A 57671-nucleotide genomic window follows, 5' to 3' on the forward strand; every position below is an offset into this window, starting at 1 on the left:
AACAAAAGCACACAAAACCCTACTTCAAAACCTTGCTCTGTATACTTTCCTGATTATCCTTGTAGAGCCTATTAATTTAAATAAGTGCTTTGGAAAAATTTGATAATCAAAAGTGGAGAGTGCAAAATTAAAATGAGTTTTCATTATCTAAAACTTCTTAATTGGTTAATCAGCGTATGGTTCTGAAAACCGGTCATATGAATAGGTGTTCAAATAAGTGTAAACGTTTATTTGAACTTTCAAGCAAAAGAAAAAAACCGATATCCTGATTAGGATATCAGCATTTATTAATATTGACTTATTTATGCTACTGTCGTCGAACTGTGCAATCTCCATCTAAAACTGGATTCACGTTGACCTGAGCTGTGAGTATATAATGAGCACCTTCCCTTATAAAGGTTAGCGGAAAGTCTCGTGTTCCTCCCGAATTTCTGATGTCCCGAATTTCCCTCATTGAAAGCGTAAAAACCTGAACTCCAATCCAATCGTCTTGATTGCCCCACCTATATGTGATCGACCTAAGTGCCGATGCACGTTGAAGATCAATAGCATCGCCATTCGATATCTGACGCATGAGACCCCTAGTAACGCTTCCTGCCCAAGGCTCATAACCGCTGGTCCGTTTATTGTCCTCCTCCCAGCCAGTAACACTAACACCAATAAGTGGGGTGTCTTCCGTTCCACCCTCAACTGGCAATACATCAAGCTCTTCACTTGCCTCCAATTGGGGTGGGTCAGCGATAATATCCCCCGGCTGCATATTCTTACCTAATCTACTAGAACGACTTCCAGAACTCATCACTTCAACCTGAATAGGGGGTTCAAGTCTTACGGTACTACCATCAAATTTCGTAAAGACAATATCGAAAAATGGCTCATCGCCTCTTCCGAGACGTCTAGCAGTCTCATTTCGCGAGACAAGCTCAAAGCTAGTCCAAGTAATTTGAACTGTAGCACTATCGGTGTCAGTAGACACTGGTTGGAAAACCAATTCTGTCCCGCCAAATCCGCCTGTTTGTTCGATGGAAATCCTTCTTATGGATGATGGTCCTCCAGTTCCCGTTACTAAGAGATTTAGGTGACCTTGATTTCGTAGTGCGGCTTTAGGGACATCGACCCAAGGACCATGGAATCTACCGGCATTATTCGAATCTTCTGATATAAATATATTCGACCATCGTTCTGGTACAGCGCCAGGTTCTGTTACGGCCTCGGCCTGAGGATGCTCACCAAACCAGACCACCCGATTTGTGACAGGATCCTGATTGATGTAATATGTCCCATTATCGTCACCTCGCCATACACCCGTAATGTTTGTGTCTCCATTTCCCTGATAAAAAGGGGTGATCGGTATAGGTGGTAATGGTATAAAGCTTGTGGTCTGGGTAAGTCTAGAAGTTCCGAACGAACTTCCTGAAAGTAAGAGAACTACGCCAGTAGGTGTTGACATTGTCTCAACGGTTAGTTCTCCTCTCGAACAAGCTCGACCTTTAGGGAGATCTTGAAACTCACCATTCCAAATGTCATTAACAGCACCAGCTCGCCTATGTTCCAGAGTGCCTTTGAAAACATTGGCAAATTCCCCACCAGGGGATTCCCCATACCACCAGAGTTCTGAACTACCATCACTTCGATCGATTTGTCGAACGTAGTAGGTTCCTCCTAAGTCACCTTGAAATACTTGCCAGACTGGAATAAGTGATGATGCCATTTCATTTAGGTTTTAGAATAATTATGTATAGAGTATTTCTTCCTATGTATAGGGCACTAGCCCTATCATTATATTTGAAACTTATACAATTTTGACCTCGTTTACAGTTCTTATAAAACTTAAAATCATAAACCGAAAGCATTAGACTGTTCTAATTTTGTTCTAAATTTATGCTATTAAACACTACTTAGCAATAGGAATTTCCCCTTTTTTTCAGGGGGCTTTTCCCTTTTTTACTGGAAGTAGACTTTCATTTTTTAAGCTTGTGGATAACAATTGTATATTTATCATATTACACTACACATATGACTATTACCAGATGTAAGAAATATAGTAGTTCCATAAAACGGTCGTTTTATGAGACTTTCCTGCCACTGTGACAGAAATACAATAGTTAGTAAGATTCTCCATCTTTTTTAGAGTATCGTTAATTCACCTTTTATGAAACCAAAATAATGAAGGAAAAATTATCGTTTTATTGAACTTTATTTATTTTTAAAAAGCCCTAATGATGATTTTCATATTTCGTCTTTAATCTGTTTTCTTTGTAATATTTATAGGAGTATCTATAACCAGCTTGCTTAGGGCAACTGTCAAAAAATGCTATCAATAGAAAGAGTAACATAACCACAATAATTGTATTCAAGAACTTTTGTTTTTTGCATATGATTAAGACAAAATCTGTCAAATTTTCCTTAGCCCTCAATCGATATGATAAAATTAGCTATGTCGGTTGATTCATCTTAAGATAACTGCCATATCTTGAGAAAAAACCCATAGATAAAGTTTAGCGTTCTCATTATTTGCCCAAGCAGAGGAGTTTTTTGCTAATGATTGCAGGGAAACATTTTGAGTATAGACGTAGTCACCATTAACATCTTTGTAACAATTTATATATTTATCATTCCAATCTCTTCTCTTTTTAGTAGATATCTTAGGGTCATAAGCAACATAAAAATCAGCCTTTACTGTTCCTTCAATAAACATCTGTAATCTATAAATATCGCCAGAACTGCCTTCGTTAATTGTTGTAATTCGAATTATTGGATTTGACCTTCCCTCTGACTTGTAGCTTGTCCAATAACTTGGCCATTCACCCCATTTACCATCTATCCAAAAAACTTGTTTATATGCAGTTGCAACAATCTGACTTGATTGAGCATACAACGAATAGGATGCAATAGAAATAAAGACCAAAAATAAAAAAATACTTTTTCTCATGATTTAAAAGTTTTAATTTGTGATAACAATGAAATAAAGGGTATATTTTTATATTATATAAATTCTTTCGCAAATTTTTCCAGAGTAAGTTCTCAGAGAATTTTGTAGGAAAACGTTTCAGACTTTAAACATTTACTGACAATCCAAGCCTCTAAATATTTATCGACCATAGAGTAAATAAATTACCCCATATCCAAAGAGATTTTTGGATATGGGGTAATTTATTTTTTTGCTTTTCTAAGTTAACAAAATAAATTTTAAAGACTACTTTTTTTCTTCAATTTTTTAAGTACTTTTTGTAAAATGCTTTTTTACATGAAGTTTTAAGAAGAAATACAAAAAGGGGATATTTAGAGTTCATTTAAGTGTCATTATGCAAACTTATAAAATGAACCGCTTTTTTGAACACAAAAGACTCTATGCACCAGTATCGAAATTAAAGTTCATTAAAACCACCATAAAATTGGAGTTACCAAACACTCTAAAAAGAAAGAAAACCGTACATGCTTTTAGGAAGCTATCATCTTATTTGCAAAAGGAGCAATTCTAGAATCACAATTATACAAATGAAAGTGCTATCCCAATGTTTACGGGTTCTTGTAAATAGATAGGACTGTAATTTTTTTTTAGATTTTTTTCTGAAATTTAGGGTTTTATAAAAATCCCCACTCAGGCATAGTATGTCGCTAGTACCGGTAAGAGTGATAAAATAAATACTCCATATGCTTTATCGTAACTATCCTGCGAAAGATTGTAACTTTTCAAAAAGGGTTATAGATAATGAAACCTTTGCAAACTTTCTAATACTAATCTAACATGATTTAGTATACTTCTACTTCTTTCTCAAATACACCGAAACTGGCACACCATGAAAATCAAACTCTTTACGAAGTTGGTTTTCGAGAAATCGTTTGTATGGATCCCTTATGTATTGTGGTAAATTACAGAAAAATGCAAATTGCGGTTGCGGTGTCGGTAACTGTGTGATGTATTTTATTTTTACATATTTACCTTTATAGGCAGGCGGTGGATTATGTTCAATTATCGGTAATAAAACATCGTTAAGCTCGCTGGTTTTGATCTTTTTAGACCTGTTTTTATATACCTCTACTGCCGTTTCTATAGCTTTAAATATACGTTGCTTTGTTAAAGCCGAAATAAATATGACAGGAACATCTGTAAATGGTTCTATTTCTCTACGTATATATTTTTCAAAATCTTTTAAGGTATTACTTTCCTTATTTTCTACAAGATCCCATTTGTTAACCAGGATTACAATCCCTTTGCGATTACGCTCGGCTAACCAAAAAATATTTTGTACTTGCCCATCAAAACCTCTGGTCGCATCCAAAACTATTAAACAAACATCACTATGCTCTATTGCTCGAACAGATCGCATAACAGAATAAAACTCCAGGTCTTCTTTTACCTTAGATTTACGTCGTATCCCTGCAGTATCTACCAGATTAAACTCGAACCCAAAACGATTGTACTTGGTATCGATTGCGTCTCGTGTAGTCCCAGCAATATCTGTTACAATATATCGATCTTCTCCTATTAACGCATTAATAAAAGAAGACTTACCAGCATTAGGCCTTCCTACAACTGCAAATCGAGGTAACTCACTAGATTCGTCTTCATCTTTTTCGGGCAGTACTTTTACCAATTCGTCCAAAAGTTCTCCTGTACCACTTCCATTAATACTGGCAATAGTATAATATTCGCCAAGGCCCAAATTATAAAACTCTACTGCATTTGTTGCTCTCTGTCCATTATCCACCTTATTTACAACCAAAAAAACAGGTTTATCCACTCTGCGAAGTAGATTAGCGACATCCTGATCCATTCCTGTTATTCCTGACTCTACATCAACCATAAAAATAATAGCATCAGCTTCATCGATAGCCAGTTCTACTTGCTTATCGATTTCGGTTTCAAAAACATCATCACTCCCCACAACATAACCTCCGGTATCAATCAACGAGAACTCTACTCCATTCCAATCACTCTTTCCATAATGTCTATCACGGGTTACCCCGCTAACAGCATCTACAATAGCCTCTCTTCTTTGAATTAACCGGTTAAAGAACGTTGACTTTCCAACATTAGGTCTTCCTACAATTGCCACTATACCACTCATTGATATCTTTTCTAAATTTTGTGCAAAATTAGACTTTTTATTTTAGCAATACTATAAATGTTTTGATTTGATTAACAATACATAAGAAAGTAAAAATAAAAAGCCCAAAGGCCAATGTTTCAGGCCGATGGAACTTTTCATAATTGATAGTCAGTCAGTGAAATAATTACTTAGTCAAATATACCACGTATTATAGTCAAGTTGGTTACTGTAAAACAACAAAGTTTTTATTGTTATTAGTGAAAAAACAGGGTTGTTTAGCCGCTTGCCAGCATTATGACAAGGATTCTCTTTTTATATTGATTTAATTCTTTTTTTGTATCTCATAAATAGCAACTGTATTAGATACTTCATTAGTTACTATAATCAGGTCGTTTTCTGTTGGACTATCTTTTGCTTCGACTGCAATCAATCCTTCTGGAGAAATATCTGTCTCATCTCTTAACCATTCTAAAAACTTTGGGCTAGACGGATTGGATACATCATACACCAATACTCCTCCTGTTCTCTCTAATCCTACAAAAAGTAGTGTCTTGTTACCCACCTTAATAGTTGCTACAGCTTCTGGCTCTGCTCCTTTATCATCAGATCTTTTATCGGCTGCACTTCCTTCATTACTATTAAAAGCACTTGGATCCAAATCAAAAATTGTTTTTCCTATTTGGTCTCCGCTGTCATAAATAACTGCTCCAGATGTAGACCATATTGTAAATGATCTCGCGCCATAAGCATAAATCCTGTCATAATCTCCATCACCATCAATATCTCCATTTGCGGTAGTAATTTTAAGTCTTCCCAAATTCTCATCTAATTGTAAGGTAGCTGCATCAGAAAAAACGACAGGGTCAAGAGTTAGATCTTTTACTCTTTCTTCTTCAGAAAATCCATCATAATCTCTAGCATCTCCTTCGTTTGCCGTTATTAAATATCGCCCTCCTCTAATCTTAGTGTATACAATAGCATCTGGGTGATAAAACCCTAAGACCGGCCAATTTTGAAAATTCCCTACAATATCATCTTTATCACTAGCATCTATTTGATTATTAGGTAACCCATAATTTTTTACTCCCAGTCCGATGATATCCGTAATTGTCTTGGTTTCTAGATTAACAATTGCCAATCCATTATTTTCCTGTAGCGTAACATATGCTGTCTTCGAATCATGTGAAATAGCTACATACTCTGGCTCTACGTCTTGTGCCAGAGATGCTCCTGGTCCAAAAACCCGAAAGTCATTACCAATAGCCTGGCCATTAAAAGCTGTAAAATTTACATTCGAGACTTGTCCTGTTTCAACTTCTATAATCGTTATTGATCCTTCTGGATCATCTGTATACAAATCATTAGGTTCTCCTTCATTTGCTGCTACAATATATTTCCCGTTAGGGCTAAAAGTTACCATATCTGGTAGCGCACCTGCCGGATAAGTATGTAACAGTTCTTGCGAATCCGAATTATAAATCGCAATAGTTCCATTAGCTTGTTTATTTGCTGCATTTTCTAAAGCCACAGCCACCATCCCGTTGTTTACGGCTACGCTATTAGGTATACCGACCAAAGCTATATCTACTCCTTGTACTGGTACGCCTGGATCAGATATATCCCAAACCGAAAGTTCTGATTCTTTTGGATTTACAACAAAAAGCTTACCTGTTTGAGGGTCAAAAGCAGAAATCTCTGCAAACCCTTCATCACCTGTTCCATTGACAAAGCCTCCAATTTTTTTAAATGTTAATTTACCTGTGTTTCCACCTCCATGGTAATCATCAGGGTCACATGCGCTAAAAAGCCCTAATACAACTGCGGAAATAAGAATAGTTTTGTTAAAAATTTTCATTATTGATCTCGTTTTGTGTGATTAAAAATTCAAATGTTAACAACACATATATCCTTAACGTTATGCTAAGGATAAATTATCGACATTAATAAATGAGCTACACAAATATCATTAATAATAAATTTTTAAAATATCGGTAAACATTAAAGCCTGTTGAAAAGCATATCAACAGGCTTTAAACAAATATGTATTAAAAAAACTAATCTATAACTATTCTTTTCACCGCCATAACTCCATAGTTTCCTACTATTTTAAGCATATAGATCCCTGAAGATAATTTTACAAACCGATCAAGGTCTATATCAATTGCATTATCTCCTTTAAATATTTTTCTAACAATTTCTGATTCCACCATATATCCTGAAACATTATATAATGAAATCTTGATCTCTTGTGTGTCTTCAGATTTTATATTCAAAAATAAATTATCCGTTGACTTTAAAAATGTTGGGTACACATTTATCATTTTACTTTTTGGAATAAAACTTCCTTCGCACGAATAAGCAATAAGTTCTACATCATCCTTACCAACACATCCATCTATAGTAACCTCTAGTGCATAACTAGTAGGCTGTATCGGATGTACCGTAATAGATCTGGATGTTTCTCCTGTTGACCACAGATAAGTATCTGCCTCAATTGGAGAGGTAAGAGTAACCGATTCTCCTAAACATACCATTTGATCTTCTCCTAGATCAATTGTAATACCAGAAGAAACAGAAACAAGTACTTTGTCTGTTATTTCTTTACATGTATCGCAACCATTTACTATTACTTTATAGTTCGTATTTTTTTCTGGAGAAACAATAATGTTTTTTGTAGTTTCTCCTGTTGACCATAAATACGTCAAACCTGAAGTAGCACAATCTCCTTTTACTTCTGCAACAAGATTAATTTCCTGCCCTGCGCAAATTTCTTGATCTTCTCCGACAGTAACAAATAATGATTTTCTTGCTCTTACTTCAACTGCATTTGAATCTTCACAATTTTCACAATCTTTTACAATTACAGTATATACCCCTTCTTTATTAACGACAATTGAAGAAGTAGTTTCTCCAGTAGACCATAAATAGGCAATATCACATGTAGATTCACCAGAAACTAAAGCGTTAAGTGTTATATTTTCATTATCACAAATTTCGACATCATCACCTACATCAACCCTTAATTTACAATCTGTATCAGGGTTATCTATACACGGCTCAAAAACATGATGATGTAATTCACCTTCGTTATGATAATAGTTTGCTGCTATAACTTGTCCATTAATATTACCTGAAGAGTTTTTAACTACATTTGATTCTGGAGCGAATAAGGTCCCTACAAGTGTACCTCCTCCAATAAGAGTTATTTTTGAAGAGTTAAAGAAATTCCAAAGAATAAACTTCCCATGATGATCTCCTATATTATTTATATTAAACACATTCCACTCAAAATCTCCTGATACATCTACATTAATAATAACTGGTGTATCAACATTTGGTTCATTCTCAAATGTTAAATAAGGTAAATTAATAAGCTCACTCCCTTTAAGATTTAAAACATTTATTTTGTTTTGAACTAGTACAATTTTGTTATACTGGTCTATGGTTAAATTAGCATCAAGAGTACTTAGGTGAAGAGATGTGGATTTGAATCCAGCAAAAGCTGTTTCAAAATCAATTAAATCCTTATGTCCTACGCTATTCTCTGGTTGTTTCCTTTGTACTTGAACTCTAGGCAACCCATTATACCCCCCCGAAGTTAATCTAGTATTCACAGAAGCATTATTAAAATCTTTATCAAAAACATTAGAATTGCTAAGGTTACCTACTTTCACAAATCCCTGATTAAGATGAATTCCCTGGCCAGAATCATATATAATTTTTCCATTAATAACCAATGAAGAAGCCTGACTATCTCCATTAAAATAATTCTCTCCAGCTACATGAGACGCAAGAGTAATGATTCCGTTCATTGTCAAATCTCCTCCGACAGCAACAGGACCCTCTGTATCCCCACCTCCAAGATGAGCTTCTCCTCTTACAAATACATTATAACCTAAAGCTTCTTTTAATGGGTTTTTACATTCTTGGAGTGCAACTATTTTTTCATTATTTAATCGGGTAAAACTGGTCAAAACTAAGAAAACAGAAAGTGACGCAAGGTTTAATAGATTAAATGGTTTTGTAGCTTTAGCCACATTTTTTTTGTTAATACTAAACATTGTAATAATTTTTGAGTTTGGTTATTGCTCTTATAAAACCCTAGTAATGACCTCTATAAGAACAGGTTAGGTTTACAACTAAAATAAAAGTGAAAAAAACATTTGTAAAAACTGTTAATCAGCTAAATACCTTATGTCTTTATTTTGCTTGACGAAATACGTGGAAAGTGTAGTTTTATTCATTATTTAAGGGCGTTTTTGGTTAAGTTTTTGATTTCAAGAATGTTGAATATATTAATTTCAATCACTATCGAAACTTACCAAGAACGACAAATAATAAATATTATTATTTAGAATATGGAATTACTCAAAACTTAACCAAAAAAACACAAATCAATTGTATAAATATCTATTAAGAAATTTGTAAGATTATGCTTAAAAACGAAATCAATTATTATATCCAAATCGTTTTAATTGACGTTCATTACTACGCCAATTTTTATTAATTTTTACATACAGTTCTATATGTATCTTTTTTCCGAAAAACTTTTCCAGTTCTTTACGTGCTTCTGTACCTACTCTTTTTAGAGCAGATCCTTTATGACCTATAATGATTCCTTTTTGAGAATCACGTTCTACCATAATCACCGAACGAATTCTAATAATAGTATCGTCCTCTACAAACTCCTCTGTCTCTACCTCTACAGAATAAGGAATTTCTTTTTTATAATGCACTAATATTTTTTCGCGAATGGCTTCATTTACAAAAAAGCGCTCTGGTTTATCTGTTAACTGATCTTTTGGATAAAAAGGTGGTGAATCTGGTAACAATTCGACTATTCTACCAAAAACTTCTTTTACATTAAAATTTTCTAAAGCAGATACAGGGTATATTTCTGCATTAGGTACTTTTTGACTCCAAAACTGAACCTGTTCTTCTAATTTTTCCTGATTGGATTGGTCTATTTTATTTATAAGTAGAAGAATAGGGATTTTCGCATTTGTTATTTTATTAAAAAAAGCTTCATCTTTCAGGTCTTTTTCACCAATCTCTACCATATATATCAATACATCTGCATCTTCAAAAGCAGATTTAACAAAATCCATCATAGATTCCTGAAGCTCATAAGCAGGTTTTATAATCCCGGGAGTATCTGACAGAATCGCCTGAAAATCATCACCGTTTACAATTCCCAAAATACGATGTCTTGTGGTTTGTGCTTTAGAAGTAATAATAGATAACTTCTCACCTATAAAGGCATTCATTAATGTAGATTTACCTACATTAGGGTTACCTATAATATTTACAAAGCCAGCTTTATGAGCCATATAATTGATTTTAATGCAAAGGTAGATGAATATTAAGCAAGAAAACAACAGATCATAGAATTATTACATACATACCTGTTTTATTAACATTTTCCTACAAAAAGAAGTTATTAAAATAAAGAAGTTGAATTGAATTTTTAATTGAATTTTTCTTAAATTTAGTTCCAGTATGTTTTCAAATACCCCGTGAAAACAAGTTTTTAACATTAAATTCTGGGATCGTTTGAAAAATCACACCTTATTTTTTACTTCAATCTTTATAAGAAGAAATCTCATTTCTTTCTGCATACTCATTTTCATAACATCATCGCAGCTTTTTTCTCAAGATCAGGATAAACGTATAACTAAAGCAGATCAAAGTTTTACGGCATTTGCATATATAGATGCCAGAGCAATCTACATGGATGTGGCTCAACGCGGATATTCTTCTCAAAATCTATACTCTAAACTAGGAGATTCGTTCTATTTCACAGGAGATCTTGAAGATTCTGTAGGGTGGTATGAAAAGCTTATTCAAACCTATCCAGAGGATCTAAATCCCGAATATTTATTTAGATATGCACAAAGCTTAAAAAGTGTTGAACGCTATAAGGAAGCCGATAGGATTATGGATCAATTCTATGCTATTACAGGAAATGACAAACGAGCCAAATCTTTTATAGAAAAAAGAAATTACTTAGATTTTATCGAAATGCAATCGGGTAAATATGACATATTTCCTTTGAGTATTAATTCAAAAAACTCTGAATACGCGCCTAGTTTCAATAACAAAAATCAAATTGTCTTTGCTTCATCAAGAAGTAAAAGCATTAATGACTCAAAACTTCATAAATGGAATAAAATGCCTTTTTTAGATATCTTTTCTTCAAATATCAAAGAAGATCAGATTACTCTAGAAGATCCTGTTAAACTTAAAGGAAAAATAAATACAAAATTCCATGAGTCATCTACCAGTTTTAGTAAGGACGGAGAAACTGTATATTTTTCAAGAAACAACTACACCAACAACAAATTAGGAACCAGTAAAAAGGGGGTTGTACTCCTAAAATTATATAAAGCCACTCTAAAAGACGGGATATGGACTGATATCGTAGAATTACCTTTTTCTAGTGATGATTATTCTGTATCTCATCCTTCATTAAGTGCTGATGGAACTAAACTCTATTTTGCCAGTGATATGCCGGGTACTTTCGGACAGTCTGATTTGTTTGTGGTAGATGTACTAGGAGATGGAAAATATGGCGAACCAAAAAACTTAGGAAACAAAATAAACACAGAAGGCAGAGAGACTTTTCCTTATATAAGTGATAGCGGAAGGTTATACTTTTCTAGTGATGGTCATGTAGGTCTAGGCGGATTAGATATTTTTGTTTCTGTACCTAATGAATCTGGTTTTTCTGATGCTTTTAATATTGGCAAACCTGTAAATAGCTCTAAAGACGACTTTACCTTTGTATTAAATGAAGATACCAAAATAGGGTATTTTGCCAGTAACAGAAAAGGGGGCAAAGGTAATGATGACATCTACAGTTTTAAGCAAATCGAAGAATTGATCACTTCTTGTATGCAATATATAGAAGGCACAATTACAGATAGTGCAACTGGTGAGCCACTTATAAGAACAGACATTATAGTGTTGGATAAAGATGGAAACACATTGCATCAAGCTGTTTCTGATTTAAAAGGGAAATACAAAATCCAAGTGCCTTGTGATGAATCGTATGTGATACAAGCAACATTAAATGAATATATCCCAAAAGAGGCTACACTAGAAACTACAGATGTTTTTGAATTTATTCATGATATTCCTTTTGCATTAGAAAAAACAGGAGCGCAAAAAGTATTATCTACTACAATAGAGGTTACTGTTGGTGATGATCTAGGAAAAATTTTACAACTAGAACCTATTTATTTTGGACTGGATGATTATGAAATTAGCCCAAAAGCCGAAGTCGAGCTTCAAAAAATAATTTCGGCGATGAACAAGTATCCCAAATTAAAAATTGAAGTTCGCTCACATACCGATAGCAGATCCAGTCATTGGTACAACAAAAAGTTAAGTGTAAAAAGAATGAGAGCCACAATAAGATATATCGTACGAAAAGGCAATATCGATTGGCGACGCATACCTGGCAAAGCATATGGAGAAAGAAGATTGATTAATAAATGTGCTGATGGAGTTGATTGCACAGAAGAAGAGCATCAGGAAAACAGAAGAAGTGAGTTTATTATTATGAAAATATAATACTGTAAAAATCTGGCTTAATAAAACACATAATAAAGAACAGTTTAGACCTTATATTTTTCAAAATAGATTTTAGCTCTGGCATTTACTCTTGGAGCCAGTAATAATCCAGAAATCACCGTAGGGATTGCCATTATAGCAAAAGCACTATCAATAAGATTAATCGCAAACTCTATTTTTACTACTGCAGCAATTATAATCGACACTATGTATAAATAATTATAATATTTACCATACTTCGGCTTGGTTAAAAAGCCTAAACATGTAGTACCATAATGAGAATATGAAAACAGTGTCGAAAGCCCAAACACCAAAACCATAATAACCACTACAATATCCCCCAATCCATATGGGAGAACAGAGTTAAAAGCCTCTAAAGTAAGAGATATACCATTATCATTAGAGCTTTGCCATACTCCTGTAGAAAGTATTGCCAAAGCAGTTAGTGTGCATACCAGCAATGTATCTATTGCCGGGCCAATCATTGCCACCAGCCCCTCTCTAATTGGTTCATTTGTTTTTGCAGTACCATGCATCATAGGAGCGGTTCCTATACCTGCCTCGTTAGAAAATGCAGCTCTTTTTACTCCTGTTTTAATCAAATACCCTAAAGCTCCTCCTGCAGCCGCTTTTCCAGAAAATGCATCAGAAAAAATTAGCATAAACATATCTGGTATTTTTTCTATTTGTAATACCAAAATAGTAATCACAGTAATAAAATATAGCACTACCATAAAAGGAACCAATCTACTGGCCACAACCCCAATTCTTTTTATTCCTCCCATAATGACCAGCGAAGCAAAACCTGCTAAGACAATCCCGATATACCATTTATAATCATCATCCCAATCTAAAACATCTACTAATGTTTGAGTTAACTGATTTGCAGTAAACGCAGGTAGTGTACCAACCAATCCTGCCAAGGCAAAAAGTATAGCCAAGGGCTTCCATTGACCCCCAAGACCTTTGGCGATTACATACATAGGACCACTAAGTAAAGCTCCTTTATCATCTTCTGATCGATACATTACCGCTAGTGAGCAGGTATAAAACTTGGTTGCCATACCGATTAAAGCACTGATCCACATCCAGAACACAGCTCCTGGACCACCCGCGACAATTGCTACTGCAACCCCACTTATATTACCCATACCTACTGTAGCTGCAATTGCAGAAGATAATGCCTGAAAATGACTAAGCTGGCCAGGTGCATGCTCATTATCATATTTACCTCGCAACACATCGATCGCATGTTTGAAATAGAAAAAAGGTGTAAATCTAGAATAGATCAGAAAAAACATTCCTCCACCAATAAGCAATACCAATAAAGGCCAGTCCCATACCCAGGAGCTAAAACCAGCAATAAAATCTTCTACTATTTTAAACATAAACAATAAGGATAGTGGTTATAAATGTAGTGACAAAAATTAGATATGATGCCTTTAATGTAAAAATTACAGAATCTACGCTCTTATAAATCTAGGTTTATCAATGCCACGATCATACATAATAATACTTCCTGCTACAGCCACATTAATACTTAATTCGGATTTAAATTTGACTAAAAACTGTGATTTTTCAATAGCTATTTTGGATAATCCATGATCCTTGGCTCCTAGTAAATACACACAACGTTTTGGGTGGCTAAAAGCCTCTAGAGATTGGGCGTTATCTGTTAGCTCTACCCCTACCAACATTGCTCCTTTAGGCAGGTGTCGGTAAAAATCCTCAAAAGTATCGTAATGAAAATACGGCATGGCTTTTACCGCATTATGAGTATCACTAGCTTGTTTTGCATATCGATTACCTATCGTAAAAATAAAACTAGCTCCCATATTCTGTGCAGAACGCCATAATACACCAAGGTTCTCTGGTGTTTTACCATTTTGAATACCGATCCCAAAAAATTCATTCTCGAAATTATCAATCATAGGACAAAAATAGAAAAACTGAGATATAGTTCTGGGAACACAACTTAAAAACAAATTTAATTCTATTATACAACCCCCATTAACTAGTACTATATTTTATGTAAGCATTTTTTAGTTTAGTATCGTATTTATTCTTCTTATAACCAGATCCATTATATCCTTCGGCAAATCTTGCCCAGTTCTTTTCTATTATCCAATCTAGTAATTTTTTACCCTTAAAAGATGTAGCTTCTATAAATTTACCAAAAGCTTTAAGATGTTCTCTTTCATGATCATACATCTCTGAAACAAAATGGTCTACAGAAGAAAAACCTAAATTCGCATAATGAAATCCCATAATCTGAAAAGCCCCCCATGATGCAGAACTATAGGCCGCTTCATGGAAAGCTGGCTCATCAGACATCCCAGCAGCTTTTTCTAAACGATCATACTCTCCAGCTCCTCCTTTATAGTGTACTTTTGTCCATTTCTTATATAATACATTTTTGGTATATTCTGAAACATATTGAGATGGGGTTACTCCTCGTTTCTCTAATTCTTTCCAAAAAATATGGCCTTCAAACAAAATTCTAGGTCTACCAGATACCAAAAAGCCTTTTCCATTACTTTCTATTTCATTAACCGCTTTCACCATTGCTAATTCTAACCCAAACTGATCTGCAAAATCTTCGATATCTTGTTCAGATAAGAGCTTATCATTAAACGCAATAAAGTCATTTTTTACCTCAATAAGTTTAGACCAGGTTTTAAGCCCAACAATACCATCTATCACAAGGTTATGCTTGGCTTGAAAATCTCTGACAGCTGTATCTGTATCTTTTCCAAAAAAATTAGACACATATACTTGATATCCCAGTGTGGTTAGAATTTCTTCCAAAAAATGAACATCCTGTCCGTTCGAACGATACCGTATTGTTTTCATTTGTTTATATTTTATAGATTTTCTGTATTGAATCAACTTCTATTAAAACAGAAGGTAAGTATCAAAATAGTCTATAACTAAACGTAAAATTCTCTAAATATGTTTAGCAAAAACTGAATATCTGGAATATTGATTTTTATTTTCTCTAACTATTAATAGATAGACATGCACATCTTTGTATAACCATAAGAGATGATCTATCTTAAAGAGATGTCTAACATCTAAATTTTGTAAGGGTAATTCTTATGAAGATACAAAAAACAGAGCCCTAAAGCCAATTTTAGCTTCACCATTTCATCACATTATCAAACACTTACATCTAATTTTACAGTAAATGATGTAGATCAAAAGCAACAAAAATTTTATAGAACCTGAAAAGATAAATTCATTAAACAATTAACCTACAGGTTACTAAAACACCTTTGTCTCTTATCTTATAAAGTATTAGAATATAAAATCACTAAGGGATGGTTTTATTTTACAAAAAACGAATTCTAGTTGAATCATTACGAATACTAAAAGTACATCCTCAAGAATAAGATAAGGAAGTACTTTTATACAAAATAGCCAACCTCAAAATAAGCTGTTATGAAAAATGTTGCCATAATCATTATTCTATTTCAAAGTTTTCAAGGTATCCATGCACAAAAAGTTTTTGCCGATACTCAAGAGTTTTTGGTAACTACCGAAATTATGGACCGTGGAGAAAAACACCCCTCATATGTTATTAATCTGGTTCGTTCGGGAGAAGAAAATTTAGATATAATATCTACTCTTACGATTGAAGACACAGAACTTTTTGAGGATATCTTTATAACTGCCTTAGAGAACCCTGGACTAGAAGGGGTCTCTAAGGTAATTAAGATGGAGGTCGAGTATCTGGCATGTTGTGCTCATGTAGAAGCATATTACTATATGCTTAAAGAAGATAATACAATTGTAGCATTGCCTGAGCTTAAAAATGTGTATTGTGAAAATTCTGATAACGATTTTCAATACATATTTCCAAATCAAGAATACGGCATAAAAGATAACATATTACAAACACAAACATTTTATCAAACAACAACAACTAATACTAAATATGTAAACCTAAAACAAAGTTTTACCTGGAAAGATGGCATTGTTGGAGATTCGAAAACAACTGCTATCACTGGGTACTAATTATTAATCCTAACAGTAATCTCAATCTAATAAACAAAAAGGGGGAAACTTTTGTTTATTATACCGACCCGCCTTAACCGGTGGTGTCGGTTTTTTTTACATTTAAATCGATTATATCCCAGAAAAAAGCAGTTTGATTATATTTGTTACCAACCAGACAAATCTCTTGTGAACTTAAACTATAAATACATCTATCTTGTTTCTTTCCTGATATTGAATATTATCAACTCACTATCAGCACAAAACAATCAACTTAGAGCATATACTCTAGAAGATGGGTTACCTCAATCACAAGTCTATGATATTGTACAAGATAAAATAGGATACTTATGGTTAGGCACTCAAGGAGGAGGGCTCTCTAGGTTTAATGGCGAAGAGTTTAAAACCTGGAATGAAAATGATGGATTACAGTCAAACTATATTCATTCTCTTGCCTTTGTAAATGACAGTCTTTTTATCGGTACAAAAAATGGGCTTAGCATCAAGGTCAAGAATAAATTCACCAATATTGAAGGACCTCGAATTAACAAAATATGCCTAATAGACAACAAGACCTATCTGGCCACCAATATTGGCATTTATGAATATCGAAAAAACCTGGGGTTAATTAAGATTAATCTTAATCCAAAAATCAATACCAGTATTATTAATGATATTGTTTTTGATGGTAAGCTATTCTGGGTTGCTACCAATAAAGGGCTTTGGAAACTAAATCACATTAAACAAGGTGCAAAAATTATAGAAAGACATAGCGCATATGATTTTACAGCGGCAATCTTTCATAATAACAAAGTATTTGCTGCTGCTTTTAATCAAGGGATTTTAGTACTAAACACCAATGCAAAAACATATGGTAACCAATGGATTCAAAAACCAGTTCGAGTAACAGATATTTCAATACATAGCAATAATGAGTTATGGTTTGCTACAGATAATGACGGAATTACCATACTTGATTTTAAAACGCATACCCTAAAAAAGAAAATTAATCGAAAAAATGGCTTGTCTGTTTCGTACACCCGAAAAAGTATTTTAGACCTTCAATCTAATATATGGATTGCTACATCTGGCGGAGGGTTTTATAAATATTTTCAGAATAATTTTACACACTATGACCAAAATACAGGACTAAAAGGTAATCGTGTATATGCTGTTCATAATGCAAAAAATGGTATATGGACATCCAATTCTGAAGCTGGAATGGTAAAAATCGATTCTACCGGGATTCATCATATACCTCAGGAAGAACGTTTATCTGATGTAAAAATCAAAACTATAACCAGTGATAACTCTGGAAACATTTGGGCTGGTACAGAAGGTAAGGGAATTCTTTTTAAAGAGATTATGCAAGTTGATAGTATTGTTGTAGATACTATCAATAGCAAAGAATTAGATGAAGATCCAATTATAACTACTGACACGATTGCCATTACAGTTAGTAAAAATCACATTATTGACAGAGACAAAGGTTTATTATCAGATTGGATAAGAACTATACAAGTAATAGATAATACTGTTTGGGTTGCCTCGTATTCTGCCGGGATCTCCAGATTTATATACGACCCAAAAAAGAAACGTATAAGATCTTTAAAGAAATTTACCCAAAAAAGTGGTATTGAAGATTTGCAAATAAGAGACATGAAAAAAGATTCTCTTGGCAAAATCTGGTATGCTACTCAAAATGGGCATCTGGGGTATATTGAAAGAAATAAAGTTACGCACTTAGGCAATGTTTTAAATCAAAAGACGGCAATTAGCACATTACTTTTTCACAAAAACATATTATACCTCGGGACAGCAGGAAGAGGGATTTGGTGGTCTGATCTTGATCAGAAGATCACATTTAAAAAATTAAAAGGAAGAAAAAAACCCTATTCAGACAATATTTATCAAATGATATTTGATGACAAAAACAATCTATGGGCAGGGAGTGAACGAGGAGTTGATAGAATTGAGCTAAATCAATCAAATGATATTGTTGATGTTTTTCATTTTGGAAGAAATGATGGTTTCTTAGGGATTGAAACCTGTCTTAATGCTGTTACCAAAGATGATCATGGTAATCTATGGTTTGGAGCAATATACGGGCTAACCAAATATCAACCAACAGAAACTACTAAAGCTACAATCAAGCCTAGTATACATTTTGAAGATGTAGAAGTTGCGTATCGCAGTGTTGATTCTATACAGTTGGGAGCTTGGGTAAACAATAAACGTGTTCTTAAACTAAAACCAAATCAAACAGAATTATCATTTAGCTATAAAACTATTGATCTTGATCATCCTAATGATGTAGAATATCGATGGAGGTTAAACAATTCTGAATGGAGTCCCTGGTCATCAGATCACAAACAAAATCTTGCCGGATTAGCATATGGGCCACATTACTTTTCTGCACAATCCCGAAATTACAGATGGGAAGAAAGTGATCCTATTATGTTTCGTTTTTTTATTGATAGTCCTATCTATGAAAAAGCCTGGTTTCAATTAACTGTATTAGTAATAATCGTATTGATTTTAGGTGGATATGCATTATCTTACATCCGAAGAGTGAAACAAAAAAACCGGGAAGAACGTAACCGTCTACAAATGCAAAATCACTTACTATCATTAGAACAAAAAGCATTGCGTTTACAAATGAATCCTCATTTCATATTTAATGCGTTAAACGGTATAAAAGCGATGGGAACCAACAATCCCAATCGCATGAATACTACTATAAATACGTTTGCTACTTTATTAAGAGAAACTCTATACAACTCTAGAAAAGATCATATAACCCTAGATCAGGAAATACAGACCTTAAAACATTATATCGAAATAGAACAATTAATGGCCAGTAAACCATTTGTATATGATATTTCTATAGATTCTGATTTTGACCCCGAAGAAATTCTTATTCCGCCTATGTTAATCCAACCCTTTGTAGAAAATGCGGTTAGACATGGTATTTTAAAAGGAAGCAGAGATGGTGAGTTAAAAGTATTATTTCATACTAGCGAAGAACATTTACATTGCACTATATTAGATAATGGGCAAGGTATTTTCCAATCACAAAAGAACAAAACCAATACAGATCATCAATCTATGGCACTTACAGTGACCCGAGAGCGACTTGAATCAATTTCGGGGAAGGATTCCTTACACATAAAAGAAATCCTCTTAAACGGCAATTCTGTGGCTGGAACAGAGATTACATTTAAAATACCATTACAAACCGACTATTAAAACAATTATGCTTACAGCAATTATCGTAGAAGACATGCCCGATGCACTTCAGCTTTTAAAAAGCGACCTAAAAGCGAATCATCCAGAAATAAAAGTAGTTGATACTGCCCAAAGTGTAGTTGAGGCAGCAAAATCATTACGCAATACACAACCTGATATTCTCTTTTTAGATATTATGCTCGGCGATGGTACTGGATTTGATATATTAGAAATATTCCCTGACCTAAAATCAAAGATCATTTTTGTTACAGCCAGTGATGAGTTTGCTATCAGAGCTTTTAAATTTGCAGCTATTGATTATGTCTTAAAACCATATTCTAATGAAGAATTAGCTCAAGCTATTGCTCGGGCAAAAGAACAGATTCAACCCAATAAAGAACGTCTTAACATCCTAAAAGACACATTATCTGCACCAGAGCAAAAACCAGACAAAATCTCACTACACACTCTCGATAAAATTATCATCGTAAATTTGGATGATATTATTCGTTGCGAATCTGATAGTAATAATACCATTTTCTATCTTCAGGATGGACAGAAAATTTTTGTAACCAAGACATTAAAATACTTTTCTGACATGCTTAAGAACTATCAATTTTTGCGAGTACACCAAAGTCACCTTGTTAATTTACAATGTATTAGCGCCTTTATTAAAACTGACGGAGGGTATCTTATGCTAAAAAACGGAGAAAACATCCCCGTTTCGGTACGAAAAAAAATAGAAGTAATGGAAATTCTAGATCGTTTGCATAGATAAATACTTACAGAGATCTCAAGAATTATTATCTCTACTCGACTATGCTTCTTTTTCGGTTTCCATATCTATCATATGGGCAACCGTTTTAATCAATCTGTTATGTTTGGTAACAAAAGGGTTTGTTTTATCCCATACGTAACCTGCTAAAACTGCACATATTTGCCTCTTGATTTCTGGGTTCTCTGGTTGATGGAAAAACAACTTTTGAAGATTTCCGGTGTACCATTCTTTTACATAGGACGCAAAAACATTAACGCCTCCTTTAATATATCCTGTATATTCCTCTTCCCAATCTACAGCTTCATCTTGCAATTCTTTAGCAACAAGTTTTGCTGCTAACAATGCAGATTCTGTAGCAAATGTAACTCCAGAAGAAAACACAGGATCTAAAAACTCTGCGCTATTTCCTGTTAACACATATCCTTTGCCGTACAATTGTTTTACAGATTTTGAATAATTTTTAATTGATATAGGATCAAACATAAAATCAACATTCTTAAAACGCTCATAGAAATAATCCGAACGCTGTAACATTTGTGTTAATTTCTCTGTAGCATTACCTTCGAATGAATCCAGAAATTCTGTTGGCCCTACATATCCTATACTAGTAACTCCATTAGAAAAAGGAATCACCCATAACCAGGTTTCTGTATCAATCACATCAAATGTAATAAGTGTCCCTTCGCCCCCTTCAGGTCTATTAATATCCTTAACATGTGTAAAAATTGAAGAGTGTTTTGGTAATTCAGATGGCTGTTCTAAATCTAAAAGTCTAGGTAGTACTCTTCCATAACCACTAGAATCTATAACATATTTTGCAGTAATAACTCGATGTTTCCCTTCTTTATCTTTTATGGTCGTTTTTGAAATTTTCCCTTCAAAATCTACAGCAACCACTTCTTCTTCAAAACAGATATCTACTCCTCTATTAATAAGTTCTTTTGCCAGAGCCGAATCAAAATCTGCACGAGGCACTTGCCATGTCCAATCCCAACCTTCTGTATGCTTTTTACTAAAATCAAAATTACAAACCTTCTCTCCTTTAATAAATCGTGCTCCTGATTTCACTTCAAACTCACATGCTTTTAGGCAATCTAATAGTCCTACTTCTTCAAAATGATCCATACATCTTGGCAAAAGACTTTCTCCGATTACAAATCTTGGAAAAAGGCTCTTTTCAACAACTTTCACATTATAACCATTATTATGTAAATAAGAAGCTGCAACACATCCCGAAGGTCCCGCCCCTACTACTAAAACATCAATATTTTCATCATTCATAGCACTATTGTACTTATTAATTCCTTAATTATTATAAATTTGCAAACCAAAATAACTGTTTTATTTTTGGTTATTAAAATATTATTCATTAAAATTTTGAGCAAAATATAGATGCTAACACTAAAAGGGAAAATAGAAATACAGGACTTTTTCAACATTATATTTAAAGAAGAATCGATTGCAATAGACGAAAGTGTTCTAGCAACTGTAGAAGAAAGTTTTAATTTTTTAAAAGAATTTTCTGAAAATAAAATCATTTACGGTGTAAATACTGGTTTTGGGCCAATGGCACAATACAAGATAAACGACAAAGAAAGAAATCAGCTACAATATAACTTAATAAGAAGTCATGCTTCGGGAACAGGGAACCCGATCCCTCCCATGTACGTAAAAGCAGCAATGTTAGCACGTTTAAATACGCTATGCTTAGGGTACTCTGGTGTTCATAAATCTGTTGTAGATGTTATGACATCTTTGATCAATAAAAACATTACGCCTCTTATTTATGAACATGGTGGTGTTGGTGCTAGTGGAGATTTGGTTCAATTAGCACATTTGGCCTTAACTCTTATTGGTGAGGGAGAAGTATTTTATGAAGGAGAACAAAAAAACACTAAAGAAGTTTTTGAACAAGAAAACATCAACCCTATTACAATTGCTTTACGAGAAGGACTTGGCCTAATGAACGGTACATCTGTGATGACTGGAGTAGGATTAGTAAATACTATTTATACAAGAAGATTATTAAACTGGATGATTACAGCTTCATGTGCAATCAATGAAATTGTAAAAGCATATGATGATCATTTATCACAAGAATTAAACCATGCAAAAAAGCATGTAGGACAGCAACAAATAGCTAAACAAATGCGAGAGCATTTAGAAAGTAGTTCTTTAATCAGAAAAAGAGAAGAGTACCTATATACTGATCAAACCGAAGTAACTGTTTTTAAAGAGAAGGTTCAGGAATACTATTCATTACGTTGCGTTCCTCAAATATTAGGCCCGGTTTTAGATACTTTAAACAATATTGAAAAAATCCTAATAGAAGAAGTTAACTCTGCTAATGACAATCCTATTATCGATGTTAAAGAAAAACACGTATATCATGGAGGTAATTTTCATGGAGATTATGTTTCTTTAGAAATGGATAAGTTAAAAATTGTGGTTACCAAATTATCGATGTTGGCAGAACGTCAATTAAACTACTTATTAAATTCTAAATTAAACGACATACTTCCTCCTTTTGTAAACCTTGCCAAACTAGGCTTAAACTTTGGGATGCAAGGAGTACAATTTACAGCAACATCTACTACAGCAGAAAACCAAATGCTATCAAATCCGATGTATGTGCATAGTATCCCCAATAATAATGACAATCAAGATATTGTAAGTATGGGAACAAATGCTGCTTTAATCACAAAAAAAGTTATAGAAAATGCTTTTGAAGTCGTTGCGATAGAACTAATAACTGTTGTTCAGGCAATAGAATATTTAGGCGTAAAAGATCAAGTTTCTACGAATACAAAAAAGATGTATGATGCCATACGAAATATAGTTCCTATATTTACAGAAGATGTTGTTATGTACCCCTATGTGAATCAAGTAAAAGATTTTATTATTAATAATGAAACCACAGAAGCGTGATGAAAACTAAACATTTTTTAATTTTTGTAATTTCTCTTTGTTCGCTAGTAGGATCTGCTCAAGAACTAGCATTAGCAAAATTTGAAGGTAAATTTGGTTATCTTACAAAATCAGGTGACTGGCAAATACCCGCAACATTAGATGTTGCAAAAAACTTTTCTGAAGATCTAGCTGCTGCGAGAAAAGGTAAACTATGGGGATTTATAAACAGAAAAGGAGAATGGGTTATTGAACCTAATTTCGATAAAGTTAAAGCTTTTAGTTCTGGTATAGCTGTCGTTTTAAAAAATAAAGAATGGTTTTACATCAACACCAAAGGAGAGAAAGTCCTTACCAATATTGATTCTGACAAAATTTATGATTTTAAAGACGGTTTTGCTATCGTAAGAAAAGAAGATAAAGTAGGTTTTATCAATACCAAAGGAGAAACTACAGTAGCTCCAAAATTTTCGAAAGCATTCAATTTTAGAAATGGATATGCAAAAGTAAGAGAGGGTGAAAAATGGGGATTAATTGATCCTTCTGGTAATTACTTTGTAAAAACAACCTATGATGGTATAAGTAATGTCTACCATAATACAATTGTAGCTACTCAAGGCCTTCGTCATGGATTGATTATTAACGGAGAATTTAAAGAAGTATCAGGAGCTCAAAAAATATGGGATTTCTCTGTAAATGCAGAATATACTTATGCCAAAAAAAATGATAAAATTGGATTTATCAATAAAAATGGAGAATGGGTAATTGAGCCTGCATATGATAAAGTAAGAGCTTTTAATAATGGATTAGCACCTGTGTTTAAAGATGGTAAATGGGGATATATTAACATTAGCGGCGAAACTGTAATTCCTTTTAAATTTAGAGATGCAGAAATATTTAGTGCCGATGGACTAGCACCTGTTAAAACTAAAAAACTTTGGGGGTTTGTAAATACTAAAGGAGAACTCGTTATAGAAGAAAAATATGAAATTACTGCTGGTGGTTTTTCTATTTTCAAAAAAAATGCACAAAAAGGTTTTGTAAATGGCTTAGCAAGAGTTAAACAAAAAAAATCTTGGTGTTACCTAAACACTAAAGGAGAAATACTTAAAAACTTGTGGTTTGAAAATTTAGAATTATTTAATTAATACTTATTAATCTTTATCTAAAATCGATTGAAATAACTATTACATCTTACAAATAAATGAAGTGTGCTTTAATAACAGGTGGCTCGAGGGGAATTGGAAAAGCAATTTGCGTACAACTCGCTAAAGACACCGATTATCATATATTAATTAATTACAATAGTAACGAAACTGCTGCAAAGCAAACTCTTACAGAAATAGAAACCAATGGTGGAACTGCAGAAATTATTCAATTTAATGTAGTTGATGCTGATCAAGTAAAAACAAAATTAGATACCTGGCAAGAGAATAATAAAGACGCTATTATTGAAGTCATCATAAATAATGCGGGAATCACAAAGGATAACCTATTCATGTGGATGACCCAAAATGATTGGCAAAATGTTATTAACACCTCTCTTGATGGTTTTTATAATGTAACAAATCATTTAATTCAAAAATTATTACGAAACAGATACGGTAGAATTATAAATATTGCTTCTGTATCTGGAGTTAAGGGGACAGCTGGGCAAACTAATTATTCTGCCGCTAAAGGTGCTATAATCGGGGCTACAAAGGCTCTGGCACAAGAAATAGCAAAAAGAAATATCACAGTAAATGCTGTTGCTCCGGGGTTTATTAGAACTGACATGACCAATGAGTTGGATGAAAAAGAACTTAAAAAGTTAATTCCTGCCAATAGATTTGGAGAAGCCGAAGAAGTAGCGCATATCGTATCGTTTTTAGCCTCCAAAAAAGCTTCATATATTACAGGTGAAGTGATTAATATAAACGGCGGAATTTACTCGTAAATTAATTCTGAATATATGAGAAGAGTTGTAATCACAGGAATGGGTATATATTCTTGTATTGGTAAAAACCTGGAAGAAGTAAAAACATCATTATACAATGGGACATCTGGAATTGTTTTTGATGAAAAAAGAAAAGAATTTGGATATCGTTCTTGTTTAACAGGAATGGTAGCAGAACCAGAATTAAATAAATTACTTTCCCGAAGACAACGCATTAGTTTAGGGCAAGAAGGAACATATGCATATATAGCTACACTCGAAGCTTTAAAAAATGCAAATATAGATCAATCTTTCCTCGATCAAAATGAAGTTGGTATCCTTTATGGGAATGATAGTACTGCACAATCAGTTATTGAATCTGTAGAAAAGATCAGAGAAAAAAAAGATACCACATTAGTAGGTTCGGGGGCCATTTTTAGAGGAATGAACTCTTCTGTAACCATGAATCTCTCTACAATTTTTAAACTTAGGGGAATAAACTTCACTATTAGTGCGGCATGTGCCAGTGGCTCTCATGCTATCGGAATGGCATATCAGTTTATAAAAAGCGGATTACAAGACTGTATTGTTTGTGGAGGAGCTCAGGAAATAAACCAGCTTGCCATGGGAAGTTTTGATGGTTTAGGAGTATTCTCTACAAATACAGAACATCCAGAAAAAGCCTCTCGACCATTTGATACTAATCGCGATGGATTGGTCCCTAGTGGTGGATCTGCTACTCTTATCGTAGAAAGTTATGAATCAGCAGTCAAAAGAGGAGCAACAATTCTTGGAGAAATTATAGGGTATGGTTTTTCTTCAAACGGTGAACATATCTCTACTCCTAATGTTGATGGTCCATCTAGAGCTATGAAAAAAGCACTCCTGCAAGCAGATATTGAAACATCGGCCATAGATTATGTAAATGCACATGCAACCTCGACTCCTGTTGGAGATGCCAATGAAGCAAAAGCTATCTATAATGTTTTTGGAAAAAACGGACCATATGTAAGCTCTACAAAATCTATGACAGGGCATGAATGTTGGATGGCAGGAGCTAGTGAAGTGATCTATTCTATGCTCATGATGCAACATTCTTTTATTGCACCAAATATAAATTTGGAGCACCCAGATGATGATGCAGCAAAACTAAATTTGGTTAATAAAACTCTAGATAAAAAAATTGATGTATTTTTGTCTAATTCTTTTGGATTTGGGGGAACAAATTCCGCGTTAATAATAAAAAAATTTAATAAATAGAATATGGATAAAGAAGTTATTATTGAAAAGATAAACGACTTTCTTATTGATGAGTTTGAAGTAGAAGGGGAAAATATTTCTCCAGAAGCAAACTTAAAAGAGACTCTTGAGCTAGATAGCTTAGATTTTGTTGATCTTGTAGTAGCTGTAGAATCCAATTTTGGTGTAAAATTAATAGGCGAAGATTTTATAAATGTTGTAACACTTCAAAATTTTTACGATCTTATAGAGAATAAAATAAAATCGCTATAAACATATATGACTACTGAATGGAAAGGAAAGTCCAGAGGTACAGTATTTGGGTATAAAATATTTGTTTTCTTTATTAAGAAAGTTGGCTTAGGCTCTGCCTATTTTATTTTATACTTTGTTGCTGCATATTTTTGTTTTTTTGCCTTATCTAGTAGTAGATCTATATATTACTATTTAAATAAGAGACTTAAATACCCTAGATTTAAGAGTATTTTAAAAATATTCCAAAGCTATTATGTTTTTGGGCAGACCATTATTGATAAAGTAGCGATATCGTCAGGCCTTAGAGACAAATTTACTTATGAGTTTGATGGTGTAGAACTCATAAACGAAACCCTAAAGGAAAAAAAAGGAGGTATTCTTATTAGTGCACATCTTGGTAATTTTGAGATTGCTGAACATTTTTTTGGTGAGTTAGAAGAAAATGCTGCGATTAGTCTTTTAACTACAGACATAGAACATACTGCAATTAAGAATTACCTTGATAGCGTTACCTCTAAATCTAATATTAAATTTATTTTCATCAAAGAAGATCTTTCTCATATCTTTCAAATTAATGCTGCTTTGGCTAGAAATGAAATTGTATGCATTACAGGAGATCGTTATTTTGAAGGTTCTAAATATTTAACGCAAGATTTATTGGGGCAAGAAGCCAAGTTCCCTTCTGGGCCTTTTATGCTAGCCTCTAGATTAAAAGTACCTGTACTTTTTGTGTATGTTATGAAAGAAACGAATACACATTACCACCTTTATGCCAGAAAAGCTAAAGCAAAACATAGGGATGCCAAAGAGTTACTAAAAGAATACACAGAAAGCTTAAAATGGATGTTAGACAAATATCCATTACAATGGTTTAACTATTTCGACTTTTGGAATGTAAATAATAAGTAAAATGAAGCATGTTTTAGCTATACATTATTCGCAGTCTGGACAGTTGACAGAAATTGTCAACAACATAGTTAATCCTATGGACTCTTCTGAAGAAATAAAGGTAACCCATCACAAAATTGAAATGGAAAAACCTTACCCTTTTCCGTGGAATAGAAAAGCTTTTTTTGGCGTTTTCCCAGAAGCATTTCTTCAGATACCAGAAAAAATTAAACCAATTCCTTCAGAAATAACAAATCAAAAATATGATTTAGTATTACTTGGCTATCAAGTCTGGTATCTAACACCTTCTATTCCTATTAATTCTTTTTTAAAGTCAGAAAGTGCAAAAAAAATACTGGATAACACACCTGTGATTACCGTAATTGGATGTAGAAATATGTGGATTAAGGCGCAAGAAAAAATGAAGATCCTTCTAGCATCTTGTAATGCAAAACTGGTAGGAAACATTGTCTTGGCAGATAGACACATTAATCACATAAGTGTAATAACCATAAAACACTGGATGTTTAAAGGAAAAAAAAGTCGGTTTTTAGGTTTTTTTCCTAAACCAGGGGTTTCTGATAAAGACATAAAGAATGTAGTGAAATTTGCTCCACCTATAAAAGATGCATTGCTCACTAGTAATTTTTCAGAATTACAAAAAAAATTGGTACAATTAGGTGCAGTAAAAATTAAATCATTTTTAGTTTTAGTAGACAAGCGAGGCAATATTATATTTTCAAAATTAGCCAACTTAGCTTACAAAAAAGGAAAAACAAGTAAGACAGGGCGTAAAAATCTTCTTGTTTTTTTTAATTATTACTTGTTATTTGCAATTTGGATTATAGCACCACTAGTTTTTATTGTATTTTTGACTGCTTATATTTTTATGTATAAAAAAATTAGCAGAGAAAAAAAATATTATTCATCTGTTGATACAAAAAATAATTAATGAAAGACGTATACATTACCAGAATATCAAAGTTTTTACCTAACGACCCAATCGACAATGATCAGATGGAAGAGAGATTAGGCATCATAGATGGAAAAGTATCAAAAGGCCGAAGAATTGTTTTACGAAATAATCAAATAAAAACCAGATATTATGCAATTGATAATGATGGAAATATAACACACAATAATGCACAGCTTACTAAAGAAGCTATAGAGCTTTTGTGTGACGAAAGTTTTACTACAGAAAATATTGAATTATTATCTTGTGGTACAGGGAGTCCTGATCAAATACTACCATCACATGCTGCAATGGTTCATGGGTTTTTAAAAAACGGAAATGTAGAAATTAACTCCCCTTCGGGTGCCTGTTGCTCTGGTATGAGTGCTTTAAAATTTGGTTATCTAGCAATTAAATCAGGACAAAATACTAATGCCGTTTGCACAGGATCTGAACGAGCATCTTCGTGGATGAAATCAGATGTTTTTAAAAACGAAATAGAGCATCTAAAAAAATTAGAAGAAACACCAATTCTAGCTTTTAATAAGGACTTCTTACGTTGGATGTTATCTGATGGTGCTGGAGCCTTTCTTTTAGAAGATCAACCTAATGGTAATCTTCCTTTAAAGATTGAATGGATGGATGCTTATTCTTATGCACATGAGATAGAAGCATGCATGTATGCAGGAGGAGATAAACTAGAAAATGGAGAACTTAAACCATGGAGCGAGTACCCATCAGAAGAATGGGCACAAAAATCTTTATTTGCGATAAAGCAAGATGTTAAATTGTTATCTGAAAATATTCTAAAAAAGGCTGTAGAAACCTTAGTTAAAGTATTTGAAAAACATGATGATATTAAACCAGAAGACATAACATATTATTTACCACATATTTCTTCATACTATTTTAAAGATGACTTATATGAAGCCATGAAAAACAGAGGTGTAGAAATACCTTGGGAAAATTGGTTTATCAATTTAAGTACAGTAGGAAATGTTGGCGCTGGTTCTATTTATATTGTGCTAGAAGAATTAGTAAATACTGGAAAATTAAAAAAAGGAAATAAAATTTTACTTTCTGTACCAGAAAGCTCCCGTTTTTCATATTCGGTGGCGCTTTTAACCGTTTGCTAAAATGAAAAACACAAAATTTCCTATTAGAAATATTAAACACTTAATACCTCAAAAAGAACCTTTTGAGATGGTAGATACTTTGCTGGGTTTTTCAGAGACAAGTGTTGCATCCTCTTTTAAAATTACAGAAAACAACCTTTTTCTAAAAGATAATTTATTTTTAGAACCTGGAATTATAGAAAATATGGCACAAACTGTGGCATTACATACAGGTTACGATTATTTTCTTAAAAACGAACCTGCTCCTACAGGCTATATTGGGTCAATAAAAAAAGTAGAAGTTTTTTATCTTCCAAAAATAAATGAGACTATAACTACCAAGGCCGAAATTTTACACGAATTTATGGGAGTTACCATGGTTAAAATCGAAGTATTTAACGCCAAAAAAGAAGTAATTGCTTCTGGGCAAATGAAAACAGTTATTGCTAGTTAATGGATAAAGTCAAAACATTAGATATTGCTAAATTCCTGCCACACCGAACTCCTTTTTTAATGGTAGACAAAGTGTTATCTATTGACGACGAACATGTAGCAACTTCGTTTACTATAAAATCAGACTGCATTTTTGTTAGCGATACTATTTTTAACGAAATTGGTATGGTAGAGAATGCCGCTCAAACCTGTTCTTCGATCGTTGGTAAAAGTTATTTTGAAGACGATGACCTAGAAGGTGAAGGCACAAAACTTATTGGTTTTATTAGCGCAATAAAAAAAGTACAAGTGTATAGTTGTCCTACCGTAGGAGAGACAATAGTCTCTAAAGCTGTTTTAAAATCCCGATTTGACACTGAGCAATATAGCATGTGTACATTAGAGTGCACCATTCATGAAGCAGATAAAGAATTATTATCTTGTGAAATGAATTTATTTATTCAAGAAATGAAATAGGTGTACTATGAAAAAAAGTGAAGTTCCACAAGATAAAGGTAGTTTAAAGTCTGCAAATTTTAAAGAACTATGTTATGCTGTTAATGAAAATGGAGAGTATACAACTGCAGGTAGTAGTGGGTGGACTCCTAAGACCATTGCATTAAACAATGCACTGCAGGAAATAAACGAACGTGTAGAAAAAGCTAAAATTAAAGTTTTAAATAACCAGACAAGCCCTATAGAATATTATATGGAGCTACATAAAATGGATGTTACTATTTTAGCTAGTTATGTCGGTCTATGGAAATGGCGCGTTAAAAGACACTTTAAACCAAAAGTGTTTCAAAAACTATCTCAAAAAAAATTACAAAAATACGCTGACGTTTTCGAAATCACAGTTGATCAATTAAAACACATTGAACATGGAAATTAACTTTACGCATCATCAATCTGCACACTGCGAAAATGGTGTTGTGTCTAATTTAATGAAACATAATGGCTTCAATGTTAGCGAACCCATGGTCTTTGGTATTGGATCTGGTTTATTGTTTTGTTACATCCCATTTTTGATGGTAAATCATGCCCCTGCTCTAACTTATAGAGCAATGCCTGGCTTTATCTTTAAGCGATTTGCAAAAAGAGTCGGCATAAAAATAAAACGAGAAAAATTTAAAAACCCTCAGAATGCTAAAGCACGTTTAGATGAAAATCTTAACAAAAATAATCCTGTAGGGCTTCAAGTTGGGGTATATAATCTAGTGTATTTTCCTGATGAATATCGTTTTCATTTTAACGCTCACAACTTAGTTGTTTACGGAAAAAAAGAAGATTCGTATTTAATCAGCGATCCAGTAATGGAAACTGTTACAACTTTAACAGCAAAAGAGCTAGAAAAAGTACGTTTTGCAAAAGGTGCTTTTGCTCCCAAAGGACATATGTATTACCCTATCGATTTCCCTAAGGAGTTAGCTTTAGAAAAAGCTATAGTAAAAGGAATTAAACAAACCTGTAGAGAAATGCTTGCTCCAGTACCTATAGTTGGAGTTAAAGGAATTCGAACGGTGGCTAAATTAATTCGCAAATGGCCAAAAAAGAAAGGTACAAAAGTGGCCAATCACTATTTAGGACAAGTGGTTAGAATGCAAGAAGAAATAGGAACCGGAGGCGGTGGTTTTAGGTATATCTATGCTGCATTCTTACAAGAAGCCGGTAAAGTATTAAAGAATGATACATTAATCGAGTTGTCTACAGAAATGACTTCAATTGGTGATTCGTGGAGGGATTTTGCTTTAGATGCTTCTCGTATATATAAAAACCGAAGCGCAAAAGATGATGCATATAACGATGTTGCCATGCAACTAGAAGATATAGCAAATCGAGAAGAAGTTTTCTTTAAAAAATTAAAGAAAGCGATTTAACAGCAAAAAAAGCATGATTAAAATTGAACAATTATCTAAAAAATATAAAGGTGCAGATGCATATTCTGTATCAGATTTAGATTTGTTTATCGATGAAAAAGAAATTTTTGGATTACTTGGTCCAAATGGAGCCGGAAAAACTACACTAATTTCGTTGTTATGCTCTTTAATAAAACCTACATCAGGATCATTTACTATAGACGGTTTAACGTATAAAAACCCTAATCAATTAAAACAATTAATTGGTATCGTACCACAAGAATATGCTTTATACCCTTCGTTGACTGCTAATGAAAATCTTAAGTATTTTGGCAGTATGTATGGTTTAAAAGGGCAGCTACTAAAATCTAAAATAAGTCAGGCCATTGAAACATTGGGTTTATCAAAGTTTGCGAATAAAAAAGTGAATACGTTTTCTGGAGGAATGAAACGTCGTATTAATTTAATCGCTAGTATATTACACGAACCCAAAGTATTATTTTTAGACGAACCAACTGTTGGGGTAGATGTGCAATCCAAAAATGTAATCATAAAATATTTACAACTGTTAAATAAAAAAGGAACTACGATTATTTATACATCACATCATTTAAATGAAGCTGAAGATTTTTGTACCAAAGTAGCTATTATAGATCATGGAAAAATAATATCTCAAGGACAACCACAAGAATTAATTTCTAATCAAGAAAATGCAAATAACCTTGAAGATGTATTTTTAGCCTTAACCGGGAAAGCATTAAGAGATCATGCATAAATTATGGGCTTCTACATATAAAGAGTTTTTATTGCTTACCAGGGATATTGGAGGTATTTCTATTTTATTTGTAATGCCAATTGTATTAATCATTACGATAACAATAATTCAAGACAGCAGCTTTAAAACGATTAGTGATACTAAAATCCCAATACTTCTTGTAAATAATGATAGTGGTCATGTTTCTGAAACTATAATTAGCAGCTTAACAGAGTCCAATACTTTTCAGGTCATTCAAAAAGATAGTGAGCAAGAAGCCAGGGATCAGGTATTTAAAGGAAATTATCAACTAGCCATAATCATTCCAGAAAAGTTATCATCAGACTTAGAGAAAAAAATCAATCAGAATGTAGAAGGTATTTTATCAAAGTTTGGTCTAGAAGAAGAAAAAGAAGTTGAACCAGAAGAAACTATTTTAAACAAAGAGGTTAGGCTATATTTTGACCCGGCAACTCAACTAACTTTTAAAAGTTCTGTAAAAAATGGTATTGATAAAATGATTTCTAAAATAGAAACACAATCTATATACAAAGCTTTTCGTGAACAAGTTGCAGAAGACGATACCGAGGTTATTTTTGAGACAGACAATTTTATCAGCTTTAAAGAAATAGTCCCAAAACAAGGAGACAAAGAGATTATTCCGAATTCTGCACAGCATAATGTACCTGCCTGGACATTATTTGCTATCTTTTTTATTATAGTACCTCTATCTATAAATATTGTAAAAGAAAAAAACCAGGGAACTTTTGTACGATTAAGAACAAACCCTGTATCCTATGCAATAGTATTAGGAGGAAAAACTACGGTATATCTGGTTGTTTGTCTCATACAATTTACTTTAATGTTAGCCATAGGGGTGTTTTTATTTCCTAAACTAGGTTTACCAACATTAGATGTATCTGGAAGAATAGTAAACCTATTTATTGTAGCTTTTTTTGCGGGCTTGGCTGCAATAGGACTAGGATTATTATTAGGAACCATTGCAAAAACGCAAGAACAATCTGCTCCGTTTGGAGCAACTTTTGTGGTTATTCTAGCTGCTTTAGGAGGTGTTTGGGTACCTGTTTTTGTGATGCCAAAATTCATGCAGTTGTTGTCAAATATTTCGCCAATGAATTGGGGTTTAAATGCCTTCTATGATGTATTTTTGCGAAACGCCAGCTTTATAGAAATTGTTCCAGAAATAATATTACTTTTATTATTTTTTATAATAACAGCTTTAATTTCTATTGTTTATAATGAAAAGAAAAATGCAGTCTAAAAATAACAAAGAAATAAGTTTTACCAGTCAGGTTAGAGTACGTTTTGTAGAAACTGATCCTTTAGGAATTGTTTGGCATGGTAATTATATTCAATATTTTGAAGATGGTAGGGAAGCTTTTGGAAGACATCATGGTATTTCTTATTTAGATCAAAAAAAATTTGGTTATGCAACACCAATCGTAAAATCTAGTACAGAACATAAACTACCTTTACGATACGGAGATATTGCTACCATAAAAACAATTTATGTAGATAGTCCTGCTGCTAAAATGATTTTTAGATATGAAATTTACAACCAAAATCATAAATTAGTCTGCACAGGAGAAACCGTACAAGTATTTGTTGAAGATATAGGAAATGGTGACTTATCACTAACAATTCCACCTTTCTTTATCAAATGGAAACAAAAAGAGGGCCTTATAAAATTGGATGAGTAAGATTTACGCTTCATATAATAATATAATATCATCGCTTGGCTTTGACAGCGAGACTGTTGTACAGAATATTCATAACGAGAATTCGGGCTTACGACTTGTTGATGACAAAAATCTATTACCCAGTCCATTTTATTCTTCAATTATAAACACCGAAGATTTAGCTGCTAGTTTTAAGCAATTAAATAATGAAGGGCAGTTCACCCGTTTAGAACAAATGATGATTTCTTCATTAAGCCAGGTTATCAAAGCATCTAAAACCCCCTTAACAAATCGTGTTGGACTTATCATATCTACAACCAAAGGCAATATCGATATCTTAAATAAAAACAATGGATTTCAAAAAGAGCGAGCTTATTTAAGCACTCTAGGAAAAGTAATTAAAGAAACTTTAGGTTTTAAGAATGATGCTATTGTTGTTTCTAATGCATGTGTTTCCGGAATCTTATCTATTGCCATTGCAAAACGCTATATTAACCATGGCACCTATGATGATGTTTTTATTGTTAGCGGAGATATGGTAAGTGAATTTATAGTAACCGGTTTCAATTCGTTTCAAGCACTAAGTGATGAGCCTTGTAAGCCTTATGATAAAGATAGAAAAGGGGTTAATATCGGAGAAGTTGCTGCCAGTATTTTAATTACTAATACTAAAAAAAGATTATCAAAAGAAGCCGTTGTTATTTTGGGTGAAGGCTCGTGTAACGATGCGAATCATATTTCTGGACCTTCCCGAACTGGTGAAGGTTTGTATCGAAGTGTACAATCTGCTTTTAAAGAAGGGAATGTTACTCATACCGACATTGATTACATTTCGGCCCATGGAACAGCAACACTATTTAATGATGAAACAGAATCAATTGCATTTAACAGACTTAATTTAGGTAAAGTACCTTTAAATAGTTTAAAAGGCTATTTTGGTCATACATTGGGAGCCTCGGGATTAGTTGAAACTATTGTAGGAATGTATTCATTGCAAAAGAATACGCTATACACCTCATTAGGTTTTAAAGAACCCGGTACTTCAAAGCCTTTAAATATTATTACAAAAACCACCTCAAAACAATTAGATATTTTCCTAAAAACCGCCTCTGGATTTGGAGGCTGTAATACAGCAGTTGTATTCCAAAAAATAAAATAACTTATATTTATAAACGTATGTCAGTTCAAACTATAAAAGCTATAGACGCAATTCAGGAAGCACAAAAAATAGCTTTTGCACCTTTCGTTTTTCAAGCAACAATTTCATTAAGAAAGCTTGGGGTTTTAGATCTTATTTTTGATAGAAGGAAAAAAGGAGGAATCACATTAGAGGATATTTCTAAAGAATTATCTATTAGCAATTATGGTATTGGTGTTTTATTAGAAATTGCCGAAAGCTCTAATATTGTTAGTAAAAATGAGAATGACACTTATGAATTAACTAATATTGGTTATTTTTTAAATTATAACAAAACGGTTGATGTTAATATCAACTTCACTAATGATGTTTGCTATAAAGGATTATATCATTTAAACGATTCTATTAAAGAAGGGAAACCCGAAGGGTTAAAAGAATTAGGAAATTGGGACACCATATATGAAGGTCTATCACAATTAGATCCAGAAATACAAAAATCCTGGTTTGAGTTCGACCATCATTATTCTGATGATATATTTCAGGATGCATTAGAAATAGTCTTCAGAAAAAAACCAAAATTGATATTTGATATTGGTGCAAACACAGGAAAATTTGCTATTAGCTGTTGTAACTATAATGATGATGTATCGATAAAAATGATTGATCTACCTGGTCAATTAAAAAAAGCGCTTGCTGCTGTAAAAAATAATCAATTTGAAAACCGTGTCACTGGCCATGAAATAGACTGGCTATCTGAAAATCCAAAAATCCCAACCGGAGCAGATACCATATGGATGTGTCAGTTTTTAGATTGTTTTTCTAAAGATGAAATCCTAAAAATATTAAAAGTTTGTGTCAAATCTATGGATGATAACACCGAGCTATTAATTATGGAAACATACACAGACAGGCAAAAATTTGATAATGCTAAATTTATCCTAGAAGCCACATCATTGTATTTTACGGTGCTGGCAAATGGAAATAGTAAAATGTATAAAGCTACCGAATTAATCGAATTGGTAAACGAAGCTGGGTTAACAATAAAAGAAGATTTGGCTGTAGGAGAATACCATACCATATTTGTCTGTAAAAAAAAGTAGTCGATTAATGGAGTCTGAATTTTACATAAAATCATTCTGTCATATAAAAGACAATAAAGTTTCTTTAAACGGAACCGTTATATACAACGATAATGATACTTTAGATTTTTTAGAATTTATAAAAGCTGCATATAGAAGTTTTGATACTAGATATCCTAAATTCTTTAAAATGGATGGATTAAGTAAGCTTGCTTTTTTGGCATCAGATCTTATCCTGCAAGAAGAAAAATTAAATATAGAAGACGAAAATAACATTGCTATTGTATTTTCAAATAAATCATCTAGTTTAGATACCGATGAAAAACATCAGGAATCTATCCAAAATAAAGACAATTACTATCCAAGTCCTGCTGTTTTTGTTTATACATTACCCAATATCTGTATTGGTGAGATTAGTATAAGATATAAACTTCATTCTGAAAATAGTTTTTTTATCTTTGACAGCTTTAATGCCGAATATTTATCAGACTATACCAATAGTCTATTATCAGCAAATAAAGCTAATGAAGCACTTTGTGGTTGGGTAGAATTTGATGGAGTAGCATATGACGCATTTTTATATCTGGTTTCTAGAGAAGGAACCACAATACATACTAAACAAAATATAGTAAATTTATATAATACATAATATGGAGGTTTTAAAACAAGAACTAAAGGAAAACATTATTGAGCAATTAAATCTTGAAGATATTGCTGTTGAAGATATTGCTGATGACGATATTCTTTTTGGTGATGGTTTAGGTTTAGACTCAATTGATGCATTAGAATTAATTGTAATGTTAGATAAAAACTACGGTATTAAATTAACCGACCCTAAAGAAGGACGTGAAATTTTTGCATCTATAGAAGTAATGGCAAAATACATTTCTGAACATAGAACAAAATAAATTTTATTTATATATAAATGAGTAAAGGTGTTGCTATAACCGGAATGGGAATAATTTCTGCTATCGGAAACAATGTTGCAGAAAATTACCAATCACTTATTAATGGTAAAAAAGGAATTTCTAGAGTTTCTAAAATTAATACCATTCATAAAGATGATATCATGGTTGGTGAAATTGCATCTACAAATCTGGAGTTAGAACAACAATTGGGTCTAACTCCCGATAATAATTACTCAAGAACGGCTTTATTAGGTGCTATTGCTGCTAAGCAGGCAATACAAGATGCCAAAATTTCTGATATCAATGCCTATAAAACAGGATTAGTTTCGGCAACCAGTGTTGGTGGGATGGATATGACAGAAACGTATTATTATGATTATCTTGAAAATAAAAGCACTCAAAAATATATCGAAGGCCACCATGCCGGAGATTCTACTCAAAAAATTGCAGAACAGTTAGGGATCGAAAAAAGCCTGGTCACTACCATAAGTACAGCTTGTTCTTCTGCTGCAAATGCTATAATGCTTGGTGCCCGATTGATTAAGTCGGGAAAACTAGACAGGGTTATTGTGGGTGGTTCTGATTGTTTGTCTAAGTTTACCATTAACGGGTTTAAAACTTTAATGATCTTATCTGACACGTATAATACTCCTTTTGATGAAAATAGAAAAGGACTTAATCTAGGTGAAGCTGCGGCTTTCTTAGTATTAGAATCTGATAAAGTTATTGCTGCAGAAAAAAAAGAAGTATTGGGATATGTTAAAGGATATGGCAATGCAAATGATGCCTATCATCAAACAGCATCTTCAGAAAATGGAGATGGAGCAACTTTGGCAATGCAAAAAGCTTTAAAAGTTGCAGCATACACAGCAAATGATATTGATTACATTAATGCGCACGGAACAGCAACGGGAAATAATGATTTATCTGAAGGACGTGCTATTCTAAGAGTTTTTGGTGAAGAAATTCCCGATTTTAGTTCTACAAAAGCATACACAGGACACACCTTGGCGGCTGCAGGAGCTATCGAAGCTGTTTATGCGGTATTAGCGCTTCAACATAATATCATCTATCCTAATCTCAATTTTAAAACTCAGATGAAAGAGTTTGATATTACACCACAATTAGAACTCAAAGAAAAAGAATTGCACACGGTGTTGTCTAATTCCTTAGGTTTTGGAGGTAATTGTTCTACGATAATTTTTTCAAAAGAACAATAACAAAATTGTAAACAAACAGGGTAATACCCAATATGCAAAAAACTGTTTAATTAAAGAGATATGAGTGCAGTCTATATAACCGGTATCGGGTCTATTTCATCTCAAAAAACTTATGACAATACCGAGTTTTTGAAAGAAATCAATACCTATACAGATAATGTGATTTCTGTGGTTAATCCCAATTATAAAGAATATATTCCCCCTGCTGCAGCACGTAGAATGGCAAAAGGCATTAAAATGGGAGTGGTTGCCTCTAGAATCGCATTGGCAGACGCAAACATAGACAATGTTGATGCTATTATCACAGGAACAGGAATGGGATGTGTTAGGGATTCTGAAAAATTTGTTAGTGCAATTATAGATAATAACGAGCAATACCTCACTCCTACTTCATTTATACAATCAACTCATAATACGGTTGGCGGACAAATCGCTCTGGGGCTTCAGTGTAAAGGTTACAATTTTACATATGTACATGCAAGCGTATCTTTTGAATCGGCATTATTAGATGCCCAATTACAACTAGAAAATGATGAAGCCAATACTATTCTAATCGGAGGTGTTGATGAGCATGGTGATCATACTATTACGATTCACAAGCTTATTAATCATATTAAATCAGAAAAAACCGATTCTACCAAGGTATTGGACTCTAAAACAGAAGGTGCAATATTTGGAGAAGGTGCAAATTTCTTTGTCGTATCAAATCAAAAACAAGACTCGAGCTATGCCCAGGTTATAGCAGTACAAACCTATAATACATTATCTGAAACCGAAGTCTCTCATGCCGCTCAACTATTTTTAGAGGATAATAACTTAGGTATTGACGATATAGATGCTATTGTATTAGGAAATAATGGAGATGTAAAATACGATACATTTTACAATGAGTTAAGTTCAAACCTATTTAAAGATACACAACAGGTATATTATAAACATTTATCTGGTGAATTTAATACCGCATCGTCTTTTGGAGTATGGTTAGCTTCAAAAATCCTGAAAACACAAGAGTTACCAGAAGTAGTTCGGTTAAATAAAAAATCAACATCAAACTTTACTACTGTTTTATTATACAATCAATATAGAGGAGAAAATCATAGTTTCACTTTACTGCGTAAATGCTAAATTTTAAATACGTAAATAGAATAACAGCGCTCATTTTTTTGGTTTTACATATAACCAATTACTCATTAGAAATACCGGTATGGTTTTATTTCTTATTGGGTTTTATATGGTTACTTATTACAATGGCTGGTTCTGGACTTATACAGTGGAATTACCATTTTACATCTCTTAATGCAAATAAGAATATAAAAAGTAATCATGTGGCCATTACTTTTGATGATGGGCCAAACCCCGAATTTACACCTCAAGTCTTAAAACTCTTAAAGCAATATAATGCAAAAGCTACCTTTTTCTGTATTGGCAAGCATATTGAGGCTTATCCCGAATTAGTTAAAGAGAGTATTAAACAAGGGCATGTTATTGGCAATCACACATATTCACACCCTAATTCTTTTGGCTTTTTAAAAACAGAAAATGTAATTTCAGAATTACAACAAACCAATGCTGTAGTAAAAAAAGTAACAGGGTTAACTATGCGGCTTTACAGACCTGCTTTTGGAGTAACAAATCCAAGAATTAAAAAAGCATTAAAAGTAACAGGTCTACAATCTATCGGATGGAATGTTAGATCCCTGGATACGACATCCAGAAGTTCGGATAAAGTACTAAGGCGAATAACAAAAAAGCTTTCTAAAGGTGATGTTATTTTACTTCACGACACAAGTTTAAAAACAATTATTGTTTTGGAACAGTTATTGTTATTTTTACAACAACAAAATATAGAATCGATTACTATAGATTCTTTATTTAAGATAAAAGCATATGCCTAAAATTGTTTATTTACTACTATTTATAGTTACTACGCTATCTGCCCAAACCAAAATGAGTACGATAGAAGCCAACGCTTTAAAAACAAAAGTAAAAGCTCTTGCTACCACAACAAAAACTATTTCGAGTGATTTTACGCAGTACAAACACATGGATTTTTTGTCGAATGATATTATCACAACAGGAAAACTAGCTTTTAAAACACCTAGTATTGTAAAGTGGGAATATGTACAACCTTTTAAATATTCTGTGTTATTTAAAAACAAAACATTGTACATTAATAATGAGGGCAATAAAAGCAATATTGATATTGGATCTAGCGAGCAGTTTAAACAATTAAACAAGCTTATTATTAATAGTGTTAAAGGGGATATGTTTAATGATGATGAGTTTAGTATCAGTTATTATAAAAACAAAGGTAATAGCGAAGTACATTTTAGCCCCAAAGACAAAAAATTTGAAAAATTTATTAAAGCATTTCATATTACATTTAATTCTAAAGGTGATGTTATTGAAGTAAAAATGATAGAGCCTTCAAATGATTATACCAGAATAGTATTTAGCAATAGAGTCTTAAACACACCCTTGGCAGATGAGATATTTGCTCATTAGTTTTTGTTTTATATGTATAGGATGTGCTTCCTATCCTAAGAAAAATAATTTCATTAAAGAAGAAGCATCTGATATAGAAGTAAGAAATTTATATTTTTCAGATAAGACGCAAGATTATGTATATAAAGCAAATATTGATGTTTACAAAAAACATTTTGGCGGGATTTTTATTGTAAAAAAGATTGAAGATAATAATCACCGTATTGTCTTTACTACAGAAATGGGAAATAAAATTTTTGACTTTTCATTTATTAACGAAAGCTTTACCGTAAATTACATCTTAGAAGACTTCAATAAAAAGATTTTAATAAACATTTTAAAAAAAGATTTTAAAGCATTGATTGAAGAAACTCCTACCCTTTTAAATACATTTTTACATCAAAACAATGTTGTTTTTGAAACTGAAATTAATAACGATAAGCATTATTATTACAATACAAATAACGTAATACATAAAATTGTTAGAACAGGGAATAGAAAAGAAAAAGTAGTTTTTACATTTTCAGAAATTAGTGATACTATTGCAAATCTAATTACGATTGAGCATAAGAATTTAAAGTTCAAAATTAATTTAAAATCGATTCAAAAATGAGAAATCTTTTATTGGTCATAACCTTTCTTGGTGTTTTTGGAGTTACTTCTGCACAAAACAAGACATCTTTTGGATTAAGAGGTGGAGCTAATATTTCGGAGCTTTCTAATGCTAATTTAGAACCTAAAGCAGGGATTTACATCGGAGCTTTTTTACATTTCAGATTCTCAGAGCTATATGCTCTTCAACCCGAAGTGGGATATTCTAACCAAGGAGGTAATAACAAATTTTCAAATGGAGATGATCTCGAAATCCATTACGTTTCAATATCTGCTACTAATAAATTTTTTGTTAGAAATACAGGATTACATTTGATCATTGCACCAAGTCTTGATTTTGATTTTGACGATACCCCGGTAAGTCTTGTAAACAGAGAAGAAGGTAATGACATTACCTTTGTAGACCTTTCTATTGCAGCAGGTCTTGGTTACGAATTTAAAAACGGAATTGCTATAGAAGCCAGATATAAACATGGCACACTAGATGTATTTTCTGGTGATTTCCATGACTTTTCAACACAATCTATATACGAAGAAAAAAATCAATTTAATCGCGTTTTTCAAATTGGCCTATCGTATAGATTTAATTTCTAATCACATATGTTACTAAAAGATTTTTACACCGCAAATACATTAGAGACTGTTGAAAATATGTCGACAGCTACTATTACCATCAACAAAAACCATGAGATTTTCAAAGGGCATTTTCCGGGAAATCCTGTAACACCAGGTGTTTGCATGATGCAAATCATAAAAGAATTAACAGAAGGTATTGTAGATAAAAAACTATTTATGCAATCCTCTAGTAATATTAAATTTATGGCTATTATAAATCCGGAAAAAAACCCAGATTTAGTTTTAACTTTAGATATTACCCAAACAGATGATACTTATAAAGTAAAAAATGTAACTACATTTGAGGATACAGTTGCTTTAAAATTAACAGCTAATTTTAAAACACAATAAATCTAAACATGAAACGAACATTAAAAATATTTTAATTTTTTAATGAGAGAATGTAGTGCATACATATGTTCTTAATTTTATAATTAATATATTATCAAATAATTACCAAAACCTAAACGTGTGAAATTTTTGATTGCATTCATATCATTATTATCTTTTACTATGCTATCGATAGATTTGGATACCATAAGAATTGCATATAAAGAAGCTGCTCATGACAAAACAAAAGTAGCTGCACTTAATGAGCAACTTGCACCTGTAAATAAAGAAGATGATATTGTTTTGGTGGCTTATAAAGGAGCTGCTATTACACTGCAGGCGAAGTATGAAAAAAGTATAAAAGAAAAAAAACGACTGTTTATAGAAGGAGTTTCATATATCGAATTTGCTATAGAGAAATCACCAAATGCTGTCGAACCTCGTTTTATACGTATAGGAATCCAAGAAAATACTCCTAAATTGCTAAAATATAAATCCAATATAAAAGAAGATAAATTATTTCTGCTTAAACAATACAAGACGATAAAACCGAAAATTTTAAAAAAGCATATCGGGGAGTATATTTTGCAATCGAAAGCTTTTAGTGATGAAGAAAAAGCAGTAATTTTAGTTCCTTAAAAATTGAAACACTTCAATTGAGTGATAAAAGAGTTTACAAAACAAAAAATCGACCTATTTAACGTATGTGTAATAATTCCTACCTACAATAATTGCAAAACATTACGACGGGTTATAGACGGTGTATTATTTTACACTAAAAATATTATTGTTGTAAACGATGGAGCCACAGATACTACTGGGGAGATATTAAAAGAATATCCTCAAATTCAACAAATCCATCTATCAAAAAACAAAGGAAAAGGTAATGCTTTGCGTGTTGGGTTTGCAGCTGCACAAAAACAGGGTTATAAGTATGCAATTACGATAGATTCTGATGGTCAGCATTTTCCCGAAGATATTCCTGCATTTATTACAGCTTTAGAAAAATCAGAACATAAAAACATCTTACTCATTGGCGCAAGAAATATGAGTCAGGAAAGTGTTCCTAAAAAAAGTAGCTTCGGAAATAAGTTTTCTAATTTCTGGTTTTGGGTAGAAACGGGTACAAAACTTCAGGATACTCAATCAGGATATAGACTATATCCACTAGAAGAATTAGCAAAATTGAATTTTTATACCTCAAAATTTGAATTTGAAATAGAGGTTATTGTAAAAGCGGCGTGGAGTGATGTAATTGTAAAAAATATTCCGATACAAGTATTATATGATGAAACCGAGCGGGTATCACATTTTAGGCCTTTTAAAGATTTTACCCGAATAAGTATTCTTAATACCTGGTTGGTTACAGTAGCTTTTTTATATATAAAGCCTAGAAATTTATTTCGGAAAGTTAAAAAAAAAGGAGTAAAACGTTTCTTTTTTGAAGATTTCTTAGAAAGCCAGGATTCTCCGCAAAAAAAAGCGTTATCAGTAGCTCTGGGAGTTTTTATAGGGATATCACCACTATGGGGATTTCACACAGTACTCGTGCTGTTTTTTGCTGTCGTTTTAAAGCTAAATAAGGTAATTGCTTTTGCTTTTTCTAATGTAAGTTTGCCTCCTTTCATTCCGTTTATCATTTTTATGAGCTTAAAAGTTGGTAGTTTTGTTTTAGGAGAACCTCAACCATCATTCGCCAATATTGGTGAAAATTTTGAAATGATAAAAAGCCTTAAAACCTATATTGTAGGTAGTTTTACCTTAGCCATAATTTCTGCTATTACTTTAGGAATTTTAGGATATGTATTTCTTACCATTTTTTATAGAAAAAATAATGCATCATAATGGATAGCTTTTTTTATAGTTTATATACATCTATTGTTTCCAAAAAAGTAATGAGCTTTGGAATACTTGCACTCATCATTACTGGGCTATTATTTATTGCTTCAAAAATTGAATTTGAAGAGGATATCACTAAGTTAATTCCTACAAATGATAAGACTTCTGAGATTCAAAAAGTATTAAAAACAGTAAACTTTGCTGATAAAATCATAGTAAACATTACACGCGACCCCGAAGGATCGGTTGATGATCTTACTCAATATGCAGCACAATTTATTGATAGTGTTACAATAAAATCTGGTGAGCATATTACCCAAATTCAAGGTAAGGTCGAAGAAGAAGATATCTTTAACACCTTGGATTTTGTCTACAAAAACCTTCCTCTTTTTTTACAAGAAAGTGACTATAAGAACATTAAAAACAAAATTCAAAAAGATAGCATCGAAGCTATAACGAATAGTAATTATAAAACTTTAATTTCTCCTACAGGAATTATTGCAAGAGATAATATTTTAAAGGATCCTTTGGGATTATCATTTATTGCCTTAAAAAAATTACAACAACTTAGTTTTGGAGATGATTTCACATTGCACAATGGTTTTTTACTTAGTAAAGATCAGAATCATGTTTTATTATTTATTACTCCTAAGTTAAAGTCTAGCGAAACAGACAAGAATGCCAAATTTGTAGAAGATCTTTATCAAATAAACAATCAACTTAATGATCAATTTAAAGGTAAAGTACAAAGTGAATATTTTGGAGGTACTTTAATTGCTGTAGCAAATGCCAAACAAATAAAAAGGGATATTCAACTAACCATTAGTATCGCTATTACGATTTTATTAATCATACTTATCTTCTTTTATAGGAAAATTACTATTCCGATTATTTTATTTGTTCCAACAATTTTTGGAGGACTATTAGCAATTGCTTTATTGTTCCTAATTCGTGCAAAAATTTCTGCAATATCTCTGGGTATTGGTTCTGTACTATTAGGGGTTACTTTGGATTATTCTCTTCATATCCTAACACATATAAGAAGTAACACTAATATAAAAGCAGTTTATAAAGAAATTACTACTCCGGTTTTAATGAGTAGTTTAACCACCGCTTTAGCATTTTTATGTTTATTATTTTTAGAATCACAAGCACTTCAGGATTTAGGTATTTTTGCAGCAATTAGTGTTGTAGGATCTTCCTTTTTTGCATTAATTTTTATCCCTCAAGTATATAAAAGCACTTCTCAAAAAAGGCCAAAAACAACACTCATAGATAATGCCGCTCAATATCCTTTACATAAAAACAAATGGGTAATTATAACATTAACGTTGGTATTAATAGTAAGCTTGTTTACCTATAGCAAAGTACAATTTAACAATGATATTTCTAAACTAAACTTTGAGCCGCAAGAGTTAAAAGATGCACAATTAAGATTAGATGCTTTAACCAATATTGCCTCAAAATCAATTTATCTGGCGGCCTATGAAAATTCGGAGCAAGGTACTTTACAGGTAAATGATAAGATTTTTGAAAAACTACAACTACTAAAAAATGAAGGAAAAGTAATCGATTTTAGCTCTATCGGATCTTTAATCTATTCAGAAAAAACTCAAAAAGAAAGAATCTCGAGATGGAATTCTTTTTGGAACACCAACACAATAGCAAGCACAAAAGCTAATCTTATTGAAAGCGGAAACAAATTAGGTTTTAAGCCTACTAGTTTTAATGCATTTTATACGCTCCTGGAATCGAATTTTAAGCCTTTAAAAATCAAAGATTACAATGCCTTAAAAACGATTTCTATAGCAGATTATATAACAACAAAAGAGGATTTTGTCACAGCAACAACACTCGTTAAAGTAAAAGATGAAAATGCGCAACATGTAGTTGATCTTTTTAAAGACCAACCTCAAACCATAGTTATCGACAGAAAACATATGAATGAAACTTTTTTAGGAAATCTAAAAAATGACTTTAACAAACTAGTTGGTTACTCATTAATTGTTGTATTACTTATCCTTTTATTCTTCTACAGAAGCTTATCTCTTACCTTGGTAACAAGTATTCCTATAGCGATCACCTGGTTGCTAACCATTGGTATAATGGGATTATTCTCATTAGAGTTTAACATCTTTAATATTATAATTTCGACCTTTATTTTTGGTCTGGGAATTGACTATAGTATTTTTATGACTAATGGGTTGTTGCATGAATATAGAACAGGAGAAAAAGCAGTAGCAACTCATAAAACATCTATTATTTTATCTGTTATTACTACTATTTTGGGAGTAGGTGTTTTAATATTTGCCAAACATCCTGCACTATATACAATATCATTACTTTCTATTATCGGTATACTATCGGCAATTGTTATTTCATTCACCATCCAACCTCAATTATTTAAGCTTTTTATTGGCAGTAAGACAAAAAGACCAATAACACTTAGGTTATTTTTACATTCCATTCTTTCTTTTGCTTACTATGGTTTAGGAGGTTTATTACTTTCGTTATTTAGTGTAGTTTTCATAAAAATTATCCCATTACCTAAAAAAATGAAAATGAAATGGTTTCATAAAATAATGTCAAAATTTATGGGATCAGTACTATATACAAATCCATTTGTACGTAAAAAGATTATAAACCAAAGTAATGAAACCTTTGATAAACCAGGAGTTATTATTGCTAATCATACTTCTTTCTTAGATATTTTGGCGATAGGAATGTTATATCCAAAAATTATTTTTCTGGTAAACGATTGGGTATACAACTCTCCTGTTTTTGGAAAAGCAGTACAATTAGCTGGCTTTTACCCTGTATCTAGTGGTATAGAGAATGGATTAGAGCATTTAAAGAAAAAAGTTGATCAAGGCTATTCACTTATAGCTTTTCCCGAAGGAACAAGATCTAATACCAACAAAATTAAACGGTTTCACAAAGGAGCATTTTATCTGGCAGAGCAATTTGGGTTAGACATCATTCCTATACTTATACACGGAAATTCTGAAGTACTCCCTAAAGGAAGTTTTATTATTAAAGACGGTAGTATAACCATTAAAATACTTGATAGGATAAAAGCAAATGATACTAGTTTTGGCGAAAACTATGCTAGAAAAACAAAACAAATTGGAGCATATTTTAAAGGTGAATTTGAGAAACTTAGAAATGAGATAGAGCACGATAAGTATTTTAACAAAATTATTCTCGAAGAATATCGATACAAAGGTGACCCTCTTTATAGAGAAGTACTAAAAGATTTAAAAGCCAATAAAGAGATTTACAAAATAATTATAGACACAATCGAAAAAAAAGAAACTATACTTCATATTTCAAAAGATTCGGGTCAATTAGATTTTCTGTTATCTTTAGATAGTCCAGACAGAAAGATTATTAACTATATAGAAAATAAAAACACTAGAGATATTGTTAAAAACAGCTATATTACTAATAATCATAGTAAAATTATTTGTACTAATAATATAGAAGAAACAATAGCATATGATGCAAATGTGCTTATTCTAAATTTAGCTACGATTACAGAAAATGAATTAGAAAAGATACTAAGCAATAAAATTAATCTGTTAGTTTTACTAAACGAAAGTCAAAATATACATACACAGATAATTACTAATTTGGGATTCGAGATCAAGCACCAAAAGAATAATCTGTTTATTTTAAAAAATAAAGAAAATTAAAAAATGAAAGAGCGTTATGATATTGTAATTATTGGAAGTGGTTTAGGTGGTTTGGTTTCTGCCATCATTTTAGCCAAAGAAGGTTATAGTGTATGTGTGTTAGAAAAAAATAATCAGTATGGAGGGAATTTACAAACCTTTGTAAGAGACAAAACTATTTTTGATACCGGAGTACATTATATCGGTGGGCTTTCTGAAGGCCAAAATCTATATCAATATTTTAAATACATTGGTATCATCGATGATTTAAAATTAAAAAAACTCGATGAAGACGGTTTTGATATCATAACTTTTGAAGGTGATGAAAAAGAATACAAACATGCTCAAGGGTATGATAATTTTATAAAAATTTTAGTTAACCAATTTCCAGACGAGGAAGAAGCTATTATCACCTATTGTAATAAATTAAAAGAAACATGTCGTAAGTTTCCGCTATATCAGTTAAAACAAGGGAAGCCTTACTTTGATGATAGTGAAATTTTTTCACTCAATGCAAAATCCTATATCAATTCTCTTACAGATAATAAAAAGCTACAAGGAGTTCTTGCAGGAACAAATTATTTATATGCTGGAGACAGTGATCGTACTCCTTTTTATGTACATGCCTTATGTATCAATTCTTACATCGAAAGCTCATACCGATGTATAAATGGTGGAAGCCAGATTACAAAAGTCTTAATTAAAAGGCTAAAGGAATATGGCGGAGAAACATACAAACACCACGAGGTTGTTAAATTTGGATTTGATGATAAAAAAATCAATTCTGTTACCTGCAAAAACGGTAAAGAAATAAAAGGAGATTTGTTTATTTCTAATATTGAGCCAAAACTAACTCTAAAGCTAGCAGGAGAAGATAAATTTAGAAAATCATATGCCAATAGAGTACATAAGATCGAAAGCACAATTGCTGCTTTTACACTATACATTGTACTAAAACCAAACACTTTTGCTTATCAAAATAAAAATTTCTATCATTTTAATCATCCGGATAGGGTTTGGGATACACAAAGTTATACCCACGAAAGTTGGCCAGAAGGATATATGATGACTATGGGGATTAATAAAAACACAGATGAATATGGAGATAGTATTGCTGTAATGACCTATATGCGTTATGAAGAAGTTAAACCCTGGCAAGATACATTTAATACAGTAGCTAATAAAAATGAAAGAGGGCAAACCTATGAAGAATTTAAAGCTGAAAAAGCTGAAAAAATCATTATTGAATTAGAGAGAAAATTTCCAAACATAAGAGATTGTATTCAAGAAACATATACCTCGACACCATTATCCTACAGAGATTACATCGGTAGTAATGAAGGGTCGATGTATGGTTATGTTAAAGATGTTAATAAACCAATGCACTCTTTTTTATCTCCAAAAACCAAAATCAAAAACCTAATGTTTACGGGGCAGAGTTTAAATATGCATGGCATTTTGGGAGTCACTATTAGTGCCGTCACTACTTGCTCAGAAATAATAGGTAAAGATTATTTACTTGATAAAATACTAGAAGCCAATAAAGAGCAAAAAACGATTTAGGCTATGAGAATAACAAAAATAACAAGCATCTAAAAAAACAAAGAAGTATGTTCTTAAAAACATCTTGTTTTACAAAATGGTTGTGCTTTTTTGCACTCTTTTTTCTGTTAATGTCATGTGGTGTATCTAAATCAATAAAAGATATCCCAGACGTTAGTAGCTATTCTTCTTCTATTGAAAAAAGAATCAAAGTTTCTGATTCTGTTTTTACCATCGGAAATAGCTTTCTTAGTAAAAACAAGCAAGGTTTATGGGAACTTTATGTAGAAGGAGATCCTTTACAAATAGGTTTACAAACCGGAAGCCTGACACAAGAACTATTTAAAAAACAAGAGCATGCTTTTTTATCTAAGGTAGGAGAATTAGTGCCTTCAAAAACAAAACAATATTTATTAAGAAAAGTTGTAGCCTGGTATAACAGAAAAATGTATTTACATATTCCCGCAGAGTATAAAGCAGAAATATACGGACTTTCAAAATATGCATCGAACGATTATAACCATATAGCAGAAAACTACTTAAGAATACTGTATCTTCATGGTGCACATGACATAGGACATGCTTTACAGGATTTAGCATTAGTAGGATGTTCTTCATTTGCCGCCTGGGGAGAAAAAACCGTAGATGGCGATTTGATCATTGGTAGAAATTTTGATTTTTATGCTGGTGATGACTTTGCCAAAGATAAAATCATTGCTTTTGTAAACCCTACAAAAGGTTATAAATTTATGTCTGTAACCTGGGGAGGAATGATTGGTGTAGTTTCGGGAATGAATGAGCATGGACTTACGGTAACGATAAATGCAGGAAAATCTAAAATTCCTTTATTAGCAAAAACACCAATTTCAATTTTGGTTCGTGAGATTTTACAATACGCCTCGACAATAGACGAAGCGATAGCAATAGCAAAAAAACGAGAAGTCTTTGTGTCTGAATCAATATTTATAGGAAGTGCAAAAGATAAAAAAGCAATCACTATTGAAGTATCTCCCAAAAACTTTGGTGTTTATGATGTCGCTAACTCTAATCAATTAATTTGCTCTAATCATTTTCAAAGTGACGCCTATTCTGATGATCAAAACAATATAAAACATATCGAAGAAAGCCATTCTCAATATCGCTATAAAAGAATGCAGGAATTATTACAACAGCAACCAAAAGTAACACCGCAAATTGCTGTGGATATCCTAAGAAACAAAGAAGGATTAAATAACAAACAAATAGGGTATGGTAATGAAAAAGCTTTGAATCAATTATTGGCACATCATGGCATTGTTTTTAAACCAGAAGATCGTATGGTATGGGTGTCATCAAACCCATATCAATTGGGAGAATTTGTTGCTTATAACCTGAATGATATTTTTAATAAAAAACATACAAAAACAACATTATCTCAATTTGAATTAAATATTGAAAAAGACCCTTTTCAATTTACTAAGGCATATAAAGATTACGAAAACTACAGACGGTTACGTAAAGATCTTCAAAAAGCAATTGATAACAAAGAAATGTTAGATCCCGCTTTTATTGGGACCTTTCAGAAGGCCAATCCAGAGTATTGGGAAGTATATTATTTAATTGGTAAGTATTACTACGAAAAACAATATTATACTGCTGCATTGCATGCTTTTGAAGAAGCTAGCAACAAAGAAATTACGACAGTTCCCGACAAACGTGAAATTGATTCGTATATTAAAAAATTAAAAAGGAAATTAAAACAATGATTCCTGAAATAGAAAAAGCATCGTTGGCTGAGATCAAAACAGTGCAAGAGCAAGAATTAAAGAAATTAATATCGTATTTAGATACACACTCTACTTATTATCAAGGTATTTTTGCAAAACATAACATTCTTCCTTCGACAATTAATACTCTAGAAGATTTAGTAAAAATACCAGTTACTACCAAAGAGCAATTACAACAGTTTAATGATGATTTTATCTGTGTACCAAAAAGTGAAATCATAGATTATGTTACTACCTCCGGAACCTTGGGAGAGCCTGTTACTTTTGCACTAACAGATAATGATTTAAAAAGGTTAGCGTACAACGAAGCCATTTCTTTTGCCTGTGCGGGTGTACAAAAGGAAGACGTAATGCAATTAATGACAACTATCGACAGGCGCTTTATGGCAGGAATAGCTTATTTTCTGGGCGCTCGGGAATTAGGAGCTGGGATTATACGTGTAGGAGCTGGGATTCCCGAATTACAATGGGACTCTATTTTAAAATTTAAACCTACCTACTTAATCGTAGTTCCTTCGTTTTTATTAAAATTAATTAAATATGCCCAAGAACACGATATTGATCTGAATGCTTCGGGAATAAAAGGCGCTATTTGCATAGGAGAATCTCTTAGAAATCAAGATTTTTCGTTAAATACACTTGCAAAAAAGATAAAAGACAGTTGGAACATAGCATTATACTCTACCTATGCATCTACAGAAATGAATACTGCTTTTACAGAATGTAGTGAACAACAAGGAGGGCATCATCACCCAGAGCTAATTATTGCAGAAATTCTGGATGATCATAATTGCCCCGTTCCTCCTGGTGAGGTAGGAGAACTTACTGTTACTACTCTGGGGGTAGAAGCAATGCCCTTATTACGATTTAAAACAGGAGATATGATTAAGGCGCATACTTCAAGTTGTGCATGTGGGCGTAATACTATGCGTTTGGGGCCTGTGGTAGGAAGAAAAAAGCAAATGATTAAGTATAAAGGAACAACTTTATACCCTCCTGCTATGGATAATATCCTTAATGATTTTAATGAGGTAGAGAATTATATTATCGAGATTTTTCACAATTCAATAGGTACAGATGAAATCTTAATTAAAATAGTTACCCAAACCCCGACAGAAGATTTATTACATGATATAAAAGATCATTTTAGAGCAAAGTTAAGAGTATCCCCAAAAATTGAATTTCATGATAAAAAAGACATTCAGAAACTTCAATTCCCTAAACTAAGCAGAAAACCTGTAATTGTTATTGATAAAAGGGAAATAGAATAATATTTTTCTGATTTACGCATTACTCATATAAGACTTTACAATCTCTAGATTGATTTTAGTTACCTTCGGTAAACAAAAAGATACTCGTAATGGTACTAGTTACACACATTCTGTATAAAATTATAATTGTGTAGGCAAGTGTTGTATTTTGATTCTTTATAAAAAATGACAGATAGGTGACATCTAAATGTCGTTACAAAAACAAGGAGCCCTCCATAGCTTTGTATCAAACAAAAATATAATTATGGAAACCCAATCAATTGCAAAAAACTTAGTGTATCAACGAAAATTAAAAGGGTATACTCAAGAAGAATTATCAGAAAAAACACAAGTTACAATTCGTACTATCCAGCGTATAGAAAAAGGAGATGTAACTCCGCATCTTCAAACTGTAAAATTGTTAGCTACGGCATTAGATATTGAGGTGAATGATTTATTGATATTAGAAAATCCAAAAGAAGAAACGATACAGAAAAAATGGTTAATCTTATTACATAGCACTCCTTTTTTAGGTTTTATAATACCTCTGGCAAATATACTTTTTCCCTTATTTATTTGGATTCATAAACGAGAAGATAACGAATTATACAACTGTCATGGTATTAAAATTATTAATTTTCAAATAACGATGAGCATAGTGTACATACTTTCATTAGTAGCTCTTGTAACTATTGAAAAGTGGGGGTTTTTCTTGTTTATATCTGTAATCCCATTTGGTATAATTTGTATGTTATTTAATATCGTAAGAGTGGTTAATTCTCAAAAGTGTTATTACCCATTATCGTTTCCGTTTCTAAGCGGTAATAAGAACGATGCGTCAAAAAAAATGATCGTATTACTATTGATAAGCACAATGTTTTTCACAAGTTGTACTCATGCAAAAGCACAAAATATTATACGCTTGGACGGAACCGAAATAACTAAAGATTCATTAACAACTCAAATTAATCGACTTATTAAAAGTGCAAACATACCTGGGATTGCTGTTACTATTTTTAATGACAATGAGGTTACATATCAGAAGACTTTTGGGTATAAAGATTATGATAAAAAATTAACTCTAAATGATTCTACTAATATCTACGGAGGTTCTTTTAGTAAAGCAGTTTTTGGAGTACTGGTAATGAAATTGGTAGAAGACGGCGTTATTGATCTCGACACAGCTTTAGAGTCTTATTTACCTAAAAAAATATACGAGTACAAACCACTTACACGTTGGCATGATGATTTTTCTGCCTTAAAAAATGACAGTCTATATCATAAAATAACGGCTCGTATGTGTTTAACACACACTACAGGTTTTGCTAATTCCCGATGGATGGAGTCAGATTATCAACTGCGTGTACACCGGGAACCAGGAAGCAGGTATAGTTATTCTGGAGAAGGATTTATTTACCTGCAGGTTGTCTTAGAAAAAATAATGGGGAAGAATCTAGAAGAATTAGCACAAGAAATAATTTTCAAACCATTAAACATGAGTCACTCCAGTTACCAATGGTCAACATCATTTGAAGATAATTTTGCATACGGTCATACCGTCACAAGTGAGCGTTTTAAAAAAGATAAAGACAATGAACCGAGAGGAGGTAGTACATTAGAAACTACTTCAGAAGATTATTCGAAATTTCTTAAAGCCGTATTACAAAATAAAATTATCACACAAAATTCTTGGAATGAACTGTTTAAACCACAACTTAGGATTCATTCTATCAAGCAATTTGGACCACTTGCTCTAAAAGATTCTACACAAAATGATGCTATTGCATTAAGTTATGGATTGGGTTGGGGTGTATTGAAAACTCCATATGGTTTTGGAGCTTTTAAAGAGTGTCATGGTAATGGGTTTCAGCATTATTCAATTATATTTCCAGAAGCACAAAAAGGTATTATGATAATGACCAATAGTGATAATGGAGAAAGTATCTTTAAAGAACTATTAGAAGTTTCGATTGCAGATACATATACGCCATGGTATTGGGAGAATTATATCCCTTATAATAAGAAGTAAAAATAAAGAAAGTAAACATTAGCATTATCCCTATTAGACTCTATAATTTAATTAGGATAATGTTAATATTTCTGGTAAGGATTACTTTTCCTTCACAGAAGAAAATTTATTATCATCGGTAGCCAAACGTGCTTTTTTAACTTCTATTTTGCGTAACATCCAGTCTGGATAATCAGAAGAGTCTTCGGCATCATAAATACGAACATCCTGATTTAGATCCACATCTGGTTGTATAAGATCATCTTGTCTACATTTAAGGATTATCGCCGCCGTTTGAACTCCAGAATAACTTGCTCCTGCTACTCCATGAGATGCAATACTGGCACCACAGAGGTATAAATTTTCGATTTCACTTTTTGGTTTATACGCCAAAGGCCCAATATGGCGTAAACTTTTTTCGGTACCATATACACAGCCATTAGTAGAATTTATATAATACTCATTGGTAATCGGAGTTCCTAGTTCTTTTTGTACAACACGATCACTAATCCCGGGAACTACTTTTTCCAGGCTATTCATAAACTTTTGAGTCAATTTTTCTTTGAATTTCAGGTATTCTGGAGAGCGTTCTTTATTCTCATTTCCGAATCGTTTAAAAGCTTCATAATTAATATAGGTAATTACTTCAATTGTATGATATCGACCATCATAACTTATAGGGTCTTTAAGCGTTGTGCAGCTTATAAAAAGGCCCGCAAATTCTTCACCTTCTTCGATATCAATTCTTTGCATTTCTGCAAACTGTTCATCCATATCTGCATTTTTGGGCATCATCCAAATATTACCAGAATCCAATCCTGCTTTTCGAAGATCCATATCTACTGTCAAAAACAGCATTAGGGAAGTACACGAATATTTCGTTTTATTAAGTTTCTTTATTAATTTACTGCTTATATTATCCCGACCTACCATATCTAAATAGGTTTTCCCCGGATCTGCATTAGAGATCACTCTTTTGGCAAGAATTCGCTCACCGTTTTCGAGTTCGACTCCAATAGCTCGTTTTTTCTTTTCTCCTTCTAATAAAATACGTTTTACACTTTGCCCGGTACGCACTTCACTACCATGTTTTTTAATAGCATTGGTCATTGCCTTTACTATGGCTCCTCCTCCACCCATGGGATAAAAACCACCATCAAAATAATGATCCATTACTGCGCAATGCAAAGGAAAACTTGCTTTACCTGGTGGTAATCCATGATCACCATATTGTATATTGAGTATTGTTTTGAGTAATGGATTTTTGAGATACCAACCAATCACTCTTTTTAAACTAAATAATGCATATTTACCCATGTATTTGGTTCGAAAAGGAATAGTGACATGATCCCAAAAGCCTTTTATTTTAGGAATCAATTGTATTTGTCGACTCACTGTGCGAACCATAGTGAGGTATTTTTTAATATCCTTCTTTTCTTCGGGAAAGCGTTGTGATAACGAGTCGCATAATTCATCAAAATTAGCAGGAAAATCAAAACGTTCATCACCAATCCAGCAATGTTCGTATGCCTTTGTATTCATTCTAAAAAAAGCGAGATCATTTGCAATCCCAAGTCCTTCATAAAGTTCGCTTGTCGATTGTCCTTTATCTAACAACCCTACATAATGTACTCCAGGTGTAAACCTATATCCATTTAGATAAAAACTATGACACCATCCTCCAGGCACATCATGTTGTTCGAGAACTAATACACGTTGACCACTACGAGCCAGACAAATTGCAGAAGCTAACCCTCCTACTCCAGAACCAACAATAATTGTATCTATCTCATTTTCAACTTTTAATTTTGGGTCTGATGTTTCTTGAGGGTTATCTTGCATTATTTATACTAAAATAAAGGATTAACTTTTTAATTGTTTTGTAATGATACAACTATATTTTTAGAAGTGACCAATGAACTTATCTTGAGTACTGCATTTATCTGCAAAATATACATGCTATACTTCAATTTTGTTATGTTTTTCAATCCCCCATTTATCTATAAAAAATTACCATTCGTCTACACTAAAAATACATTTCAACGAAAGTAACAATAAAATTATCCCTAAAAAGGAGACCTTTAGTGTTGTTAAAGAACATTTTTTAACCTAACTTAAAACACTGAAACGATGAGTTTGACTTTTTTATTAATAGATGATGATGAAATAGAACGGCTAAAATTTGCCAGAGTTTTGGATAAAAATGATTATCCTCACAAAATTATAGAGGCCAAAAATGGTGAAGAAGCTTTAGATGTTTTAGCGCAAAAGGATCAACAACCAGATATTATTTTCCTTGATCTAAACATGCCTAAAATGAATGGTTTAGAGTTTTTAAAAGAGTTAAAATCAGATACATCATTACAATACATACCGGTGATCATTTTAAGTACATCTAATAATCATCAAGATCTTAAAGAGGCCTATGAAATTGGAGCTGCGGGTTATATTGTAAAACCATTAAAATATGAAGAATACACACATAAAATAAAATGTTTAATCGAATACTGGAGTGTTAATGAACTTTTAAAAGCATAACGGTTATCTTTATAAACTTCAAAA

49 protein-coding genes are annotated in these 57671 nt (G+C 32.5%); 38 read left to right on the forward strand and 11 right to left on the reverse strand.

The genetic code is table 11. The features are described from left to right. Positions 1-307 precede the first annotated feature (307 nt). The 6 genes from Z053_RS0123290 to era form a co-directional block, all read right to left on the reverse strand. Complete coding sequence (locus Z053_RS0123290) at positions 308-1711, reverse strand: hypothetical protein (protein WP_025667373.1); 1404 nt, start codon at positions 1709-1711, stop codon at positions 308-310. Positions 1712-2449: 738 nt separating this feature from the next. Beyond that, on the reverse strand, positions 2450-2932 hold the full coding sequence (locus Z053_RS0123295) for a hypothetical protein (RefSeq protein ID WP_025667374.1): 483 nt from the start codon (positions 2930-2932) through the stop codon (positions 2450-2452). Between the two features lie 832 nt (positions 2933-3764). Further along, complete coding sequence (der, locus tag Z053_RS0123300) at positions 3765-5072, reverse strand: ribosome biogenesis GTPase Der (protein ID WP_025667375.1); 1308 nt, start codon at positions 5070-5072, stop codon at positions 3765-3767. A 304-nt stretch (positions 5073-5376) separates the two neighbouring features. Then, entirely contained in the window at positions 5377-6909 is a 1533-nt protein-coding gene (locus Z053_RS0123305) for a choice-of-anchor I family protein (protein WP_025667376.1), read from the reverse strand. 199 nt (positions 6910-7108) lie between these two features. Then, complete coding sequence (locus tag Z053_RS0123310) at positions 7109-9115, reverse strand: collagen-binding domain-containing protein (protein WP_025667377.1); 2007 nt, start codon at positions 9113-9115, stop codon at positions 7109-7111. A 387-nt stretch (positions 9116-9502) separates the two neighbouring features. After that, entirely contained in the window at positions 9503-10384 is an 882-nt protein-coding gene (era, locus tag Z053_RS0123315) for a GTPase Era (protein WP_025667378.1), read from the reverse strand. Positions 10385-10607: 223 nt separating this feature from the next. Here era and Z053_RS0123320 point away from each other — a divergent pair, with 223 nt between their 5' ends. After that, entirely contained in the window at positions 10608-12629 is a 2022-nt protein-coding gene (locus tag Z053_RS0123320; RefSeq protein WP_025667379.1) for an OmpA family protein, read from the forward strand. A gap of 44 nt (positions 12630-12673) precedes the next feature. Here Z053_RS0123320 and Z053_RS0123325 read toward each other — a convergent pair whose 3' ends face one another. The 3 genes from Z053_RS0123325 to Z053_RS0123335 all read right to left on the reverse strand — a co-directional run bounded on the left by Z053_RS0123325 (position 12674) and on the right by Z053_RS0123335 (position 15482). Further along, a complete protein-coding gene (locus tag Z053_RS0123325) occupies positions 12674-14017 on the reverse strand; it encodes an alanine/glycine:cation symporter family protein (protein WP_025667380.1) in 1344 nt (447 codons plus the stop codon). A gap of 75 nt (positions 14018-14092) precedes the next feature. Then, entirely contained in the window at positions 14093-14560 is a 468-nt protein-coding gene (locus tag Z053_RS0123330; RefSeq protein WP_025667381.1) for an RNA methyltransferase, read from the reverse strand. A gap of 79 nt (positions 14561-14639) precedes the next feature. After that, entirely contained in the window at positions 14640-15482 is an 843-nt protein-coding gene (locus tag Z053_RS0123335) for an N-acetylmuramidase domain-containing protein (RefSeq protein WP_025667382.1), read from the reverse strand. A 588-nt stretch (positions 15483-16070) separates the two neighbouring features. Between Z053_RS0123335 and Z053_RS0123340 the strand changes: the two genes are divergently transcribed. From Z053_RS0123340 to Z053_RS0123350, 3 genes are all read left to right on the forward strand, one after another. Continuing rightward, positions 16071-16646, forward strand: a complete 576-nt coding sequence (locus Z053_RS0123340) for a hypothetical protein (protein ID WP_025667383.1) — start codon at positions 16071-16073, stop codon at positions 16644-16646. A gap of 168 nt (positions 16647-16814) precedes the next feature. After that, a complete protein-coding gene (locus Z053_RS0123345) occupies positions 16815-19874 on the forward strand; it encodes a sensor histidine kinase (protein ID WP_160170141.1) in 3060 nt (1019 codons plus the stop codon). Positions 19875-19881: 7 nt separating this feature from the next. After that, positions 19882-20631 carry a LytR/AlgR family response regulator transcription factor gene (locus tag Z053_RS0123350; protein WP_025667385.1) on the forward strand — a complete coding sequence of 250 codons (750 nt, stop codon included), beginning with the start codon at positions 19882-19884 and terminating at the stop codon, positions 20629-20631. Positions 20632-20670: 39 nt separating this feature from the next. Here Z053_RS0123350 and Z053_RS0123355 read toward each other — a convergent pair whose 3' ends face one another. Continuing rightward, positions 20671-21912 (reverse strand): NAD(P)/FAD-dependent oxidoreductase, encoded by a 1242-nt coding sequence (locus Z053_RS0123355; RefSeq protein ID WP_025667386.1) that lies wholly within the window; start codon positions 21910-21912, stop codon positions 20671-20673. 111 nt (positions 21913-22023) lie between these two features. On the opposite strand from Z053_RS0123355, the gene Z053_RS0123360 reads away from it, so the two are divergent. The 33 genes from Z053_RS0123360 to Z053_RS30870 all read left to right on the forward strand — a co-directional run bounded on the left by Z053_RS0123360 (position 22024) and on the right by Z053_RS30870 (position 55130). Next, positions 22024-23559 (forward strand): HAL/PAL/TAL family ammonia-lyase, encoded by a 1536-nt coding sequence (locus Z053_RS0123360; protein ID WP_025667387.1) that lies wholly within the window; start codon positions 22024-22026, stop codon positions 23557-23559. Beyond that, entirely contained in the window at positions 23559-24686 is a 1128-nt protein-coding gene (locus Z053_RS0123365; RefSeq protein WP_025667388.1) for a WG repeat-containing protein, read from the forward strand. The genes Z053_RS0123360 and Z053_RS0123365 overlap by 1 nt, the downstream gene beginning before the upstream one ends. Before the next feature lie 56 nt (positions 24687-24742). Next, positions 24743-25474, forward strand: coding sequence for a 3-oxoacyl-ACP reductase FabG (gene fabG / locus Z053_RS0123370; protein WP_025667389.1), 732 nt, complete (start codon positions 24743-24745; stop codon positions 25472-25474). 15 nt (positions 25475-25489) lie between these two features. Continuing rightward, positions 25490-26713 carry a beta-ketoacyl-[acyl-carrier-protein] synthase family protein gene (locus Z053_RS0123375; protein WP_025667390.1) on the forward strand — a complete coding sequence of 408 codons (1224 nt, stop codon included), beginning with the start codon at positions 25490-25492 and terminating at the stop codon, positions 26711-26713. 3 nt (positions 26714-26716) lie between these two features. Beyond that, positions 26717-26965, forward strand: coding sequence for a phosphopantetheine-binding protein (locus Z053_RS0123380; RefSeq protein ID WP_024771999.1), 249 nt, complete (start codon positions 26717-26719; stop codon positions 26963-26965). A 6-nt stretch (positions 26966-26971) separates the two neighbouring features. Continuing rightward, a complete protein-coding gene (locus tag Z053_RS0123385) occupies positions 26972-27856 on the forward strand; it encodes an LpxL/LpxP family acyltransferase (RefSeq protein ID WP_025667391.1) in 885 nt (294 codons plus the stop codon). A 1-nt stretch (position 27857) separates the two neighbouring features. After that, positions 27858-28787: a hypothetical protein gene (locus Z053_RS0123390; RefSeq protein ID WP_025667392.1), complete on the forward strand. Its 930-nt coding sequence runs from the start codon at positions 27858-27860 to the stop codon at positions 28785-28787. After that, positions 28787-29923, forward strand: coding sequence for a beta-ketoacyl-ACP synthase III (locus tag Z053_RS0123395; protein WP_025667393.1), 1137 nt, complete (start codon positions 28787-28789; stop codon positions 29921-29923). Before Z053_RS0123390 ends, Z053_RS0123395 begins: the two co-directional genes overlap by 1 nt. Before the next feature lies 1 nt (position 29924). Then, the gene (locus Z053_RS0123400; RefSeq protein WP_025667394.1) at positions 29925-30356 is read left to right on the forward strand and encodes a hypothetical protein; all 432 of its coding nucleotides are present in this window, start codon (positions 29925-29927) and stop codon (positions 30354-30356) included. Then, on the forward strand, positions 30356-30811 hold the full coding sequence (locus tag Z053_RS0123405; protein WP_025667395.1) for an ABC transporter permease: 456 nt from the start codon (positions 30356-30358) through the stop codon (positions 30809-30811). Before Z053_RS0123400 ends, Z053_RS0123405 begins: the two co-directional genes overlap by 1 nt. A 7-nt stretch (positions 30812-30818) precedes the next feature. Continuing rightward, a complete protein-coding gene (locus Z053_RS0123410; RefSeq protein WP_025667396.1) occupies positions 30819-31226 on the forward strand; it encodes a hypothetical protein in 408 nt (135 codons plus the stop codon). Then, the gene (locus Z053_RS0123415) at positions 31216-32211 is read left to right on the forward strand and encodes a BtrH N-terminal domain-containing protein (protein WP_025667397.1); all 996 of its coding nucleotides are present in this window, start codon (positions 31216-31218) and stop codon (positions 32209-32211) included. Before Z053_RS0123410 ends, Z053_RS0123415 begins: the two co-directional genes overlap by 11 nt. A gap of 13 nt (positions 32212-32224) precedes the next feature. Beyond that, positions 32225-32965: an ABC transporter ATP-binding protein gene (locus tag Z053_RS0123420; protein ID WP_025667398.1), complete on the forward strand. Its 741-nt coding sequence runs from the start codon at positions 32225-32227 to the stop codon at positions 32963-32965. Further along, entirely contained in the window at positions 32958-34226 is a 1269-nt protein-coding gene (locus Z053_RS0123425) for an ABC transporter permease (protein ID WP_025667399.1), read from the forward strand. Before Z053_RS0123420 ends, Z053_RS0123425 begins: the two co-directional genes overlap by 8 nt. Further along, complete coding sequence (locus Z053_RS0123430; RefSeq protein WP_152538381.1) at positions 34204-34665, forward strand: acyl-CoA thioesterase; 462 nt, start codon at positions 34204-34206, stop codon at positions 34663-34665. Before Z053_RS0123425 ends, Z053_RS0123430 begins: the two co-directional genes overlap by 23 nt. Continuing rightward, positions 34658-35803, forward strand: a complete 1146-nt coding sequence (locus Z053_RS0123435) for a beta-ketoacyl synthase N-terminal-like domain-containing protein (RefSeq protein ID WP_025667401.1) — start codon at positions 34658-34660, stop codon at positions 35801-35803. Before Z053_RS0123430 ends, Z053_RS0123435 begins: the two co-directional genes overlap by 8 nt. 17 nt (positions 35804-35820) lie before the next feature. After that, on the forward strand, positions 35821-36882 hold the full coding sequence (locus Z053_RS0123440) for a methyltransferase (RefSeq protein ID WP_025667402.1): 1062 nt from the start codon (positions 35821-35823) through the stop codon (positions 36880-36882). A gap of 7 nt (positions 36883-36889) precedes the next feature. After that, positions 36890-37510 carry a 3-oxoacyl-ACP synthase gene (locus Z053_RS0123445; protein WP_025667403.1) on the forward strand — a complete coding sequence of 207 codons (621 nt, stop codon included), beginning with the start codon at positions 36890-36892 and terminating at the stop codon, positions 37508-37510. Position 37511: 1 nt separating this feature from the next. Continuing rightward, the gene (locus Z053_RS0123450; protein ID WP_024771985.1) at positions 37512-37769 is read left to right on the forward strand and encodes a phosphopantetheine-binding protein; all 258 of its coding nucleotides are present in this window, start codon (positions 37512-37514) and stop codon (positions 37767-37769) included. Positions 37770-37786: 17 nt separating this feature from the next. Beyond that, positions 37787-38989, forward strand: a complete 1203-nt coding sequence (locus Z053_RS0123455; protein ID WP_025667404.1) for a beta-ketoacyl-[acyl-carrier-protein] synthase family protein — start codon at positions 37787-37789, stop codon at positions 38987-38989. Between the two features lie 60 nt (positions 38990-39049). After that, positions 39050-40114, forward strand: a complete 1065-nt coding sequence (locus Z053_RS0123460) for a beta-ketoacyl synthase N-terminal-like domain-containing protein (protein ID WP_025667405.1) — start codon at positions 39050-39052, stop codon at positions 40112-40114. Then, positions 40108-40884 carry a polysaccharide deacetylase family protein gene (locus Z053_RS0123465; RefSeq protein WP_025667406.1) on the forward strand — a complete coding sequence of 259 codons (777 nt, stop codon included), beginning with the start codon at positions 40108-40110 and terminating at the stop codon, positions 40882-40884. The genes Z053_RS0123460 and Z053_RS0123465 overlap by 7 nt, the downstream gene beginning before the upstream one ends. Then, positions 40877-41494 (forward strand): LolA family protein, encoded by a 618-nt coding sequence (locus Z053_RS0123470; RefSeq protein ID WP_025667407.1) that lies wholly within the window; start codon positions 40877-40879, stop codon positions 41492-41494. The genes Z053_RS0123465 and Z053_RS0123470 overlap by 8 nt, the downstream gene beginning before the upstream one ends. Next, positions 41475-42086, forward strand: a complete 612-nt coding sequence (locus Z053_RS0123475) for a hypothetical protein (RefSeq protein WP_025667408.1) — start codon at positions 41475-41477, stop codon at positions 42084-42086. Before Z053_RS0123470 ends, Z053_RS0123475 begins: the two co-directional genes overlap by 20 nt. Continuing rightward, positions 42083-42679, forward strand: a complete 597-nt coding sequence (locus Z053_RS0123480; protein WP_025667409.1) for an outer membrane beta-barrel protein — start codon at positions 42083-42085, stop codon at positions 42677-42679. Before Z053_RS0123475 ends, Z053_RS0123480 begins: the two co-directional genes overlap by 4 nt. 6 nt (positions 42680-42685) lie before the next feature. Continuing rightward, on the forward strand, positions 42686-43051 hold the full coding sequence (locus tag Z053_RS0123485) for a 3-hydroxyacyl-ACP dehydratase (RefSeq protein WP_025667410.1): 366 nt from the start codon (positions 42686-42688) through the stop codon (positions 43049-43051). A 120-nt stretch (positions 43052-43171) separates the two neighbouring features. After that, positions 43172-43669, forward strand: a complete 498-nt coding sequence (locus Z053_RS0123490; protein ID WP_025667411.1) for a hypothetical protein — start codon at positions 43172-43174, stop codon at positions 43667-43669. Between the two features lie 21 nt (positions 43670-43690). After that, entirely contained in the window at positions 43691-44875 is a 1185-nt protein-coding gene (locus tag Z053_RS0123495) for a DUF2062 domain-containing protein (protein ID WP_025667412.1), read from the forward strand. After that, positions 44875-48564, forward strand: coding sequence for an MMPL family transporter (locus Z053_RS0123500; protein ID WP_025667413.1), 3690 nt, complete (start codon positions 44875-44877; stop codon positions 48562-48564). The genes Z053_RS0123495 and Z053_RS0123500 overlap by 1 nt, the downstream gene beginning before the upstream one ends. A gap of 3 nt (positions 48565-48567) precedes the next feature. After that, positions 48568-50106, forward strand: a complete 1539-nt coding sequence (locus tag Z053_RS0123505) for a phytoene desaturase family protein (protein WP_025667414.1) — start codon at positions 48568-48570, stop codon at positions 50104-50106. A gap of 47 nt (positions 50107-50153) precedes the next feature. Continuing rightward, positions 50154-51830: an acyl-CoA--6-aminopenicillanic acid acyl-transferase gene (locus Z053_RS0123510; RefSeq protein ID WP_025667415.1), complete on the forward strand. Its 1677-nt coding sequence runs from the start codon at positions 50154-50156 to the stop codon at positions 51828-51830. Beyond that, the gene (locus Z053_RS0123515) at positions 51827-53122 is read left to right on the forward strand and encodes a phenylacetate--CoA ligase family protein (RefSeq protein WP_025667416.1); all 1296 of its coding nucleotides are present in this window, start codon (positions 51827-51829) and stop codon (positions 53120-53122) included. The genes Z053_RS0123510 and Z053_RS0123515 overlap by 4 nt, the downstream gene beginning before the upstream one ends. Before the next feature lie 244 nt (positions 53123-53366). Next, entirely contained in the window at positions 53367-55130 is a 1764-nt protein-coding gene (locus tag Z053_RS30870; RefSeq protein WP_035096645.1) for a serine hydrolase, read from the forward strand. 81 nt (positions 55131-55211) lie between these two features. Here the strand turns inward: Z053_RS30870 and Z053_RS0123525 are convergent, their stop codons facing one another. After that, complete coding sequence (locus Z053_RS0123525) at positions 55212-56951, reverse strand: phytoene desaturase family protein (RefSeq protein ID WP_025667418.1); 1740 nt, start codon at positions 56949-56951, stop codon at positions 55212-55214. Between the two features lie 288 nt (positions 56952-57239). Between Z053_RS0123525 and Z053_RS0123530 the strand changes: the two genes are divergently transcribed. Next, positions 57240-57647, forward strand: a complete 408-nt coding sequence (locus Z053_RS0123530; protein ID WP_025667419.1) for a response regulator — start codon at positions 57240-57242, stop codon at positions 57645-57647. Positions 57648-57671 lie beyond the last annotated feature (24 nt).

It is taken from the genome of Aquimarina megaterium XH134 (assembly GCF_000520975.1).
GTDB classification, from domain to species: domain Bacteria; phylum Bacteroidota; class Bacteroidia; order Flavobacteriales; family Flavobacteriaceae; genus Aquimarina; species Aquimarina megaterium.

Coding starts and splice junctions, on each gene's coding strand:
- Z053_RS0123330 (WP_025667381.1), bottom strand. CDS start 14,560: ATGATTGATAATTTCGAGAATGAATTTTTTGGGATCGGTATTCAAAAT.
- der (WP_025667375.1), bottom strand. CDS start 5,072: ATGAGTGGTATAGTGGCAATTGTAGGAAGACCTAATGTTGGAAAGTCA.
- Z053_RS0123305 (WP_025667376.1), bottom strand. CDS start 6,909: ATGAAAATTTTTAACAAAACTATTCTTATTTCCGCAGTTGTATTAGGG.
- Z053_RS0123335 (WP_025667382.1), bottom strand. CDS start 15,482: ATGAAAACAATACGGTATCGTTCGAACGGACAGGATGTTCATTTTTTG.
- Z053_RS0123295 (WP_025667374.1), bottom strand. CDS start 2,932: ATGAGAAAAAGTATTTTTTTATTTTTGGTCTTTATTTCTATTGCATCC.
- Z053_RS0123430 (WP_152538381.1), top strand. CDS start 34,204: ATGAAAAGAAAAATGCAGTCTAAAAATAACAAAGAAATAAGTTTTACC.
- Z053_RS0123385 (WP_025667391.1), top strand. CDS start 26,972: ATGACTACTGAATGGAAAGGAAAGTCCAGAGGTACAGTATTTGGGTAT.
- Z053_RS0123290 (WP_025667373.1), bottom strand. CDS start 1,711: ATGGCATCATCACTTATTCCAGTCTGGCAAGTATTTCAAGGTGACTTA.
- Z053_RS0123375 (WP_025667390.1), top strand. CDS start 25,490: ATGAGAAGAGTTGTAATCACAGGAATGGGTATATATTCTTGTATTGGT.
- Z053_RS0123400 (WP_025667394.1), top strand. CDS start 29,925: ATGAAAAACACAAAATTTCCTATTAGAAATATTAAACACTTAATACCT.
- Z053_RS0123470 (WP_025667407.1), top strand. CDS start 40,877: ATGCCTAAAATTGTTTATTTACTACTATTTATAGTTACTACGCTATCT.
- Z053_RS0123475 (WP_025667408.1), top strand. CDS start 41,475: ATGAGATATTTGCTCATTAGTTTTTGTTTTATATGTATAGGATGTGCT.
- Z053_RS0123310 (WP_025667377.1), bottom strand. CDS start 9,115: ATGTTTAGTATTAACAAAAAAAATGTGGCTAAAGCTACAAAACCATTT.
- Z053_RS0123460 (WP_025667405.1), top strand. CDS start 39,050: ATGAGTGCAGTCTATATAACCGGTATCGGGTCTATTTCATCTCAAAAA.
- Z053_RS0123505 (WP_025667414.1), top strand. CDS start 48,568: ATGAAAGAGCGTTATGATATTGTAATTATTGGAAGTGGTTTAGGTGGT.
- Z053_RS0123485 (WP_025667410.1), top strand. CDS start 42,686: ATGTTACTAAAAGATTTTTACACCGCAAATACATTAGAGACTGTTGAA.
- Z053_RS30870 (WP_035096645.1), top strand. CDS start 53,367: ATGGAAACCCAATCAATTGCAAAAAACTTAGTGTATCAACGAAAATTA.
- Z053_RS0123380 (WP_024771999.1), top strand. CDS start 26,717: ATGGATAAAGAAGTTATTATTGAAAAGATAAACGACTTTCTTATTGAT.
- Z053_RS0123395 (WP_025667393.1), top strand. CDS start 28,787: ATGAAAGACGTATACATTACCAGAATATCAAAGTTTTTACCTAACGAC.
- era (WP_025667378.1), bottom strand. CDS start 10,384: ATGGCTCATAAAGCTGGCTTTGTAAATATTATAGGTAACCCTAATGTA.
- Z053_RS0123420 (WP_025667398.1), top strand. CDS start 32,225: ATGATTAAAATTGAACAATTATCTAAAAAATATAAAGGTGCAGATGCA.
- Z053_RS0123360 (WP_025667387.1), top strand. CDS start 22,024: ATGCTAACACTAAAAGGGAAAATAGAAATACAGGACTTTTTCAACATT.
- Z053_RS0123350 (WP_025667385.1), top strand. CDS start 19,882: ATGCTTACAGCAATTATCGTAGAAGACATGCCCGATGCACTTCAGCTT.
- Z053_RS0123480 (WP_025667409.1), top strand. CDS start 42,083: ATGAGAAATCTTTTATTGGTCATAACCTTTCTTGGTGTTTTTGGAGTT.
- Z053_RS0123450 (WP_024771985.1), top strand. CDS start 37,512: ATGGAGGTTTTAAAACAAGAACTAAAGGAAAACATTATTGAGCAATTA.
- Z053_RS0123440 (WP_025667402.1), top strand. CDS start 35,821: ATGTCAGTTCAAACTATAAAAGCTATAGACGCAATTCAGGAAGCACAA.
- Z053_RS0123325 (WP_025667380.1), bottom strand. CDS start 14,017: ATGTTTAAAATAGTAGAAGATTTTATTGCTGGTTTTAGCTCCTGGGTA.
- Z053_RS0123510 (WP_025667415.1), top strand. CDS start 50,154: ATGTTCTTAAAAACATCTTGTTTTACAAAATGGTTGTGCTTTTTTGCA.
- Z053_RS0123525 (WP_025667418.1), bottom strand. CDS start 56,951: ATGCAAGATAACCCTCAAGAAACATCAGACCCAAAATTAAAAGTTGAA.
- Z053_RS0123435 (WP_025667401.1), top strand. CDS start 34,658: ATGAGTAAGATTTACGCTTCATATAATAATATAATATCATCGCTTGGC.
- Z053_RS0123390 (WP_025667392.1), top strand. CDS start 27,858: ATGAAGCATGTTTTAGCTATACATTATTCGCAGTCTGGACAGTTGACA.
- Z053_RS0123415 (WP_025667397.1), top strand. CDS start 31,216: ATGGAAATTAACTTTACGCATCATCAATCTGCACACTGCGAAAATGGT.
- Z053_RS0123410 (WP_025667396.1), top strand. CDS start 30,819: ATGAAAAAAAGTGAAGTTCCACAAGATAAAGGTAGTTTAAAGTCTGCA.
- Z053_RS0123425 (WP_025667399.1), top strand. CDS start 32,958: ATGCATAAATTATGGGCTTCTACATATAAAGAGTTTTTATTGCTTACC.
- Z053_RS0123500 (WP_025667413.1), top strand. CDS start 44,875: ATGGATAGCTTTTTTTATAGTTTATATACATCTATTGTTTCCAAAAAA.
- Z053_RS0123455 (WP_025667404.1), top strand. CDS start 37,787: ATGAGTAAAGGTGTTGCTATAACCGGAATGGGAATAATTTCTGCTATC.
- Z053_RS0123340 (WP_025667383.1), top strand. CDS start 16,071: ATGAAAAATGTTGCCATAATCATTATTCTATTTCAAAGTTTTCAAGGT.
- Z053_RS0123445 (WP_025667403.1), top strand. CDS start 36,890: ATGGAGTCTGAATTTTACATAAAATCATTCTGTCATATAAAAGACAAT.
- Z053_RS0123465 (WP_025667406.1), top strand. CDS start 40,108: ATGCTAAATTTTAAATACGTAAATAGAATAACAGCGCTCATTTTTTTG.
- Z053_RS0123355 (WP_025667386.1), bottom strand. CDS start 21,912: ATGAATGATGAAAATATTGATGTTTTAGTAGTAGGGGCGGGACCTTCG.
- Z053_RS0123530 (WP_025667419.1), top strand. CDS start 57,240: ATGAGTTTGACTTTTTTATTAATAGATGATGATGAAATAGAACGGCTA.
- Z053_RS0123515 (WP_025667416.1), top strand. CDS start 51,827: ATGATTCCTGAAATAGAAAAAGCATCGTTGGCTGAGATCAAAACAGTG.
- fabG (WP_025667389.1), top strand. CDS start 24,743: ATGAAGTGTGCTTTAATAACAGGTGGCTCGAGGGGAATTGGAAAAGCA.
- Z053_RS0123405 (WP_025667395.1), top strand. CDS start 30,356: ATGGATAAAGTCAAAACATTAGATATTGCTAAATTCCTGCCACACCGA.
- Z053_RS0123365 (WP_025667388.1), top strand. CDS start 23,559: ATGAAAACTAAACATTTTTTAATTTTTGTAATTTCTCTTTGTTCGCTA.